Source organism: Pseudomonas sp. 102515 (assembly GCF_031085165.1).
Lineage (GTDB): Bacteria > Pseudomonadota > Gammaproteobacteria > Pseudomonadales > Pseudomonadaceae > Chryseomonas.
On the sequence record NZ_JAVHTY010000005.1, the window covers coordinates 56,181 to 113,166 of the forward strand.

Annotated in this window: 49 protein-coding genes, 1 tRNA gene and 1 pseudogene (2 of these 51 only partly in view); 27 read left to right on the forward strand and 24 right to left on the reverse strand. The window is 65.9% G+C overall.

What is annotated here, in order from left to right:
* The 4 genes from aceE to msrA all read left to right on the forward strand — a co-directional run.
* A protein-coding gene (aceE, locus tag RCF34_RS18875) for a pyruvate dehydrogenase (acetyl-transferring), homodimeric type (protein ID WP_308709551.1) crosses the window boundary here: on the forward strand, positions 1 to 1,834 show its 3' portion. Its footprint begins 809 nt before the window's first position; 1,834 of the gene's 2,643 nt are visible here — the last part of the coding sequence; the start codon falls outside the window, past its left edge; it ends in the stop codon at positions 1,832 to 1,834.
* 28 nt (positions 1,835 to 1,862) lie between these two features.
* Positions 1,863 to 3,851 carry a dihydrolipoyllysine-residue acetyltransferase gene (aceF, locus tag RCF34_RS18880; protein WP_308709552.1) on the forward strand — a complete coding sequence of 663 codons (1,989 nt, stop codon included), beginning with the start codon at positions 1,863 to 1,865 and terminating at the stop codon, positions 3,849 to 3,851.
* A 282-nt stretch (positions 3,852 to 4,133) separates the two neighbouring features.
* On the forward strand, positions 4,134 to 6,740 hold the full coding sequence (locus RCF34_RS18885) for an EAL domain-containing protein (protein WP_308709553.1): 2,607 nt from the start codon (positions 4,134 to 4,136) through the stop codon (positions 6,738 to 6,740).
* Between the two features lie 81 nt (positions 6,741 to 6,821).
* The gene (msrA, locus tag RCF34_RS18890) at positions 6,822 to 7,481 is read left to right on the forward strand and encodes a peptide-methionine (S)-S-oxide reductase MsrA (RefSeq protein WP_308709554.1); all 660 of its coding nucleotides are present in this window, start codon (positions 6,822 to 6,824) and stop codon (positions 7,479 to 7,481) included.
* A 229-nt stretch (positions 7,482 to 7,710) separates the two neighbouring features.
* On the opposite strand, the gene RCF34_RS18895 is transcribed toward msrA, so the two are convergent.
* Positions 7,711 to 8,547, reverse strand: a complete 837-nt coding sequence (locus RCF34_RS18895) for a 23S rRNA (adenine(2030)-N(6))-methyltransferase RlmJ (protein ID WP_308709555.1) — start codon at positions 8,545 to 8,547, stop codon at positions 7,711 to 7,713.
* A 128-nt stretch (positions 8,548 to 8,675) separates the two neighbouring features.
* On the opposite strand from RCF34_RS18895, the gene RCF34_RS18900 reads away from it, so the two are divergent.
* The 3 genes from RCF34_RS18900 (at position 8,676) to selO (ending at position 15,349) form a co-directional block, all read left to right on the forward strand.
* A complete protein-coding gene (locus RCF34_RS18900) occupies positions 8,676 to 10,415 on the forward strand; it encodes a potassium/proton antiporter (RefSeq protein ID WP_308709556.1) in 1,740 nt (579 codons plus the stop codon).
* 98 nt (positions 10,416 to 10,513) lie between these two features.
* A complete protein-coding gene (gene mscK, locus RCF34_RS18905; RefSeq protein ID WP_308709557.1) occupies positions 10,514 to 13,858 on the forward strand; it encodes a mechanosensitive channel MscK in 3,345 nt (1,114 codons plus the stop codon).
* Between the two features lie 30 nt (positions 13,859 to 13,888).
* Positions 13,889 to 15,349 (forward strand): protein adenylyltransferase SelO, encoded by a 1,461-nt coding sequence (gene selO / locus RCF34_RS18910; RefSeq protein WP_308709558.1) that lies wholly within the window; start codon positions 13,889 to 13,891, stop codon positions 15,347 to 15,349.
* Positions 15,350 to 15,505: 156 nt separating this feature from the next.
* Here selO and pncB read toward each other — a convergent pair whose 3' ends face one another.
* The 10 genes from pncB to RCF34_RS18960 all read right to left on the reverse strand — a co-directional run bounded on the left by pncB (position 15,506) and on the right by RCF34_RS18960 (position 24,432).
* Positions 15,506 to 16,708: a nicotinate phosphoribosyltransferase gene (pncB, locus tag RCF34_RS18915; protein ID WP_308709559.1), complete on the reverse strand. Its 1,203-nt coding sequence runs from the start codon at positions 16,706 to 16,708 to the stop codon at positions 15,506 to 15,508.
* An 82-nt stretch (positions 16,709 to 16,790) separates the two neighbouring features.
* Positions 16,791 to 16,982 (reverse strand): hypothetical protein, encoded by a 192-nt coding sequence (locus RCF34_RS18920; protein WP_308709560.1) that lies wholly within the window; start codon positions 16,980 to 16,982, stop codon positions 16,791 to 16,793.
* A 23-nt stretch (positions 16,983 to 17,005) separates the two neighbouring features.
* Positions 17,006 to 17,704, reverse strand: a complete 699-nt coding sequence (locus tag RCF34_RS18925; protein WP_308709561.1) for a lipopolysaccharide kinase InaA family protein — start codon at positions 17,702 to 17,704, stop codon at positions 17,006 to 17,008.
* 28 nt (positions 17,705 to 17,732) lie between these two features.
* On the reverse strand, positions 17,733 to 18,419 hold the full coding sequence (locus RCF34_RS18930; protein ID WP_308709563.1) for a class I SAM-dependent methyltransferase: 687 nt from the start codon (positions 18,417 to 18,419) through the stop codon (positions 17,733 to 17,735).
* A gap of 91 nt (positions 18,420 to 18,510) precedes the next feature.
* Positions 18,511 to 19,800 carry a HAMP domain-containing sensor histidine kinase gene (locus RCF34_RS18935; protein WP_308709565.1) on the reverse strand — a complete coding sequence of 430 codons (1,290 nt, stop codon included), beginning with the start codon at positions 19,798 to 19,800 and terminating at the stop codon, positions 18,511 to 18,513.
* Positions 19,801 to 19,802: 2 nt separating this feature from the next.
* Positions 19,803 to 20,477, reverse strand: coding sequence for a response regulator transcription factor (locus tag RCF34_RS18940; protein ID WP_308709566.1), 675 nt, complete (start codon positions 20,475 to 20,477; stop codon positions 19,803 to 19,805).
* 174 nt (positions 20,478 to 20,651) lie between these two features.
* Positions 20,652 to 22,292, reverse strand: coding sequence for a chaperonin GroEL (groL, locus tag RCF34_RS18945; RefSeq protein ID WP_308709567.1), 1,641 nt, complete (start codon positions 22,290 to 22,292; stop codon positions 20,652 to 20,654).
* 39 nt (positions 22,293 to 22,331) lie between these two features.
* Positions 22,332 to 22,625, reverse strand: coding sequence for a co-chaperone GroES (locus RCF34_RS18950; protein WP_007161933.1), 294 nt, complete (start codon positions 22,623 to 22,625; stop codon positions 22,332 to 22,334).
* Positions 22,626 to 22,814: 189 nt separating this feature from the next.
* The gene (locus RCF34_RS18955; RefSeq protein ID WP_308709568.1) at positions 22,815 to 23,273 is read right to left on the reverse strand and encodes an FxsA family protein; all 459 of its coding nucleotides are present in this window, start codon (positions 23,271 to 23,273) and stop codon (positions 22,815 to 22,817) included.
* Positions 23,274 to 23,424: 151 nt separating this feature from the next.
* Positions 23,425 to 24,432, reverse strand: coding sequence for a DUF481 domain-containing protein (locus RCF34_RS18960; RefSeq protein ID WP_308709569.1), 1,008 nt, complete (start codon positions 24,430 to 24,432; stop codon positions 23,425 to 23,427).
* A 239-nt stretch (positions 24,433 to 24,671) separates the two neighbouring features.
* Here RCF34_RS18960 and RCF34_RS18965 point away from each other — a divergent pair, with 239 nt between their 5' ends.
* Entirely contained in the window at positions 24,672 to 25,010 is a 339-nt protein-coding gene (locus RCF34_RS18965) for an MGMT family protein (RefSeq protein WP_308709570.1), read from the forward strand.
* A gap of 28 nt (positions 25,011 to 25,038) precedes the next feature.
* The gene (locus tag RCF34_RS18970) at positions 25,039 to 26,760 is read left to right on the forward strand and encodes an AmpG family muropeptide MFS transporter (RefSeq protein ID WP_308709571.1); all 1,722 of its coding nucleotides are present in this window, start codon (positions 25,039 to 25,041) and stop codon (positions 26,758 to 26,760) included.
* Positions 26,761 to 26,787: 27 nt separating this feature from the next.
* Here RCF34_RS18970 and RCF34_RS18975 read toward each other — a convergent pair whose 3' ends face one another.
* Entirely contained in the window at positions 26,788 to 27,660 is an 873-nt protein-coding gene (locus tag RCF34_RS18975; RefSeq protein ID WP_308709572.1) for a mechanosensitive ion channel family protein, read from the reverse strand.
* Between the two features lie 97 nt (positions 27,661 to 27,757).
* Positions 27,758 to 28,237: a YajQ family cyclic di-GMP-binding protein gene (locus RCF34_RS18980; RefSeq protein WP_308709573.1), complete on the reverse strand. Its 480-nt coding sequence runs from the start codon at positions 28,235 to 28,237 to the stop codon at positions 27,758 to 27,760.
* 123 nt (positions 28,238 to 28,360) lie between these two features.
* Here RCF34_RS18980 and RCF34_RS18985 point away from each other — a divergent pair, with 123 nt between their 5' ends.
* The 4 genes from RCF34_RS18985 (at position 28,361) to RCF34_RS19000 (ending at position 33,173) form a co-directional block, all read left to right on the forward strand.
* Positions 28,361 to 29,275, forward strand: a complete 915-nt coding sequence (locus RCF34_RS18985; RefSeq protein WP_308709574.1) for a putative 2-dehydropantoate 2-reductase — start codon at positions 28,361 to 28,363, stop codon at positions 29,273 to 29,275.
* A 233-nt stretch (positions 29,276 to 29,508) separates the two neighbouring features.
* On the forward strand, positions 29,509 to 31,530 hold the full coding sequence (locus RCF34_RS18990) for an ATP-binding protein (RefSeq protein ID WP_308709575.1): 2,022 nt from the start codon (positions 29,509 to 29,511) through the stop codon (positions 31,528 to 31,530).
* 21 nt (positions 31,531 to 31,551) lie between these two features.
* Positions 31,552 to 32,112: a cob(I)yrinic acid a,c-diamide adenosyltransferase gene (locus RCF34_RS18995; RefSeq protein ID WP_308709576.1), complete on the forward strand. Its 561-nt coding sequence runs from the start codon at positions 31,552 to 31,554 to the stop codon at positions 32,110 to 32,112.
* Positions 32,109 to 33,173, forward strand: coding sequence for an ion transporter (locus RCF34_RS19000; protein ID WP_308709577.1), 1,065 nt, complete (start codon positions 32,109 to 32,111; stop codon positions 33,171 to 33,173). The genes RCF34_RS18995 and RCF34_RS19000 overlap by 4 nt, the downstream gene beginning before the upstream one ends.
* Here the strand turns inward: RCF34_RS19000 and RCF34_RS19005 are convergent.
* The 3 genes from RCF34_RS19005 to RCF34_RS19015 all read right to left on the reverse strand — a co-directional run bounded on the left by RCF34_RS19005 (position 33,154) and on the right by RCF34_RS19015 (position 36,095).
* Complete coding sequence (locus RCF34_RS19005; protein WP_308709578.1) at positions 33,154 to 34,008, reverse strand: ATPase; 855 nt, start codon at positions 34,006 to 34,008, stop codon at positions 33,154 to 33,156. The two genes, RCF34_RS19000 and RCF34_RS19005, sit on opposite strands and share 20 nt — an antisense overlap.
* Before the next feature lie 173 nt (positions 34,009 to 34,181).
* Positions 34,182 to 35,126 (reverse strand): NAD(P)-dependent oxidoreductase, encoded by a 945-nt coding sequence (locus RCF34_RS19010; protein WP_308709579.1) that lies wholly within the window; start codon positions 35,124 to 35,126, stop codon positions 34,182 to 34,184.
* An 81-nt stretch (positions 35,127 to 35,207) separates the two neighbouring features.
* A complete protein-coding gene (locus RCF34_RS19015; RefSeq protein WP_308709580.1) occupies positions 35,208 to 36,095 on the reverse strand; it encodes a LysR family transcriptional regulator ArgP in 888 nt (295 codons plus the stop codon).
* 99 nt (positions 36,096 to 36,194) lie between these two features.
* On the opposite strand from RCF34_RS19015, the gene RCF34_RS19020 reads away from it, so the two are divergent.
* Positions 36,195 to 36,794 carry a LysE/ArgO family amino acid transporter gene (locus tag RCF34_RS19020; protein WP_308709581.1) on the forward strand — a complete coding sequence of 200 codons (600 nt, stop codon included), beginning with the start codon at positions 36,195 to 36,197 and terminating at the stop codon, positions 36,792 to 36,794.
* Between the two features lie 62 nt (positions 36,795 to 36,856).
* A complete protein-coding gene (locus RCF34_RS19025) occupies positions 36,857 to 37,822 on the forward strand; it encodes a hypothetical protein (RefSeq protein ID WP_308709582.1) in 966 nt (321 codons plus the stop codon).
* Positions 37,823 to 37,831: 9 nt separating this feature from the next.
* Here RCF34_RS19025 and RCF34_RS19030 read toward each other — a convergent pair whose 3' ends face one another.
* Positions 37,832 to 38,446 (reverse strand): pseudouridine synthase, encoded by a 615-nt coding sequence (locus tag RCF34_RS19030; protein ID WP_308709583.1) that lies wholly within the window; start codon positions 38,444 to 38,446, stop codon positions 37,832 to 37,834.
* A gap of 237 nt (positions 38,447 to 38,683) precedes the next feature.
* Between RCF34_RS19030 and RCF34_RS19035 the strand changes: the two genes are divergently transcribed.
* Positions 38,684 to 39,715 carry an MBL fold metallo-hydrolase gene (locus tag RCF34_RS19035; protein WP_308709584.1) on the forward strand — a complete coding sequence of 344 codons (1,032 nt, stop codon included), beginning with the start codon at positions 38,684 to 38,686 and terminating at the stop codon, positions 39,713 to 39,715.
* A gap of 54 nt (positions 39,716 to 39,769) precedes the next feature.
* Here RCF34_RS19035 and RCF34_RS19040 read toward each other — a convergent pair whose 3' ends face one another.
* Positions 39,770 to 40,105 carry a protealysin inhibitor emfourin gene (locus RCF34_RS19040; RefSeq protein ID WP_308709585.1) on the reverse strand — a complete coding sequence of 112 codons (336 nt, stop codon included), beginning with the start codon at positions 40,103 to 40,105 and terminating at the stop codon, positions 39,770 to 39,772.
* A gap of 12 nt (positions 40,106 to 40,117) precedes the next feature.
* Positions 40,118 to 41,179, reverse strand: a complete 1,062-nt coding sequence (locus RCF34_RS19045; protein WP_308709586.1) for a M4 family metallopeptidase — start codon at positions 41,177 to 41,179, stop codon at positions 40,118 to 40,120.
* A 134-nt stretch (positions 41,180 to 41,313) separates the two neighbouring features.
* On the opposite strand from RCF34_RS19045, the gene RCF34_RS19050 reads away from it, so the two are divergent.
* From RCF34_RS19050 to RCF34_RS19060, 3 genes are all read left to right on the forward strand, one after another.
* A tRNA-Gly gene (locus tag RCF34_RS19050) sits at positions 41,314 to 41,387 on the forward strand.
* A 1,256-nt stretch (positions 41,388 to 42,643) separates the two neighbouring features.
* Positions 42,644 to 42,931: a hypothetical protein gene (locus RCF34_RS19055; protein WP_308709587.1), complete on the forward strand. Its 288-nt coding sequence runs from the start codon at positions 42,644 to 42,646 to the stop codon at positions 42,929 to 42,931.
* A gap of 167 nt (positions 42,932 to 43,098) precedes the next feature.
* Entirely contained in the window at positions 43,099 to 43,470 is a 372-nt protein-coding gene (locus RCF34_RS19060) for a hypothetical protein (RefSeq protein WP_308709588.1), read from the forward strand.
* A 52-nt stretch (positions 43,471 to 43,522) separates the two neighbouring features.
* Here RCF34_RS19060 and RCF34_RS19065 read toward each other — a convergent pair.
* Positions 43,523 to 43,684 (reverse strand): annotated as a pseudogene (locus RCF34_RS19065) (Presumed portal vertex protein); the annotation flags it as partial.
* 27 nt (positions 43,685 to 43,711) lie between these two features.
* Positions 43,712 to 45,889, reverse strand: a complete 2,178-nt coding sequence (locus tag RCF34_RS19070) for an ATP-binding protein (protein ID WP_308709589.1) — start codon at positions 45,887 to 45,889, stop codon at positions 43,712 to 43,714.
* 245 nt (positions 45,890 to 46,134) lie between these two features.
* Between RCF34_RS19070 and cycA the strand changes: the two genes are divergently transcribed.
* Complete coding sequence (cycA, locus tag RCF34_RS19075; protein ID WP_308709590.1) at positions 46,135 to 47,517, forward strand: D-serine/D-alanine/glycine transporter; 1,383 nt, start codon at positions 46,135 to 46,137, stop codon at positions 47,515 to 47,517.
* A gap of 15 nt (positions 47,518 to 47,532) precedes the next feature.
* Here cycA and RCF34_RS19080 read toward each other — a convergent pair whose 3' ends face one another.
* The 3 genes from RCF34_RS19080 to RCF34_RS19090 form a co-directional block, all read right to left on the reverse strand.
* Positions 47,533 to 48,804, reverse strand: a complete 1,272-nt coding sequence (locus RCF34_RS19080) for a Y-family DNA polymerase (protein WP_308709591.1) — start codon at positions 48,802 to 48,804, stop codon at positions 47,533 to 47,535.
* Positions 48,797 to 49,228: a translesion error-prone DNA polymerase V autoproteolytic subunit gene (locus RCF34_RS19085; protein WP_308709592.1), complete on the reverse strand. Its 432-nt coding sequence runs from the start codon at positions 49,226 to 49,228 to the stop codon at positions 48,797 to 48,799. The genes RCF34_RS19080 and RCF34_RS19085 overlap by 8 nt, the downstream gene beginning before the upstream one ends.
* A 96-nt stretch (positions 49,229 to 49,324) precedes the next feature.
* Positions 49,325 to 51,343, reverse strand: a complete 2,019-nt coding sequence (locus RCF34_RS19090) for a methyl-accepting chemotaxis protein (protein ID WP_308709593.1) — start codon at positions 51,341 to 51,343, stop codon at positions 49,325 to 49,327.
* 177 nt (positions 51,344 to 51,520) lie between these two features.
* Between RCF34_RS19090 and RCF34_RS19095 the strand changes: the two genes are divergently transcribed.
* The 7 genes from RCF34_RS19095 to RCF34_RS19125 all read left to right on the forward strand — a co-directional run.
* The gene (locus RCF34_RS19095) at positions 51,521 to 52,984 is read left to right on the forward strand and encodes a D-aminoacylase (RefSeq protein WP_308709594.1); all 1,464 of its coding nucleotides are present in this window, start codon (positions 51,521 to 51,523) and stop codon (positions 52,982 to 52,984) included.
* A gap of 264 nt (positions 52,985 to 53,248) precedes the next feature.
* Positions 53,249 to 54,028, forward strand: coding sequence for a transporter substrate-binding domain-containing protein (locus tag RCF34_RS19100; protein WP_308709835.1), 780 nt, complete (start codon positions 53,249 to 53,251; stop codon positions 54,026 to 54,028).
* Positions 54,029 to 54,076: 48 nt separating this feature from the next.
* Complete coding sequence (locus RCF34_RS19105; RefSeq protein ID WP_308709595.1) at positions 54,077 to 54,739, forward strand: amino acid ABC transporter permease; 663 nt, start codon at positions 54,077 to 54,079, stop codon at positions 54,737 to 54,739.
* Positions 54,740 to 54,749: 10 nt separating this feature from the next.
* The gene (locus RCF34_RS19110; protein ID WP_308709596.1) at positions 54,750 to 55,412 is read left to right on the forward strand and encodes an amino acid ABC transporter permease; all 663 of its coding nucleotides are present in this window, start codon (positions 54,750 to 54,752) and stop codon (positions 55,410 to 55,412) included.
* On the forward strand, positions 55,409 to 56,185 hold the full coding sequence (locus RCF34_RS19115; RefSeq protein ID WP_308709597.1) for an amino acid ABC transporter ATP-binding protein: 777 nt from the start codon (positions 55,409 to 55,411) through the stop codon (positions 56,183 to 56,185). Before RCF34_RS19110 ends, RCF34_RS19115 begins: the two co-directional genes overlap by 4 nt.
* A gap of 28 nt (positions 56,186 to 56,213) precedes the next feature.
* Positions 56,214 to 56,600, forward strand: coding sequence for a RidA family protein (locus RCF34_RS19120; protein WP_058768196.1), 387 nt, complete (start codon positions 56,214 to 56,216; stop codon positions 56,598 to 56,600).
* A 14-nt stretch (positions 56,601 to 56,614) separates the two neighbouring features.
* Positions 56,615 to 56,986, forward strand: partial view of an IclR family transcriptional regulator gene (locus RCF34_RS19125; protein WP_308709598.1) — the start only. 402 nt of this gene lie beyond the right edge of the window; only the first 372 of its 774 coding nucleotides appear in the window; it begins with the start codon at positions 56,615 to 56,617; its stop codon lies off the right edge, out of view.

Here is a 56,986-nt window from a genome sequence, read left to right on the forward strand (position 1 = left end):
CCAGGAACTGGAAGGCATCTTCCGCGGCGCCGACTGGAACGTCACCAAGGTCCTCTGGGGCCGCATGTGGGATCCGCTGTTCGCCCGCGACACCGAAGGCCGCATGCAGCAGCGCATGGACGCCGTGGTCGATGGTGAATACCAGAACTACAAGGCCAAGGACGGCGCCTATGTGCGCAAGCACTTCTTCGGCGCCAATCCCGAGCTGCTCAAGATGGTCGAGGACCTGTCCGACGACGAGATCTGGAAGCTCAACCGTGGCGGTCACGACCCCTACAAGGTCTATGCGGCCTACCACCAGGCGGTCAACCACAAGGGCCAGCCCACCGTCATCCTGGCCAAGACCATCAAGGGTTACGGCACCGGTGCGGGCGAAGCCAAGAACACCGCGCACAACACCAAGAAGGTGGATGTGGAGTCGCTGAAGAAATTCCGCGATCGCTTCGACATCCCGCTGAACGATTCCCAGCTCAGCGAACTGCCCTTCTATCGTCCGGCCGACGACAGCGCCGAGATGAAGTACCTGATGAGTCGTCGCGAGTCCCTGGGCGGTCACCTGCCCCAGCGTCGCGCGCGCAGCCTGAGCATTCCCACCCCGCCCCTGGACACCCTGAAGGCGGTGCTGGACGGCTCCGGCGATCGCGAGATCTCCACCACCATGGCCTTCGGCCGCATCCTGTCGCAACTGGTCAAGGACAAGGACCTGGGCAAGCGCATCGTGCCCATCCTCGCCGACGAGGCCCGTACCTTCGGCATGGAAGGCATGTTCCGCCAGCTGGGCATCTACTCGCCCCACGGCCAGCTCTATGAGCCGGTCGACCGCGACCAGGTGATGTACTACCGCGAAGAAAAGGACGGCCAGATCCTCCAGGAAGGCCTCAACGAGGCCGGCGCCATGTCCTCCTTCATCGCCGCCGGTACCGCCTACAGCAACTACAACCAGCCCATGCTGCCGGTCTACATCTTCTATTCGATGTTCGGCTTCCAGCGCATCGGCGACCTGGCCTGGGCGGCGGGCGATGCCCAGACCCGCGGCTTCCTGCTGGGCGGCACTTCCGGCCGGACCACCCTGAACGGCGAAGGCCTGCAGCACGAGGACGGCCACAGCCACATCCTGGCCGGCACCATCCCCAACTGCCGCAGCTACGATCCCACCTATGCCTACGAGCTGGCGGTGATCATGCGCGAAGGCATCCATCAGATGATGGAGCTGCAGCAGAGTGTCTTCTACTACATCACCGTGATGAACGAGAACTACCAGCAGCCGGCCATGCCCCAGGGTGTCGAGGACGGCATCATCAAGGGCATGTACCTGCTGGAAGAAGAAAAAGGCGACTTCAAGCACCGCGTCCAGCTGCTGGGCTCGGGCACCATCCTCAACGAGGTCCGCGCGGCTGCGAGCCTGCTGCGCGAGATGGGTGTCGGCGCCGACATCTGGAGCGTCACCAGCTTCAACGAACTGCGCCGCGAAGGCCTGGCCGTCGACCGCTGGAACCGCCTGCACCCGCTGAAAGAGCGCCGCCTGACCTACGTCGAGCAGTGCCTGGGCGAGCGCCAGGGTCCGGTCATCGCCTCCACCGACTACATGAAGCTGTTCGCCGACCAGATCCGCCAGTGGGTCCCCACCGAATTCCAGGTGCTGGGTACCGACGGCTTCGGTCGCAGCGACAGCCGCAAGAAGCTGCGTGATCACTTCGAGGTCGACCGTCGCTGGGTCGCCGTCGCCGCTCTGCAGGCGCTGGCCAACCAAGGCAAGCTGGAACGCAAGGTCGTGGCCGACGCCATCACCAAGTTCGGCATCGACACCGAGAAGCGCAATCCCCTGGATTGCTGATGCGGCACACGGATAAGAGGAAACAACTGTGAGCGAGACCATCCGCGTACCCGACATCGGCAGTGGCGACGGCGAAGTCATCGAGCTGCTGGTGAAGGTCGGCGATACCGTCGAGGCCGAACAGAGCCTGGTGGTGCTGGAGTCCGACAAGGCCAGCATGGAGATCCCGGCCCCCAAGGCCGGCAAGATCGCCGCCCTGCACATCAAGGTCGGCGACACCCTCAAGACCGGTGATCTGCTGATCGACCTGGAAGGCGAGGACGCCGCCACCGGCAGCGAACCCGCCGCCGAGCCCAAGGCCGAGTCCAAGCAGACCCAGATCGAGGAAAGCGAAACCCCGACGCCGGCCGGCGACGAGGACGCTTCGGCGTCCGCCGGCGAAGGCGAGTCCCAGGAAATTCACGTTCCGGACATCGGCTCCAGCGGCAAGGCCAGCATCATCGAGGTCGTGGTCAAGCCCGGCGACACCATCGCCGCCGAGCAGACGCTGATCACCCTGGAGTCCGACAAGGCCAGCATGGAAATCCCCTCCCCCGCCGCCGGCGTGGTGGAGAGCGTTTCCGTCAAGGTCGGCGACGAAGTGGGCACCGGCGACCTGATCCTGGTCCTCAAGGGCGCCGCCAATGCCAAGCCGAGCAAGAGCGTCGAATCCAAGGCCGGCGACAAGCCCGCCAAGGAAGCCGCCGAGCCCGAGCTGCACGAGGAAGCCGCCGCCGAGCCGGCCGGTGAATCGATCGAGGAAATCAAGGTCCCCGACATCGGCTCCACCGGTAGTGCCAACGTCATCGAGGTGCTGGTCAAGGCCGGTGACCAGGTCAAGGCCGAGCAGTCGCTGATCGTGCTGGAGTCCGACAAGGCCAGCATGGAAATCCCGGCGCCCAAGGCGGGCGTGGTGGAAAGCGTCGCCATCAAGGTCAATGACCAGGCCAAGACCGGCGATCTGATCCTGACCCTGAAGGTGGCCGGTGCCGCGCCCAAGCAGGCGGCCAAGCCGGCTGCCGGCAACGCCGCCGCCAGCGCGCAGGCACCCGAGAAGAAAGCCGAGGCTCCAGCCAAGGCCGCCGCTCCTGCCAGCGCACCTGCCGCCGGCAAGGGCAAGAAGGTCCATGCCGGTCCGGCCGTGCGCATGATCGCCCGCGAGTTCGGTGTCGATCTGGGCGAGGTCACCCCGACCGGTCCCAAGGGTCGCATCCTCAAGGAAGACGTCCAGACCTACGTCAAGGACCAGCTGCAGAAGAGCAAGGCGGCTCCGGCCGCGGCCGCAGGCGTCACGGGTGGCGCCGGCATCCCGCCGATCCCCAGCGTGGACTTCAGCAAGTTCGGCGAGATCGAAGAGGTGCCGATGACGCGCCTCATGCAGGTCGGTGCCAACAACCTGCATCGCAGCTGGCTGAACGTGCCCCACGTCACCCAGTTCGACCAGTCCGACGTGACCGATCTGGAAGCCTTCCGGGTCGGCCAGAAAGCCGTGGCGGAAAAGGCCGGCGTCAAGCTGACCATCCTGCCGTTCCTGCTCAAGGCCTGCGCCCATGTGCTCAGGGAACTGCCGGACTTCAACGCCTCCCTGGCCCCCAGCGGCAAGGCGGTGATCCGCAAGAAGTACGTGCACATCGGTTTCGCCGTCGACACCCCGGACGGCCTGCTGGTCCCGGTCATTCGCAACGTCGACCAGAAGAGCCTCCTGCAACTCGCCGCCGAAGCCGCCCAACTGGCGGAAAAGGCGCGGACCAAGAAGCTCAGCGGTGACGACATGCAGGGCGCCTGTTTCACCATCTCCAGCCTGGGTCACATCGGCGGTACCGGCTTCACGCCGATCGTCAATGCCCCGGAAGTGGCGATCCTCGGCGTGTCCAAGGCCAGCATGCAGCCGGTCTGGGATGGCAAGGCTTTCCAGCCGCGCCTGATGCTGCCGCTGTCGCTGTCCTACGATCACCGCGTGATCAACGGGGCGGCCGCCGCGCGCTTCACCAAGCGCCTGGGCGATCTGCTGGCGGAAATCCGCAGCCTGCTGCTGTAAGCCACCACAGGACGGTAACGGCTCCCCGCTACCTTCTTCTGGTGTAGCGCAAGAACCCCGCTCATGCGGGGTTTTTGCTGTCAGATCAACCGAAAGATCCATGAAAAAGGTAGGATGGGCGCCCCGAGCGCCGCCCCTTGCATGCGCCGGCCCCTATCGGGCAACCTTGTCAGCCATCGCAGCGTACTGGCGAGGCGGAGAGGAAAAAGGATTAATGATTTGTCTGTCCTTTCCGATAAACCTAGGACATCTTTCCGTCTTCACAAGGACGCGGACCCTCGCATGAGTATTCACTCCGATGCTGCCGATGCCGCGGTAGCCGATCAGGCGGGCGCGCTCAGCGCTCCTGCCCGATTGGGCTTGCTGCGTTTCGAGCGTCTGAATGAAGCCTCCTGGGCGATGCTCTATCTCGATTCCCGCTGTGAAGTCAGCCTTGGCCTGCCCGCCCAGGCGCTGTGCTCGCTCATCGATGCCCCCTATGCCAGCCTGATGGAGCCCAGCGTCCGTCATCGCCTGCACGAAGACATCCAGCTGCAACTCGCCGAGCACGGCAGCTATCAGGTGCGCTACCTGTTCCACTCTCCGACGGCCCCGTACCAGGTGGTCGAGGTGGGCGAAAGCCTGCAGCGCCATGGTCGACCCCTGCTGCGCGGCTATCTGCTGCGGGTGATGAACGACGACGCCCTGGCCGGCGAATGGGAAGCCCACAACCTGGCCCTGCGCTCCACCCTGGCGCTCCTGCAGGACAGCCAGGACCACAGCCAGCAACGGCTGGGGATGGCCCAGGCGCGACAGACCCTGCTGCTCGAACTGTCCCGGCTGGCTCTGCGCCAGGCGCCGGTCGACGATGAACTGGTGCAGTTGCTGCGCGCCGAGGGCCCGGCCGCCTTCGCCGCGGATGAACTCAGCCTGTGGCGTTACGAGGGAAATGGCCTCGTCACCCTGTGCAAGGAAGAGCGCCTACCGACGCTGTGCAGCGACCACCGTCGCCGGTTGCGCGAGCAGGGCGTGATCGAAGACGCCAGTCAGGTGCTGCACCCGCCCCATACCGGGGGCGGGACGGCGCTGGACGTGGCGCTGCTGCATGACAATCAACTGACCGGTCTGCTCTGCCTGAGACGGGACCGCCCGGCCACCTGGGAAGCCGAGGACGTCGCCTTCGCCCGCAACCTGGCGGAGTGCCTGGCCGCCCTCCTCCAGCAGCCGGAGCGCCTGCCCAAGGTCGCTCATCCCCTGACCCGGGTGATGGAAGCCAGCAACGATGCCTTCCTGCTGCTGGATGCCAGCGGTTGCCTGGAACACGCCACCGACAGCTTCGCGCGGATTACCGGGTACCCCATCGGCAAGCTTCAGGGCCTGCACGTCGAATCCCTGCCGGCCCTGGAAAACTGGGGCGAGCTGCTCTACGAAGCCTGGCAGCGGTTGGCGCACCAGGACAGCTGGCAGGGCGAACTGCGCTGCTATCGCCGTGACGGCGAGACCTACTGGGGCCAGCTGTCGCTGTCCAAGATCCAGCAACCCAATGGCGACCTGCAGGGCTATCTGGGCATCTTCCAGGACACCAGCAAGACCCGCTTCGCCCAGCAGCACAACGACGAACTGGTGTTTCGCGACAGCCTCACCGGGCTGGCCAACCGCAGTCACTTCATCGCCCGCTTGGAAGCGCGCCTGGAGCAGTCCAATCCGAGCCGCGAACACTCGCTGCTGCTGGTGGACGTCGACAACTTCAAGAGAGTCAACGACAGTCTCGGTCACCGCATCGGTGACCAGTTGCTGGTGGGTCTGGCTCGGCGCCTGCGCAGCGCGCTGGGCAAGGGCGCACTGATCGCCCGCATCGCCAGCAACGAATTCGCCGTGCTGCTCGAAGGCATGGATGCGGTCTCCGCTGACAGCCTGGCCCGCGATACCCTGGTGGCCCTGGATCCGCCACTCTATGTGGAGGGCCACCCGACCCTGATCAGTTGCTCGATCGGCCTGACCACCGCCCGGCCACACGAGACCGATCCGCAGACCCTGATCAAGCACGCCGGCCTCGCCCTGCACAGGGCCAAGGCCACCGGCGGCCATCAGGTCCAGGTGTTCACCGAGGCGCTGATCGCCGAAGCCAGCAACAAGCTGTTCGTGCAGAACAACCTGCGCCGGGCCCTGGAGCAGAACGAACTGCTGGTGCACTACCAGCCCAAGGTCTGCCTGAAACGCGCCAAGCTGCTCGGCCTGGAAGCCCTGATCCGCTGGCAGCACCCGGAAAAGGGCATGATCCGCCCGGACCAGTTCATCAGCATCGCCGAGGAAACCGGGCTCATCGTGCCCATCGGCAAATGGGTCATCCGCGAGGTCTGCCGCCAGCTGCACCGCCTCGACGCCGCCGGCTTCGACGATCTGCAGATCGCCATCAACCTGTCGCCCAAGCAGTTCACCGATCCCGACCTGGTGCAGTCCTTCGTCACCATCCTCGACGAGGAGGGCATCGCGCCCAAGCGTCTGGAGCTGGAACTGACCGAAAGCCTCTTGCTGGATGCCACCGACGCCACCCGCAACACCCTCGAAGCCCTCAAGCGCCTGGGCATGAGCCTGGCGATGGACGACTTCGGCACCGGTTATTCGTCGCTCAGCTACTTGAAAAAATTCCCCATCGACATCATCAAGATCGACAGGAGTTTCATCAAGGACATCCCGGACAACCAAGACGACATGGAAATCACCTCCGCGGTGATCGCCATGGCCCACAACCTGCGGCTGCAGGTGGTTGCCGAGGGCATCGAGACGACTGAACAGCTGGCTTTCCTGCGCCACCATCGCTGCGATATCGGCCAGGGCTATCTGTTCGACAAGCCCATCCCGGCCGACCAGCTCGACGCCGCCCTGGGGCGTTACCTGCCGACACGCTGACCCGCCACGCGGACTCGACCCCGCTGCAGCGATTTTGCGTACACTGAGCTTTTCGCCTGGCCCTTTCCCACGAGGTATCCCATGGTCCTGCGTTCCGAAATCCTGACCAAGAAGACCCATCTGCCTGCCGCCGAGCAGGCGCTGCCCGGTCGCGAGACGGCCATGGCCGTGCCCGCGGCCCACTATGTCAACGGCAATCCGTTGCAAGGCCCCTTCCCCGCCGACCTGCAGAGTCTGGTGGTGGGCATGGGCTGCTTCTGGGGCGTCGAGCGGCGCTTCTGGCAACAGCCAGGCGTCTGGACCACCGCGGCGGGCTATGCCGGCGGCCATACCCCCAATCCGACCTACGAAGAGGTCTGCTCGGGTCTGACCGGGCATACCGAGGTGGTGCTGGTAGTGTTCGATCCGGCCCAGACCTCGCTGGAGGCACTGCTGAAGATCTTCTGGGAAGCCCACGATCCGACCCAGGGCATGCGCCAGGGCAACGACGTCGGCACCCAGTATCGCTCGGCGCTGTACTACACCAACGACAGTCAGCGGGAAGCCTTCGAAGCCAGCCAGGCCACCTTCCAGGCGCAACTGGCCGACGCCGGTTATGGCGAGATCACCACCGAGATCGCCCCGCTGCCGCCCTTCTACTACGCCGAGGCCTATCACCAGCAGTACCTGGCGAAGAATCCCAACGGCTATTGCGGCCTGGCCGGCACCGGTGTCTGCCTACCGCCCAGCCTGGCGGTCTGATCCCGAACCGCTACGGCGACTCTCTTTGTTGGGCTTCGGCGGTAGAGCTGCCCCAACCCAATCTACGCCGACCTTCCTAGTGGGTCGGGTTGAGCGCAGCGAAGCCCAACGTCCCCAGGCTCGACACCCTACTGTTGGGCTTCGGCGGTAGAGCTGCCTCAACCCAACCTACGCCGACCTTCCTAGTGGGTCGGGTTGAGCGCAGCGAAGCCCAACAGCGCCGGGCTTGCTATTCCGCGATCAGCCAGTCCAGCCGCCAGCTGCCTTCGCCCTGGGCCAGATGCTCGGCCAGCCAGGGTAGCAAGTCGCGCAATTCTTCCTCCAGGCCCCACGGCGGATTGACGATGGCCAACCCCGAGCCATTGAGCCGGGTGGGATCGTCCGCCGCACGGATCAGCAACTCGACGTTGAGCAGCTTGGGCGCGCCACTGGCCTGCAGACCGGCATGAAAGCGTCTGAGCTGACGGCGATCCTTGATCGGATACCAGAGCATGATCACCGTCTGGCGCATGCGGCCGATGGCTTCCTGTACCGCCTTGACGCAACGCTCCAGCTCGTCGGCCTTCTCGAAGGGCGGATCGATCAGCAGCAAGGCCCGACGCTCGGGAACCGGCAGCAGCGCGCGCGGCAGCAGCCAGCCATCCTTCTGGTGCACCGCGACCCGGCGATCACGGGCCATGTTTTCCTTGAGCAGGCGACCATCCTCGGGGTGCAGCTCGTTGAGCAGCAGGCGATCCTGGGGACGCAAGGCCTGGCGCATCAGCTCGGGCGAGCCGGGGTAGTAGCGCAGCGCGCCGTCGGGATTGAGCGCGGCCACCGCCTCGCGATAGCCGACGAAGGCCGCCGGCGCGGATTCCAGCGTCCACAGCCGACCGATCCCCTCGCGCCATTCGTCGGTACGACTGGCCTGGTCGCCGGCCAGGTCGTAGCGACCGACGCCGGAATGGCTGTCCAGGTAGGCGAAGGGCGTCTCCTTGCGCGCCAGCAGCGCGGCCAGGCGCAACAGGGTGGCGTGCTTGAAGACATCGGCGTGATTGCCGGCGTGGAAGGCGTGTCGGTAATTCATGGGATACTCCAGCGTCAGCCCTACAGTGTACCGTCTTCCTCGGGCGCCAGCGGCGTCGCGCTTTGACACCCCGGCCACCCAGCGGGTTAAATCCCTGGTTCTTCAATTCTTTACCCCAGGAGTCACGCTTGGACGCTGTCACCATCAACAGCTTGTTCTTGATCGGTGCGGTGCTGATCGGCCTGTCGATTCTGGTCAGCTCGATTTCCTCGCGGGTCGGCATCCCGATTCTGGTGATCTTCCTGGTGGTCGGCATGTTCGCCGGCATCGACGGTCCCGGTCACATCGCCTTCGACAACTATCCGATGGCCTACCTGGTGGGCAACCTGGCGCTGGCGGTGATCCTGCTCGATGGCGGCATGCGCACCCGGGTGTCGAGCTTCCGGGTGGCGCTCTGGCCGGCACTGTCGCTGGCCACCGTGGGGGTGATGATCACCACCGGCCTGACCGGGGTCGCCGCCGCCTGGCTGTTCGACCTCAGCCTGCTGCAGGGCCTGCTGATCGGCGCCATCGTCGGTTCCACCGATGCCGCGGCGGTGTTTTCCCTGCTGGGTGGCCGCGGTCTCAACGAACGGGTCACCGCCAGCCTGGAAATCGAATCCGGCAGCAACGACCCCATGGCGGTGTTTCTCACCGTCACCCTGATCGAGATGCTCGCCAGCGGCCAGAGCGGCTTCAGCTGGAGTCTGCTGGGTCACTTCGTCAGCGAATTCGCCATCGGCGGGGTGATCGGCCTGGGCGGTGGCTGGCTGCTGCTGCAGCTGATCAACCGCATCCACCTCGCCGACGGCCTCTATCCGCTGCTGGCCATCAGCGGTGGCCTACTGATCTTCGCCCTGACCAACGCCGCCCATGGCAGTGGCATCCTCGCGGTCTACCTGGCCGGTCTGCTGATGGGCAATCTGCCGATCCGCAGCCGCCACGGCATGCTGCACATGCTCGACGGCATGGCCTGGCTGGCGCAGATCGGCATGTTCCTGGTGCTGGGCCTGCTGGTGGAGCCGCACAACCTGCTGCCCATTGCCCTACCCGCCCTCGGCCTCGCCCTGTGGATGATCCTGGTCGCCCGGCCGCTGTCGGTGGCCATTGGCCTCTTGCCCTTCCGCGCCTTCCACGACCGCGAGAAGGCCTTTATCGCCTGGGTCGGGCTGCGTGGCGCGGTCCCCATCATCCTGGCGGTGTTCCCGATGATGGCCGGGCTGCCCCAGGCCCAGCTGTTCTTCAACGTGGCCTTCTTCATCGTGCTGGTGTCGCTGCTGGTGCAGGGTTCCAGCCTGCCGCTGGCGGCCAAGCTGCTCAAGGTGACGGTGCCACCGGAGCCGGCGCCCTTCTCCCGCGCCGGTCTGCAGGTCCATCCGACCAGCGAATGGGAGCTGTTCATCTATCGCCTGGGCGCCGAGAAGTGGTGCATCGGCGCCGCCCTGCGGGAGTTGAAGATGCCCGAGGGCACCCGTATCGCCGCGCTGTTCCGCGGCGAGACCCTGCTCCACCCCTCCGGCAGTACCACCCTGGAAGCCGGCGACATCCTCTGCGTGGTCGGCCACGAGCACGATCTGCCGGCCCTGGGGCGGCTGTTCAGCCAGGCACCGCAGCAGACCCAGAGATTCTTCGGCGACTTCGTCCTGGAAGCCGACGCCGAACTCAGCGCCGTGGCCGCGCTGTACGGCCTGCAACTGGGCGAGGTGGACGGCAACCAACGCCTCGGCAGCTTCATCACCCACGAGATCGGCGGCGAACCCATCGTCGGCGACCTGGTGGAGTGGAACGGCCTGGTCTGGATCGTCGCGGCCATCGAGAACAAGCGCGTGCGCAAGGTCGGCGTGAAGTTTCCCGAAGGCAACAGCAGCGGGCCCGCGCTCTTTCTTTAACGGTGGATGAACGGGGTTCGCGGCTCGAGGGGTGCCGCCTTGCGCCCCAGGCAGCCTGGCTTTAACCTCGCGCCTTTCCACTGCCCGACGCCTGCCGCATGCACCGCCTGTCCGCTCTGCTTCGCGCCGCCGCTCTCTGCGGTTGCCTGTTCACCTTTCCCGCCGTGGCTCAGGATTCCGGGCCGCCCGATGCCCAGCAGGTTCAGCAGAATCTGAACAGTCTGGCCGATCGCAAGCTGCCCGCCCCCGAGCAGAGCGCCGCCCAGGACAGTCTGCAGCAGACCCTCAAGCTGCTCGATCAGCGTGACCAGTACGTCAAGCAGCTGGCCGATCTGCGCCAGCACCTGGCCCAGGCACCGCAGCAGATCAAGGATGCCCAGCGGCAACTGGCGCGGCTGCGCGCCGAGCCGATCAAGCCGGCCGAACAGCGCTATGCCGGCGCTACGCCCCAGGCTCTGGAGCAGCGCCTGAGCGAGACCAGCCTGGCGCTCAACAGCGTGCAGGACGACCTCAATGCGGCCAACAGTCTGGTGATCAATGCCCAGACCCGCCCCGAACGCGCTCAGGTGGACATCGCCAATCTGCAGACGCGCCTGCAGCAGATCGCCGATCTGCTCAAGACCGGGCGCGAGAACGCCAAGCCCCTCACCACCGAGCGGCGCGGTCAGTTGCTGGCGGAGCAGGCGGCCGCCAATGCGCAGATCCAGCTGCTGCGCCAGGAACTGGGCGGCAACAGCGTGCTGCAGGATCTGGGGGCCATCCGCCGCGAACTCTTCACCGAGCAGGTCAAGCGCTACGAGCAGGAGACCCTGGACCTGCAGACGCTGATCAGCGGCAAGCGCCGTCAGCAATCGGAAAAGACCCTGGCCGAAGCCTCTCGCGAATCGGAAAAGACCGCCGGAGACGATGTGCTGTCCCAGGAGACCGGGCTCAATCTGCAGCTGTCGGACTACCTGCTGCGCGCCACCGATCGCCTCAACGACCTCAACCGCCGCAATCTCGAGTCGCGCCAGCAGCTGGATCAGCTCAAGCAGACCACCGAAAACATGGAACAGCAGATCGGCGTGCTCAAGGGCAGCGTGCTGCTGTCCAAGCTGCTCTACCAGCAGCGGGCGGCGCTGCCCTCGGTCAAGGTCAACAAGGACCTCACCGACGACATCGCCGATCTGCGCCTCTATCAGTTCGAACTCAATCAGCAGCGCGCCCAGATCGCCAATCCGGAAGGCTATGTCGACACCCTGCTGTCCAAGCAGCCGCCGGAAAAGGCCACCCCGCAGCTGCGTCAGCAACTGCTCGACCTGCTCAAGACCCGCAGCGAATTGCAGGAGCGCCTCAACACCGAACTCAATGCCCTGCTCAGCGAATCCATCGATCTGCAGCTCAACCAGAACCAGCTGCGCAGCACCATCACCAGCCTGCGCGGCACCCTCGACGAGCAGATGTTCTGGATCCCCAGCAACAAGCCGCTGGACTGGAACTGGGTCAAGACCGCCCCCCGCAAGCTGCTGCAGCAGCTGCGCGACGTGCCCTGGGGCTCCAGCCTGCATGAACTCTATGTCGGCCTGGCCGAGCGGCCGCTGCTGCTGCTGCCGCTGGTGCTGGCCTTCGCCACCCTGATCTGGCAACGCCCGCGCATCCATGGGCGGGTCAACAAGCTCAACCAGGACATCGGCCACTATCAGCGCGACAGCCAGCTGCACACGCCCCAGGCCATCCTCCTCACCATCCTGCTGGGCCTGCCGGCGAGTCTGGTGCTCTGGCTGGGCGGCGTGGCCCTGGAGGGTGACGAACGCGGGGTCAACGCCGCCATCGGCGCGGCGCTGCTGGAGATCGCCGCCGGCTGGCTGGTGTTCTACACGGTGTATCGCCTGCTGGCCTCCGGCGGCGTGGCCGAGACCCACTTCCGCTGGACCCGGCCCCAGGCGCAGTCGCTGCGCCGGCTGGTCAGACGGGTGGGCCTGCTGGCCCTGGCGCTGATGGCGGTGGTGGCCATCGCCGAGCGTCAGCTGGCGGGGCTGGCCGACGACGTCCTCGGTATCCTCATCGTCCTGGTCGCCTATGCCAGCCTGGCCTGGATGCTCGGTCGCTCCCTGCTCAATGCCACCGCCCGCGAGCGTCTGCCGTTCTTCCGCCTGCTGCTCGGCCTGATGATCACCGCCATTCCGGCCGTGCTGTTCTTCGCCGTGCTCTTCGGCTACTACTACACCGCGCTCAAGCTCACCGATCGCCTGGTGGACACCCTCTATGTGCTGATGGCCTGGATCATCCTCGAAGCCACCCTGGCCCGTGGCCTGAGCGTGGCCGCGCGGCGCCTGGCCTACCAGCGCGCCATCCAGAAGCGCCAGGCGCAGCAGGAAGACGCCGAGGGCGTCGAGGTGGTGCAGGAGCCGACCCTGGACATGGAACAGGTCAACCAGCAGTCCTCGCGCCTGCTGCGCCTGACCCTGCTACTGGCTTTCCTTGGCGTGCTCTACCTGGTCTGGGCCGATGTGGTGGCGGTGTTCTCCTACCTGGACAACGTCACCCTCTACCAGTACACCAGTGGCACCGGCGCCGCCGCCACCCAGGTGCCCCTGACGTTGCGGGTGTTCATCATCGCCCTGGTGATCGCCGGTCTCACCGTCGCCCTGGCGCGCAACCTGCCGGGCCTGCTGGAGGTGCTGGTGCTGTCGCGGCTGAATCTGGCCCAGGGCAGCGCCTACGCCACCACCACCCTGCTCTCCTACGTCATCGTCGGCTTCGGCACCGTGACCACCCTGGCGACCCTGGGGGTGAGCTGGGACAAGCTGCAGTGGCTGGCCACCGCCCTCTCGGTCGGTCTGGGTTTCGGTCTGCAGGAGATCTTCGGTAACTTCATCTCCGGCCTGATCATCCTCTTCGAGCGCCCGGTGCGTGTCGGCGATCTCATCACCATCGGCAACGTGACCGGCACGGTGAACAAGATCCGCATCCGCGCCACCCATATCACCGATGCCGACCGCAAGTCGGTGGTGGTGCCCAACAAGACCTTCGTCACCAGCCAGCTGATCAACTGGACGCTGACCGACACCGTCACCCGTATCGTGCTGACCTTCGGCGTCAATCGCGGCAGCGACCTGGCCCAGGCGCAACAGCTGATCATGCAGGCGGTGAAGGAGAATGCGCGCGTACTGCACGACCCGGAGCCCTCACTGTTCGTCACCCACTATGGCGCCACCACCCTGGATCACGAACTGCGCATCTATGTCCGGGAACTGGGCGATCGCAGCGCCGCCACCGATGAGCTGATCCGCCGGGTGGACCAGCTGCTGCGCGAGGCCGGCATCAACCTGCTGTCGACGCCGCAGATGGAAATAACTCTGAAGAATCGACACGGAGCGGAGAAACAACTGGGTAAAAAGCCTCTCCTACCTGAAGGGGATACCCAGCAGGAGGCCGAGGATCCCAAGCCACCCAAGGCCTGACGGCCCCTGCGCGGATAGTTCGGGAGACCCATGAAACAGCTGCTCGACCTGACCTTCGACAACAGATTCGCCCGCCTGGGCGATGACTTTTCCACCCGTATCGACCCCCGGCCGCTGGACGATCCGCGGCTGGTGGTCGCTTCGCCCGCCGCCCTGGCGCTGCTGGATCTGGACCCCTCGGTGGCCGAGACGCCCGAGTTCACCCAGGTGTTCGCCGGGGCCCAGCTCTGGGACAGCGCCGAGCCCCGGGCCATGGTCTATTCCGGCCATCAGTTCGGCGCCTACAACCCTCGCCTCGGCGATGGCCGCGGCCTGCTGCTGGGCGAAGCGGTCAACGACTGCGGCGAGCACTGGGACCTGCACCTCAAGGGCGCCGGCCTCACGCCCTTTTCGCGCATGGGCGACGGGCGCGCCGTGCTACGCTCCTCCATCCGTGAATTCCTCGCCTCCGAAGCCTTGCACGCCCTCGGCATCCCGACCACCCGCGCCCTGTGCGTGATCGGCTCCGCCACCCAGGTGGTGCGCGAGCGACTGGAAACCGGCGCCACCCTGCTGCGCATGGCCCCCAGCCACGTGCGCTTCGGCCATTTCGAATACTTCTACTACACCCGCCAGCATCAACTGCTGGAGCAGCTGGGCGAACACGTCCTGAACGCGCACTTCCCCGAGTTGCTCGCCAGCCCCGATCCCTGGGCGGCACTGTTTCGCGAGGTGGTCGAACGCAACGCCCGGCTGATCGCCCACTGGCAGGCCTATGGCTTCTGCCACGGAGTGATGAACACCGACAACTTCTCGATCCTGGGTCTCACCTTCGATTTCGGCCCCTTCGCCTTTCTCGACGACTTCGACGCCCAGTTCATCTGCAACCACTCCGATCACACGGGGCGCTACTCCTACAGCAACCAGGTGCCCATCGCCCACTGGAACCTGGCGGCCCTGGCCCAGGCCCTGACGCCCAAGGTGGCGGTGGAGACGCTGCAGGAGAGCATCGCCCTCTTCCTACCGCTGTACCAGGCGCACTATCTCGACCTGATGCGTCGTCGGCTGGGGCTGCAGGACGCGCGGGACGAAGACCAGGAGCTGGTCGAGCGCCTGCTGGCCCTTATGCAACAGGGCGGCGTGGACTATCACCTGTTCTTCCGTCACCTGGGCGACGGCGAACCCGCTGCGGCGCTGGCCCGGTTGCGCGAGGACTTCATCGACCTGCGCGGCTTCGACGACTGGAGCCAGGCCTATCGTGCCCGCCTGGATGCCGAAGGCGGTTCGCCGACGGCGCGTACCATCCGCATGAACGCGGTCAACCCGCTGTACGTGCTGCGTAACTACCTGGCCCAGCAGGCCATCGAACAGGCCGAAGCGGGCGACTACAGCGAGGTGCGGCTGCTGCACGAGGTGCTGTCACGCCCCTTCGAGGCCCAACCAGGACGCGAACGCTTCGCCCAGCGGCCGCCGGACTGGGGCAAGCACCTGGAGATCAGCTGTTCGTCCTGAGAGCCTGTTTATAATCCGCTGCGCGTCGGCCAAACTGCGTTGAAAAGGCTTTCGGAATGCTCATTTACCACTCGTAGACTCCGCTTCCTCAAGCCTTTTCGCCTTGTTTGTCTCTAGCTCGCGAGATTATAAGAAGGCTCTGGGAGCTGACCATGTTCAGGCGCCGTTGACCTGGAAGACGTGCCGCAGATAGTGCAGGAAGTCCGGTTCGCCACCCTGGGCCTTGCCGGGGGCGTCGGAAATCTTGGCCACGGGCTGGCCATTGCAGCGACTCATCTTGAGCACCATGTTCATCGGCTGCACCCCGGGGATGTCGCAGGTGAAATGGGTGCCGATGCCGAAGCTCACGTTGATCCGCTCGCGCAGGGCGCGAAACAGCGCGAGGGCCTTTTCCAGATTGAGCGAATCGGAAAACACCAGGGTCTTGGTCAGGGGATCTATGCCCAGCTGCCGGTAATGGGCGATGGCCTTTTCCGCCCACTGCAGGGGATCGCCGCTGTCGTGCCGCAGGCCGTCGAACAGCTTGGCGAAGTAGAGATCGAAATCGCGCAGGAAGGCATCCATGGTGATGGTATCGGTCAGGGCGATACCGAGCTGACCGCGATACTCGCGCACCCAGCAGTCGAGGGCGGAGATCTGGCTGTCGATCAGGCGCGGACCCAGTTGCTGGTGCGCCATCAGCCACTCGTGGGCCATGGTGCCCAGGGGCGCGACGTCCAGCTTCCAGGCCAGGTGCACGTTGCTGGTGCCGACGAAGCGACCGGGGAAATCGTCCCTCAGGCTGCGCACCACCATCTCCTGCACCCCATAGGAGAAGCGCCGCCGGGTGCCGAAGTCGGCCATCTTGAACTCGGCCAGTTCATCGGCGCCCGCCTCCCGTGCCAGCCAGTCGAACTTGCGATAGAGCTGATCTCGGGCCACCTGCAGCGGCAGATCGGCATGGCGCTGGCGATTGCGCACTTCGCTGATCAGCGCCAGGATCGGCACCTCGAACAGGATCAGATGCAGCCAGGGACCTTTCAGGGTCAGGGTGAAGCGCCCTTCTTCCTCGCCCAGGAACACATAGGAGGGATTGAACCGAAACAGTCGCAGGAAGCGGATGAAGTCCGGGGTGATGAAGGGGATGCGTTCGAGAAAGGCCAGCTGACCGTCACTGATGGCGACATCGGCGAGGGCATCGATCTCGGCCTGGATGGCCGCGTGATAGGGCCGCAGGTCTTCGTCGTTGCGGCAGCGAAAGGCCCACTCGACTTCCGCATTGGGATAGTTGTGCAGGACGGCCTGCATCATGGTGAGCTTGTAGAAATCGGTGTCCAACAGGCTCTGCACGGCCTGCTCGGAAAAACTATCGGCCATCATCGGCGGGGCTCGGCAGCTAGAAGTCAGACGACAGGATGCCCAACTTGCCGAGGAAGCGAAAGGCGCTTGACCGCCCGAGGGGCTAGCGGTTGTGGGTCTGGGTCATGCCGAAGAGAAACAGCAGCAGGTCCTGGCTCCCGGTGCTGGAGGTGGTCAGGCTGCGGGCCACCGGCGTCTGGCAATACTCGAGGCCTTCACTGCCGACCACTACCGCCGCTGGCCGCAGCCAGCTCGCATAGGCCAGCGTGGTGACACCACAGAAGGCTGCAACCAACAAACCTCGAGTAATTTGTGAAGTCATGGCTCTAACCCTCTGATCTTGCGTCCCAACGCCTGTTGGTAAACGTAGAGGAGAGTTCGCCATTGCGCAGCATTCCACGACGAATGGCGCCGTAATTGCAGCATATCCCGACGGGCGGCCGTATCTATGCCGATGCGCTGCCGACATTTCTCCAGGTCGAGCAGGGCGATGGAGAATTCCTTGCCTTGAGCGCCGACCCGTTCGGCCACGAAGATGTGCTTGGGATAGAGGCAACCGTGCTGCCAGCGGTGCCGGTGCATGCGTGCCAGCACCTCGCCCAGGGTGGTCAGGAAACGCTCGTGCTCGGCTTCGCTAAGGTGCTGGCCGCCACCTTCGGCGTACCACTGATCGAGGTCCTGATAGCCTTCCAGGGCAGCGCTCACCAGGAGTGCGCGCCAGCCGCCCTGGGCACGTTGGGCTTCGCAGAACAGCAATTCGGGAACCTGGATACCCAAGTCGCGAAAGGCGATCAGCGCATCGCGCTCGCGCAGGGCGGTGGGACGCCCCAGGGGATGACGCAGGCTGCGATAGAGATGGCCGACCTGGCGCTTGACGTAGGCCAGGGTACCGTCGGGAAGCTGCAGGCGCTGGACACCGCTTTCGCCACCGCGGCGGACGTTGGGGGCTTCCACCCAGTCACCCGCGGTGTTCCACCAGCGATCGAAACGCTCTTCGCCTTGCGTTGCGGCTCCCATCAGCTGCCTCTCTTATTCTGAATAGCTTTCAATTGGCCTTGCGCAGGACATAGACCCGCCACATGGCATAGCCCGGCAGGAAATCCAGGGCGCGGTCGACGACGAAGCCGGCCTGGGCGACCTCCGCCTCGAATTGGCTGCGCTCGACGATGAATCTGTTCTGATAGCCGCCACGGTCGCGGCCCTGGGCCTTGCGGCGGCGCTCCAGCGCCTGACGCCGCCAGGCCTTGAAGTTGCCGTCCACCCACAGCGACAGGATGACACTGTCGCGGGTCACCCGGTGGAACTCCTGCAGCAGCGCAAGCCGGTCCGCCGATTCGCCCACGTGGTGAAACAAACGCATACAGAAAATGCAATCTACAGAATTGTCGGACAGGTCGATAGCGAAAGCCGACGTCTGCAGCGTTTTTACCCGGGCCACGACCTCAGCGGGCTGCTGCGCACGGGCGGTGGCCAGCATGTCTTCCGAGTAATCGGCACCGATGATCAGGCGATTGCGCTTCTCCGCCAACAGCGGCCAGAAGCGACCGGCACCACTGGGCAGATCCAGCACCAGATTGGGTTGGCCGGCGATGCTCAAGGCCTGCCGGGCCAGTTGCTGGTCGCGCCAGTTGGACAGGCGCCGGGCCAGACCGTCCTGATGCTTCAGGTAGTACTGGCGGGCGTGGTCGGCATCGTACTTTTGCGAAAAGGGCAGGTCGATGGGCGCTTTCACGGAGGCGGCTCCTGAGGGAGTGGAGAAGTGTCGCTACCCTACCCAAGGCGCTGTCAAACCCCGGTCAAGCCTTTGTGAAAATTCTGTAACGCTAGTCGGCTACTCTTTCGCTGCCAAGCGCGATATCGAAGCGGCACCCCCCTGCCGCGCTGTCGCCCAGGGCTACGCTCCAGCCCTGCAGCTGGCAGATCCGCCGGACCAGCGACAGGCCCAGCCCCAGCCCCTCGCCGCGGCCCTCGGCACCGCGGACAAAGGGCTGGAACATCGCCTCGCGCTGTTCTACGGGAATGCCGACACCGCTGTCTTCCACCACGAAGCCGGCGGCTCCGACCTGCAGGCTGATATAGCCGCGGTCGGTGTAGTGCAGCGCATTGCGCAACAGATTGCTCATCACCGAACGCAGAAAGGGCTCGTGCCAGAGAAAGCGCTCCGCCTCCGGCGCCACCCTCAGGCGCCATTGCAAGCCCTTGGCCTCCACCGCCGCCTGCCATTCCTGCGTCTGGCGCCGCGCCACCTCGGCCAGGGTGGCACGCGGCGCCTGGGTATCGCTGTCGCCCTGGTTGCGCGCCAGGGCCAGAAAGGTCTGCACCAGTTCCTGCATCTCGCGCGCAGCGCGGGTCATGCGTTCCAACGGGCCCTTCGCCCGGGGTGGCAGATCCGGCGTGGCCTCCAGCAATTCGCAGGAGGAATTGATCACCATCAGCGGGGTACGCAACTCGTGGCTGACGTCGCTGGTGAACAGCCGCTCGCGTGCCAGGGCGGCACGCAGGCGATCCAGGGCATCGTCGAAGGCTCCGGCCAGCTCGCCAACCTCGTCCTTGGCATAGTCCGGCGCCAGGGGCGGCGTCACATCGAGCAGCTGGTCACGCCGGCGTACCTGACGCGCCAGGCGCACCACCGGGGCGATCACCCGCCGCGCCAAGGCCCAGCCCAGCAGCCAGGCCAGGGCCACGCTGATCAGGAAGCCGACCAGCACCACCTTGTAGAGCAGCCGCTCCCGCGACTCGAAATCGCTCTGGTTCTGCAGCAGGACGAAATGGTTACCCTCCAGCTCGGCCACATAGGCATAGAAGTACTGCCGGTCTTCTTCCACCTCGCTGAAGCCTGGCGGCAGGTCGCGCAGATGGGCGGGCAGTTGCGCCACATTGGCCAGGGGCACGAAATACAGGCGCATGTCGGGGTCCAGTACTGGCTGCCCCCCGCGTTTCATGTCGCGCTGTACCATGCGTTCCAGTTCGTTGCGCAGGTCGGTGGAGATCAGCCGCTCCTCGACGGTATGCACCACCGCGACGATACCCAGGGAAAACACGCCACCGACCAGAAAGGTCATCAGCACGAAGGCGATGACGATCCGGCGCGACAGGCTCAGGTGATATTCCATGGCTAATCCTGCTCGACCAGCTTGTAGCCCACCCCGTGGATGGTGCGCAGCAGCGGCTGCTCGAACGGCTTGTCGATCACCTGGCGCAACTGGTGGACGTGGCTGCGCAGACTGTCGCTGTCAGGGTAGTCCTCGCCCCACACCGCTTCCTCCAGCACCTCGCGACGCACCACATGGGGCGATTTCTGCATCAGCAGGGCGAGAATCTTGAGGCCGATGGGATTGAGCTTGAGCGGCTTGCCGGCGCGACTGACCTCCAGGGTGTCCAGGTCATAGCTCAGATCGGCGACCTGCAGCTGACGGCGCCCGCCCCCCTTGGCCCGGCGCATCACCGCCTCGACGCGGGCGGCCAGTTCGGACAGGGCGAAGGGCTTGACCAGGTAGTCGTCGGCGCCGGAGCGGAAGCCCTCCAGGCGATCATCGAGCTGGTCGCGGGCGGTAAGCATGATCACGGGGGTGTCGCGGCGGGCGTCCTGCCGCAGCCGCTGGCAGAGGGTGTAGCCATCGATGCCGGGCAGCATGATGTCGAGGATGAGGAGATCGTAGTGCTCGGTCGCGGCCAGATGCAGCCCCGACAGCCCATCCTGGGCGCAATCCACGCTGTAGCCCTTGAGGCTGAGGTAATCCAGCAGGTTGCTGAGAATATCTTTGTTGTCTTCCACCACCAAGATACGCATGTCACTGACCTCGTTGGCGAACCGTCTGGGCCCGCACGCTTGCTGTTCGACTCAGAGCCTAACCGCGTATGGTGGCCTCGACCAGCGCCAGGCGGGCCGGCGACCGGCCATAAAAAACCCCGGTGTCCGCGAGGAGCACCGGGGTTGGGCTCGGCCCGGGGGCCGGAGCGGGTGTTACATCATGCCGCCCATGCCACCCATGCCGCCCATGTCGGGCATGGCCGGGGCCGATTCGTCTTTCGGCAGCTCAGCCACGATGGCTTCGGTGGTGATCAGCAGACCGGCGATGGAGGAAGCGGCCTGCAGCGCGCTGCGGGTCACCTTGGCCGGGTCGATGATGCCGAATTCCAGCATGTCGCCGTATTCGCCGGTAGCGGCGTTGTAGCCGTAGTTGCCGCTGCCCTGCTTGACCTTGTCCAGCACGACGGAGGCTTCGTCACCGGCGTTGGCCACGATCTGGCGCAGGGGCGCTTCGACGGCGCGACGCAGGATGTTGATACCGGCGTTCTGCTCTTCGTTGATGCCTTTCAGGTCTTTCAGAGCTTCCAGGGCACGGACCAGGGCGACACCGCCACCAGGCACCACGCCTTCTTCCACGGCAGCGCGGGTAGCGTGCAGGGCGTCTTCGACGCGGGCCTTCTTCTCTTTCATCTCGACTTCGGTGGCAGCGCCAACCTTGATCACGGCAACACCGCCGGCCAGCTTGGCCAGACGCTCTTGCAGCTTTTCCTTGTCGTAGTCGGAAGAGGTTTCTTCGACCTGGGCACGGATCTGCTTGATACGCGCCTGGATGTCGGCTTCGACGCCAGCGCCGTCGATGACCGTGGTGTTTTCCTTGTTCAGGACCACACGCTTGGCTTGACCCAGGTGCTCCAGGGTGGTGCTTTCCAGGCTCAGGCCGACTTCTTCGGAGATGACGGTACCGCCGGTCAGGATGGCGATGTCCTGCAGCATGGCCTTGCGACGATCACCGAAGCCGGGCGCCTTGACGGCAGCGACCTTGACGATACCGCGCATGTTGTTGACCACCAGGGTGGCCAGGGCTTCGCCCTCGACGTCTTCGGCGACGATCAGCAGCGGACGACCGGCCTTGGCAACGGATTCCAGCACCGGCAGCAGTTCGCGGATGTTGGAGATCTTCTTGTCGACCAGCAGCAGCAACGGGCTGTCCAGCTCGGCCGACATGGTGTCGGGCTTGTTGATGAAGTAGGGCGACAGGTAGCCACGATCGAACTGCATGCCTTCGACGACGGACAGTTCGTTTTCCAGGCCCGAGCCTTCTTCGACGGTGATGACGCCTTCCTTACCAACCTTCTCCATGGCTTCGGCGATGATGTTGCCGATGCTTTCGTCGGAGTTGGCGGAGATGGTGCCTACCTGGGCGATGGCCTTGCTGTCGGCGCAGGGCTTGGACAGGTTCTTCAGCTCGGCGACGACGGCAGCGGTGGCCTTGTCGATGCCGCGCTTCAGATCCATCGGGTTCAGGCCGGCGGCCACGGACTTCAGGCCTTCGGTGACGATGGCCTGGGCCAGCACGGTGGCGGTGGTGGTGCCGTCACCGGCAGCGTCGTTGGCCTTGGAGGCCACGTCTTTCACCAGCTGGGCGCCGATGTTCTCGATGCGATCCTTGAGCTCGATCTCCTTGGCGACGGACACGCCGTCCTTGGTGATCAGGGGAGCACCGAAGCTACGCTCCAGAACCACGTTACGGCCTTTCGGGCCCAGGGTGGCCTTGACGGCGTCGGCCAGGGTGTTGACACCGGTCAGCAGCTTCTTGCGCGCGGAGTCACCGAATTTGACGTCTTTTGCAGCCATGTTCTGTTTCCTCTAAGAAATTCGAAAAGTGAACGGGGATCAGCCTTCGATGACGGCCAGGATTTCGGACTCAGCCATCACCAGCAGTTCCTCGCCATCGACCTTGATGGCGTTGCTGCCGGAATAGGGACCGAAAACCACCTTGTCACCCACTTTCACCGCCGGAGCACGGACATCGCCGTTGTCCAGCACGCGTCCAGTGCCTACGGCAACCACTTCACCGCGGTTCGGCTTTTCGGCAGCCGAGCCCGGCAGCACGATGCCACCAGCGGATTTGGTCTCTTCTTCGCTGCGACGAATCACAACGCGATCATGCAGAGGACGAAGCGCCATTGTCGTATCTCCCAAAGTTCTAAGTGTTTCCAGCGCCGATGACTGCATCGGCAGTTTGTTTTTACCGGCTGCGCCGGGTGCGCCCCGTGCATGACAGGACGCGAAACCTGCTCGCCTTGCGGCGACAACCTTGCGGTGTCCGCTACATGAGGTTGTCGCCAGGCATTTCAAGGGCAGAGGGCAAAATTTTTAGCGTTTTTGCTCGTCGCGGTGCACCACTTCACCCTCGATCACCTCGGGGCGATGGGGCGCGCCCTGACCGGTGCCCGGCTGATAGCCCTGGGCACCGGGATTGCGCCGGGTCACCCGGCCGATCACCGCACCCAGCAGGGCCTTGCGGGTCACCGGCAGGAGGCAGACGAGCGCCAGGACGTCGCTGATGAAGCCCGGGAAGATCAGCAGGGCGCCGGCGATCGCCAGGGTCAGGCCCTGGATGACTTCCTGCTCGGGCATCTGCCCCTGGGCCAGCCGCATGCGGATACGCCAGAGGGTGGTGAAGCCGGCGACGCGCAGCAGGGCGACGCCGACCAGGAAGCTCAGCAGCAGCAGAGCGAAGGTGGCGAGCACGCCGATTTCGCTGCCGATCTTGATGAGTACGGCCAGTTCCACAAAGGGGAACAGCAAGAAGAGTAAGGCGGTCACGCGCATCTCAGGTCCTTCACGGTGGAAACCGGTTGAAAGACCTGAGATGGAGGCGGTCGAGTCGATTTCAAGGTCGCCACCAGGCGCCCGGCACAAACGACAAGGCCGCGAAAGTCGCGGCCTTGAGGGGGTTGCGGAGGGTCAGGGAAACATCGGGTTACCAGGACACGCCGACACCGGCGGTGTACTCGGTCTGGTTGACGTTGCCCTCGGCGCCGCTGGTCAGTTCCTTGGACGCCTTGAGGTTCAGCGACGCCCAGTTGGTCACCTTGTATCTCAGACCGATATCGCCGTCGAAGGTGAGGTTGGCGGTGTTGTCCAGCGGCCGACCCAGTTCACCGTTGGTGAAGAACTGGATGGTCTGTCCGTACAGATAGCGGTTGTAGTCCCACTTCATGCTTGCCGACAGGAACTGGTCGGCGCCGCCATCCTTGTATTGATAGCGGTTATGGTTGAGCAGGCCGGTCAGGGAGAACGAGCCCAGCTCGTTATCCCAGAACTGGTAACCCGGACCGGTACCCAGGGTGCGCTGCTTGGCCAGGGCCTGGATCCAGTCGCGCTTGTATTCGGCGCGGCCCTGCCAGAAGAATTTCTCGTCGAAGAAGCGATCCAGGGCGTACTGCAGGTCGTACTTGTTGGTCGACACCGAGTCGTCGGTCTTGTAGCGGTCGTAGCTGCCATTGGCATTGTGCCGCCACATGCCGTGCCGAGCCTGGGTCTTGAAGTCGATGTCGTACTTTTCGCTGTCCTCGGATGAGCTGACGTAGTCGAGGCCGGCGTCGATGTTGCCCTTCCAGGCGAAGTCGCGCAGGAAGGGACGCGGCGGCACGATCTGGGTAATGCTCGCCAGGGGTACGGTCTGCTGGCCGTCGGCGGTGCTGACCACCACCTGACCGTCGTCGGCCGGCTTGAGGCTTTCCACTGGGAAATCGGGTTCGTACTTGCCGCGCTGGACGATGACGGGCTTGTCACGCTGCAGGGTCTTGATCTTGTCCCAGGACAGGGGAATGTTGCCGCCGTATTCGGTCTGCAGGAGCAGCTTCTTGCTGTCCAGCAGCTTGATGGTTCCGGTCAGGCGGTCGCCGTTCTTCAGCCAGACGGTGTCGGCATGGGCGAAGGAGGCGAGTGACAACAGCGCGAGCGAGGAGAGCAATCGAAAACGCATGGGCACCAGGACACCTTTGGGTGGACTTGGGTGGAAAGGTAACGAAACGAGAGGGGCGCGATTATCCGGGTGCCAGAGGCCCGCGCAACCGTTCCTGGGTAAAAGTTAGGCAAGTTTCCGGAAATACTGCCCAAAGGTCGGACGTCTTGGGAGAATGTGGCAGCTCGACACGTTTCAGCACCACCGTAACCAAACTTTTCGGCACACTGGCACTCTTCTCCCCGGAGCAGCAGGGCGTCATGTGTGCATCCCCTCCCCTCGAATCCCGTCGCCAGGCCGTCTTTCTGGCACTGGCCGCCATTCCCGCAGGGCGGGTGGTCAGCTATGGCCAGCTGGCGGAACTCGCCGGACTCGGTCGCGGAGCCCGCTGGGTGGGCTGGGTGCTGGGGCGTCTGCCGGAAGGCAGTGCCCTGCCCTGGCATCGGGTGATCGCGGCGGATGGCCGGCCGAGCCTGACCCACGACAGCCCCTCTGGCCGGGAGCAACGCGAGCGGTTGCGGGCCGAGGGTGTGCTGCTGCACGAGGACCGGGTGGACATGCGTCGGTACCGGTGGAATCCAGCTGAGAGTGTCGAGTAGAGTGCGCGTTTTTTCCGAGCCCAAGGGCATGTTTGCACGTTTCTGGCGAGAGGCCGTCACCACCTACAAATCCAGGGCCTGCCTGGCCCTCCTGCTGCTGGGTTTCGCCGCGGGCCTGCCGGCCATGCTGGTGTTTTCCACCCTGTCGGTCTGGCTACGCGAAGCGGGCGTGAGTCGCGAGACCATTGGCTACGCCAGCTGGATCGGCCTGGCCTATGCCTTCAAGTGGGTCTGGTCACCGATGCTGGACCTCTGGAAGCTGCCCCTGATCGGCAAGCTCGGGCGAAGACGCTCCTGGCTGGTGCTGTCGCAGATCCTGGTGGGCCTGGGGTTGATCGGCATGGCGCTGTGCAATCCGCAGCAGCACCTGGAGCAACTGATCGCCCTGGCCGTGCTGGTGGCCTTCGCTTCGGCCACCCAGGACATCGCCGTGGACGCCTATCGCCTGGAGATCGCCGACGACGATCGCCAGGCTGCGCTCGCCGCCTGCTACATGACCGGCTATCGCATCGCCGCCCTGCTGGCCAGCGCCGGCGCGCTGTTTCTCGCCGAGGAACTGGGCTCGTCCCGTCTGGGCTATAGCCAGAGCGCCTGGGCCACCACCTACATGCTGTTCGCCCTGCTGGTGCTGCCGGGCCTGGTGACCAGTGTGCTGATCCGCGAACCCGAGCCGGTGGCGCCCATGGCCATGGCGGAATCGCGCTTCGGCTTCAATCACCAGCTGGTGGCGGTCGCCCTGCTGCTGGTGATGCTGATCTCCATCCCCGCCGCCATCAATGCCGCCATCGCCCAGGCCTGGCCACGCGCCCTGCTCTACAGCCTGTTCATCGTCGGCTGCCTGTCGCCCTGGGGTCGCTATTGCTCCAAGCCGCTGAGCGATCTCATGCGCCGCATGCGCGAGCCTTTGCGGCTGCGCGATGCGGCCAGTGCCGAAGAGCTACCGCGCTTCGACTTCGTCCACCAGATGGTCTCGGTGATCCTGCTGATCGTACTGATCGTGGCTGCCACCGGAGGCCTGTCGGCCCTGGCCGGCGGCTACTGGCCGCGCGGCCTGATGTACGGCCTCATCGTCTGGCTGTGCCTCACCGCGCCGGGGCGCCGGCTGATGGCACCGGTGCTGACGCCCATCACCGAATTCATCCAGCGCTACCAGTGGCAGGCGCTGCTACTGCTCGGCCTGATTTCCACCTATCGGCTGTCTGACACGGTCATGGGCGTGATGGCCAGCGTCTTCTATATAGACGTGGGCTACAGCAAGGAAACCATCGCCGGGGTCAGCAAGATCTTCGGGGTGTTCATGACCCTGTTCGGTGCAGGCCTGGGCGGCGTGCTGATCACCCGGGTGGGGATCCTGCCGATCCTCTTCCTCGGCGGCGCCGCTTCGGCGCTGACCAACCTGCTGTTCGTGGTGATCGCCTCCACCGGCGCCAACGTGCCGCTGCTGATCGCCACCATCTGTGCCGACAACGTCAGTGGCGGCATGGCTACCTCGGCCTTTGTCGCCTACCTGTCGAGCCTGACCAACCTCAGGTTCTCGGCCACCCAGTACGCCATGCTCAGCTCGCTGATGCTGCTGTTGCCGCGTCTGCTGGGCGGCTATTCGGGAGCCATGGTCGAGCACGTCGGCTACAGCTCGTTCTTCTCGCTGACCGCGCTGATGGGGGTGCCGACGCTGCTCTTGATCGCGGTGCTCTGGCTGCGCCAGCGGCGGACCGCGATACCCAGCGGTCCCTCCGGCAGCGGCCACTGAGGCGGCCCTGGGCCGCCCCGTCCAGCCCTAGGCTTCGCCGCGCACCGCCGCTGCGGCGCGCTCATCACCCTTGTCGTCGAGCACCTTGACAACCCGGCTGGGCAGCGCGATGTCGATGCCCTCGGCGCGCAGCCGATCGCGGATCTGCTCGTTGAAGGTGAACTGGGTGCCCCAGAAGTCACTGTTGGCGGTCCAGCAGCGCAGCGACACGGTAATGAAGGTTTCGCCCAGCCCGGCCACCACGATGGCGGGCGGCGGGGTCTCCAGCACCCGCGGATCCTTGGCCAGGTCGGCCAGCACCTGCTTGGCCTTCTGCAGATCGGCGTCGTAGCCGACCTTGACGTCGAAGACGACCTGCCGGGTCGGCTGGCGCGACTGGTTGGTGATGATGCCGTTGGACAGGTTGCCGTTGGGTACGGTGATGGTGCGGTTGTCGCCGGTGCGCAGCACGGTGTGGAAGATCTGGATCGAATCCACGGTGCCCTGCACGCCCTGGGCCTCGATGTAGTCACCGATCTTGAACGGCCGGAACAGCAGGATCAGCACCCCGCCGGCGAAGTTGGCCAGACTGCCCTGCAGCGACAGGCCGATGGCCAGGCTGGCCGCGCCGAGGGCGGCGACGAAGGAGGTGGTGGCGATGCCGATCATGGAGGCGACGCTGATCACCAGCATGACCTTGAGACCGATGTTGACCAGGGTCACCACGAAGGTTTCCAGGGCCTGGTCCATGTGCCGCGCGGTGAACAGCGCGGCCAGGCGCCCGGTCAGGCGATTGATGACCCACCAGCCGATCCACAGGGTGATCAGGGCCAGCACCACGTTGCCGCAATACTGCAGAATGACCGGTAACCAGGCCATGAAGGCCGTCAGCAGGTGATCGGTCTGGGCACTCAAATCCATCGTCTACCTCTCCACGCACAAGAAAAAGTCGGGCGCGACCTGAATGGCGGCGCCCTATGTGCGACGGACGGTAGACCCAGAGGTTCCGAAGCCGGACTCAATCGCGGAAGTTGTCGAACTGCAGCGGCATGCCCAGCGACTGGCCGCGCAGCAGGGCGATGACCTCCTGCAATTCGTCGCGCTTCTTGCCGGTGACGCGCACCTGCTCGCCCTGGATGGCGGCCTGGACCTTGATCTTGCTGTCCTTGATCAGGGCGACGATCTTCTTCGCCAGCTCCTTGTCGATGCCCTCGCGCAGGGTGGTCTCCTGCTTGACGGTCTTGCCGGACGCATAGGCATCCTTGACCTCCAGGCACTGGACGTCGATCTTGCGCTTGGCCAGGTTGACCTTGAGGATCTCCAGCATCTGTTCGAGCTGGAAATCGGCGTCGGCGGTCAGGGTTACGCTAAGGTCCTTGGCCTCGAAGCTGCCCTTGCCGCGCAGGTCGTACCGGCGCTCGAGCTCCTTCATGGCGTTGTCCACGGCGTTGGTGACTTCGTGTTTGTCCAGCTCCGATACCACGTCGAAGGAAGGCATGGATTTTCTCCTCGGTTGGGGTGGGGCAGCCTTGACGCTGCAGCCTGACCGACCATTATAACGACTGGCCCTCTTCCTCAGGAATCCGACCATGCGCAAGGAATCGACACTGGAATCACAGCTGTGAGCTGGCACGTGCTGGGCGCTGGCAGTCTCGGCGGACTCTGGGCCGCGCGGCTGTTTCGCGGTGGCGAACCGGTCCGGCTGATCCTGCGTGATCGCACGCGCCTGGCGCAGTATCGCGCCCGCGGCGGCCTGCAACTCAGCGAAGGCGACACCACCAGCCTCTATCCACTGCCGGCCGAGACGCCCGAGGCCGGCAATCCGATCCGCCGCCTGATCCTCGCCTGCAAGAGCTACGACGCCGAAGAAGCCATCGCCAGCGTTGCCGCGCGGCTGGAACCGGAGGCCGAGATCCTGCTGCTGCAGAATGGCCTGGGCAGTCAGGATGCCGTGGCCGCCCGGGTCCCGCGGGCGCGCTGCCTGAGAGCCAGCACCACCGAGGGGGCCTTTCGCGAGACCGACTTCCACGTGGTGGCGGCCGGCGCCGGGCAGATCTGGATCGGCGACCAGCTCGGCAGCCATACCCCGCCGCCCTGGCTGGATACCCTCGCGCACCTCGGTTTCCCGGTGCGCTGGACCGACGATATCGACGCCCGGTTGTGGCGCAAGCTGGCGATCAACTGCGCCATCAATCCGCTGACCGTGCTGCATCGCTGCCGCAACGGCGAGCTGCGCCAGTACGAAGCGGAGGTAGCGGCGCTCTGCAACGAACTCGCGGCCCTGCTGGAAGCCATGGGCCTCGCCCCGGCGGCCCAGGGGCTGCAGCAGGAGGTCGAGTCGGTGATCGCCGCCACGGCCAACAACCGATCCTCGATGCTGCAGGACGTGGAGCGCGGCCAGCGTACCGAAGTGAGCTACCTGCTCGGTCATGCGCTACCGATCGCCGGGCGCCTGCGCCTGCCGGTGCCGCACCTGACGGACCTCCAGCAGCGGCTGCGGGCGCGGCTCGCGGAGCGCGGATTGCCCGTGGACTAGTGTGGTGTTTTAGAAGTCAACCACACAATTTGGCGACGCTTTTTCGCCGCAGCGGCGGACCGCCCGGAGCTGCGTTGCCACTCCTCGCCATAGCCCTGCTATGACTCGTCGCGGCGCCTTGCCCCATCGGCGTGCCGAACCACAAAAAAATCACTCGCCAATTCTTGCGCGAACTTCTAGAACACCACACTAGCGGGCTACCCTGCCCGTCCTATCGCTGGAACGGCTGCCTCATGATCCTCGCCAAACGCCTGAAGAATCTCCCGGTCGGCCGCAAGTTGCTGGCCGCCTTGCTGGTGATGATGATCGCGGTGCTGGTGGTGGCCAACGTGACCTTCATCAGCGCCGCCTACTGGATCTCCCAGGAAAGCGTGGCGCCCCAGGCGTTGCAGACCCTGGGCCGGCTGTTCGCCAGCCCGGTGCTCAGCCGCGAGGTGCTGGCCTCGCCAGCGGCCGCCGAGGAGCAGTTGCGGCAACTGGACGGCTATGCGCCGCTGCGCCTGGCGGCGGTCTACGACAGCCAGGGCCAGCGCCTGGCCGAGTTGCACAACGGCGATCGGCTGCAGGTGCCCGCGCGCTTCGAAGAGCTGCAGACCTGGCGCCTGCGGGAATTCCGTACCAACCTGCTGGTGGAGCTGCCGCGTCCCGAGGGTGCGCCCGGGCATCTGCTGCTGGTGGCCAGCAGCGAACTGCCGGGCGCCTTCTACCGCGGCACCCTGACCGCCAGCCTGGCGATCCTGACTTTCAGTATCCTGCTCTGGCTGGTGGTGGCGCGGCAGATCAAGCGACTCATCACCCTGCCGATCCGGGAACTGGAAGAACTCTCGCGCCAGGTGACCCGTGAAGAAAACTATTCGCTGCGCGCCAGCAAGGGTAGCGAGGACGAACTGGGCCGCCTGGCGGAATCCTTCAACACCATGCTCGGCCGCATCCAGGGTCGCGAACAGCAGCTCAAGCGCGCCCGCGACGACGCCCAGTACGCCGTCCTGCAGGCCCAGAGCCTGGCCGAGGAGACCCGCCGCTCCAATCGCAAGCTGGAACTGGAGGTGCAGGTCCGCGGCAAGATCGAGAAGAAGCTCACCGGCTTCCAGAACTACCTCAACAGCATCATCGACTCCATGCCCTCGGCGCTGATCGCGGTGGACGAGCAGTTCTACGTCACCCAGTGGAACCAGGAGGCCACCCACCTCTCCGGCACCCAGCTGGATGAAGCCCTGAACCAGCCGGTGTTTCTCGCCTTTCCCTCGCTCAAGCCCTTCCTCCCGCAACTGAGTCGCACCGCCGAATTGCTGCGGGTGGAAAAGGTGGAACGGGTGACCTGGGCGCTGACCGATACCCCGCGCCACTACACCCTGACCTTCTACCCGCTGATGGGCGGCGCCGGGCGTGGCGTGGTGATCCGCATCGACGACATCACCCAGCGCCTCAACATGGAAGAGATGATGGTGCAGTCGGAAAAGATGCTCTCGGTGGGTGGCCTGGCGGCGGGCATGGCCCACGAGATCAACAATCCCCTGGGCGCCATCCTGCACAACGTGCAGAACATCCGTCGGCGGCTGTCGCCGGAGTTGCCGAAGAATCTCGAGCAGGCCGCCGAGTCCGGCGTCGAACTCAATGCGGTGAATTGCTACCTGGAGAGCCGGCAGATCCCGCGGCTGCTCGACGGCATTCACCAGGCCGGCAGCCGTGCGGCCAAGATCGTCAGCCACATGCTCGCCTTCAGCCGGCGTAGCAATCGCAAGATGGAAGCCAGCGAACTGCCACCGCTGATCGACCAGGCCATCGAGATCGCCGGCAACGACTTCGACCTGGCCGAGGGCTTCGACTTCCGCACCCTGTCGATCATCCGCGAATTCGATCCGGCGCTGGGGCCGGTGCCGGTGATCGGCAACGAACTGGAGCAGGTGCTGCTCAACCTGCTGAAGAACGCCGCCCAGGCCATCCACCTGCGCGACGACGAGGAAGAAGGCGAATACGGCCGCATCACCTTGCGTACCAAGCTGCGCGGCGGCTGGGCGGAGATCCAGGTGGAAGACAACGGCATCGGCATCCCCGAGGACATCTGCAAGCGCATCTTCGAGCCCTTCTTCACCACGAAGGAAGTGGGCCAGGGCACCGGTCTGGGCCTGTCGGTGTCGTATTTCATCATCACCAACAACCACAAGGGGCAGATGGAGGTGCACTCCACGCCCGGCGTAGGGACCTGCTTCACCCTGCGCCTGCCCCTTATCCAGGCCGACTTCGACGCGGCCTAGGACCTCATCAGGAGCTGCGCCATGGGTTTTCGCCTCACCGAGATCTACACCCGCCAGGGCGACGCCGGCGATACCGGCCTGGCCGACGGCAGCCGGGTACCCAAGGACCATCCGCGCATCGAAGCCATCGGCGCGGTCGATGAACTCAACAGTGCCCTGGGTCTGCTGCTCGCCGAGCTGGCGGACGATGCCCGCCTGGCCGAGGTGAGCCAGGCCCTGGCACCCTGCCAGCACCGGCTGTTCGACCTCGGTGGCGAACTGGCCATGCCCAGCTATCGCGCCCTGCAGCCTGTGGAGATCGAACGCCTGGAAAGCGCCATCGACCGCTGGAACGCCGAACTGGGGCCGCTGGAGAATTTCATCCTGCCCGGCGGCTCGCGCGTCGTGGCCCAGGCCCATGTCTGCCGCACCCTGGCCCGCAGCGCCGAGCGGCGCTGCCGCAGCCTGCATGAGGTGGAGCCGCTGGACGGCCAGGGCCTGCCCTATCTCAATCGCCTGTCCGACCTGCTGTTCGTCGCCGCCCGCATCGTCGCCCGGCGCCAGGGGGTGAGCGAGGTGCTCTGGCAGGCCGCGCGGCCATGAGCGCGCCAGCCGCACCCGCCGCGCCACCCGCGCGCCGCCATGAGGGCCTGTTCGCGCTGTGGGACGGCCTGATCCTGATCCTGGTCTGCGTGAACCTGGCGCTGATCCTGTTCGACAGTCTCTATGCCCTGGGCCCGCTCAACCAGGCCCTGGCCGCGGTGCTGCCCGGTTTCCACGCCTTCTACGGCGAGCGCATCCACGCCCATTTCACCCGCATCGACCTGGTGTTCGTCGCCTTCTTCATCGCCGATGTGCTGCTCGGCTGGCTGGTGGCGGTGGCCGAGCGCCGCCATGCGCGCTGGTACCACTATCCCTTCATCCACTGGTACGACGTGCTCGGCTGCATTCCCCTGGGCGGCTTCCGCCTGCTGCGGGCGCTGCGCATCGTCTCGCTGCTCCTGCGTCTGCAGCGCCTGGGGCTGATCGACATGCGCGGCTGGCAGCCCTATCGGCTGTTCAACCACTACTACCAGCTGCTCATGGAGGACCTGTCGGATCGGGTGATGATCAAGATCTGCGGTGAATTGCAGGACGAGTTGAATACCCGCGACGACTTCTCCCAGAGCGTCATCGACCGCGTCATCCGCCCGCGCAAGCAGCGGCTGATCGACGGCATGGCACTGCGCATCCAGACCATGGTGGAACAGGGCTACAGCCAGAATCGCGCCACCCTGGAACGGCTGGTCGGGGACGTGGTGCAGCGCGCCCTGGACGAGAATCCCGACCTGGCCCGGCTCAAGCGCCTACCCATGGGTGACCGCCTGGCCGACACCCTGGATGGGGTGCTCACCGATATCGTCAACGGCCTGGTCAGGGAAGCGGCGGCCAGCCTGCGCACCCGCGACTTCCGCGCCCTGGCCAGTCGCCTGGCCGATCACGGCTTCGACCAGAGTCTGCCCAGCGGCGCCCAGGACAATGCCCTGGACGAGGTGCTGGTGGAGATCCTCGAGGTGTTCAAGCAGAAGGTCCTGCAGCGCCGGCTCGATCAACTCGATGGCGAGCTCTGGCCGCAGGAATGGCAGCGTAGCGAGATCGATCCGATCAACGCGCCCCGGCGCTGATCTGCTGCTGCAGATTCTGCACCTGGGTCTGCAGGGTGGTGATGTTGCGGGTGGTCTGTAGGCGGAAGGCGTCGAATTCCTTGCTGTCCGGGCCCACCGGGCGGGCGTCCAACTCGCTGCGCAGCACCAGCAGGTCCTGTTGCATCTCGCCCAGGGCCTGATTCTGGGCACTGGGTTTCTTCAGCGCGGCGATGTCGGCCTGCAGCGCCTTGTTCTGCGCACTGAGGCTGGCGACCTGCTCGGTCAGGCTGGCGGTCTGCGCCAGGCCGTTCTTCAGCGCGGTCTGCTCCTCGGCCAGGGCCTTGAGTCGGGTATCCACCTCGCCACTACCGGTCTGCACCGTCTGCACCGCCGTGGAGAGATTCTGCAGGCGGTTGTCCTGGGCCTGCTGATTGTCCGTAACCCCCTGCTGCTGACGGGTGAGTTCGGCGACCTTGGTCTGCAGGGTCTTGACCTGCAGCAGCAGGGCCTCGCGACTGGTGGTGCCGGAGGATTCGCTTTCCACCAGCTTGCCGGAGATGTCTCTCAGACGACCCTGGGCGTCTTCGCTGATGCGCGCGAAGTTTTCCTGGGTGGCCACCACCTGCTCCTGCATCAGCACCAGCTGCTGATGACTCCACCAGGCGACTCCGGCCAGGGCCAGGGTCAGGGCCGCGACCAGCACCCACAGGGGTGCGGTGGAGGGCCCGCGGCGTACCGGGCGGGGGTGACCGGCAGCGGGTTCGCGATAGACCTCTTCGGCTTCGACCGGACGCCGACTGCCGGGACGGCGATCGTCGCGCTCCGGGGTCAGACTCGGGACGTTATCCATTTCATCGAGAAGATCGTTGCGCATGGCAGACCTGTGAGCAGAGGCAAGAAGATGGAATCGCGGCCAGTATAACGGCCGTCGCCATGGACGCGAGGCAGCCCGCATGCGGATTGGCCACGGGAGCGTGCGCCGAAACGCAGTCTGCGTAGATAGCAAAGTGCCATCATGCCACGCCCTGGGTGCTTTGAGGATTGTCGCTAGACCGGTCCGCTATGGGCCTGGGGCGCGCGCGGGCGATATTCTTCCAGGGCGCTCCAGGAACTGGACTCGGGCAGGTAGCCGAAGGCCGCCTGGGCGGCGCGGATGTCCAGGGTGAATGGGCTGTCGAGCAGGTCGGGCCAGCGCGGCTCATGACCTGGGGTGCGCAAGCGGGCATAGAGCCGCCGGGGATCGAAGGCCTTGCGCTCGACCACCGGCGGCAGCTCGAAGCGCCGCAGCAGGAAGTTGATCGCATCCCAGCACACCAGCGGCTGGCCATCGCTGAGGTTGAACACCTTGCCCTGGGTGGCGGCCGGTTGCCTGAGCAGCAAGGTCACCAGGGCCTTGCGCAGGTTGCCGGCGCTGGTGAAGTCCCAGCGATTGAGGCCGTTGCCGCTGCGTCCCAGCTGCCTGGCCTTGGCCCGTTCCAGCAGCCCGCGCGCCCAGTCGCGATCGGCCAGGCCGAGCACCTGGGCCGGACGCAACACCGTGACCTGGGGGCCGAATTCGCCGGCGGCCAGGGCCAGGCGCTCCAGTTGCAGGCGGCGCAGGGTCTCGCGACTCCTGGGCTTGACCGGCACCTGGTCTTCCTTGAGCGCCTCGCCGCCTCTTTCATAGACGCGCGCGGACGAGACATAGACGAATTGCGCGACCTGCTGCTGCAGGGCGGCTTCGATCAGCACCTGGCCGTGATCCAGATCGGCCGCGCTCGGCACGCCGGCCACGTCGGTACAGTGGGCGATGGCGTCGATGTCGTCGCACAGCGCCACCACCTGCGCGGGCTGGTCGAGCAAGGCCGGGTGGTAGTCGGCGCCGCGCTCGACCAGGGCGTCCAGGGTCGCGCCGGGGCGGCCGTGCACCCGCACCAGTTGGCCGCGGTCGAGCAGATCGCAGGCCAGGCCCGCACCGAGCGGCTCGCTGGCGCCCGTGATCAAGATACGCATGTCGCTGGGATTCCCGAAGCTGTCCGCGGTCGCCCGGGGCGACCCATCCGCCAGTGTAACCAAAGCCTTCGACAGGCGCCGCTACTCACGCACCAGCCACTGGCCGGCGACCTGTTCGAGGTGCCGGGTCAGGGCCTGCAAGGCGGCGCCGCCATTGCGCCAGTGATGCCAGAACAGCGGCACATCCACCCAGTGACCGGGCGCCAGATCCACCAGCTCGCCCCGCGCCCGGGCGGCCGCGCTCTGGATATCCGGCAGGAGGCCCCAGCCGATGCCGCCTAGGGTCATCTGCAGAAAGCCCTCGGCGGAAGGACAGAGGTGGTAGTCGAAGGTCTGGGTGACGCCGAGCTGCTCCAGGTAGCGATGCTGCAGGCGATCGTCCGGGCCGAAGACGATGGCGGGCGCGCGTGCCAGGGCCTGGGGATCCGGCAGCGCGGCCAGTTGCCGTGCCCGAAATTCCGGACTGGCCAGGGCCCGGTAGCGCATGGCGCCCAGGGCGCTGACCCGCGCCCCGGCCAGCGGCTGGCCATTGGCGCAGAGACAGGCCGCCACCTCGCCAGCCCTCATCCGTCTGAGCACCACGTCCTGATCTTCCACCACCAGATCCAGCAACACTCTCTGCGTATGGACCCAAGGGCCGACCGCCAGCGGCCACCAGTTGGCCAGGCTGTCGGCATTGAGGGCGATGCGCAGGCGCTGCGGCGCCTCTTCGGCCAGCCCCGGCACCTCGCTGCCCAGATCGGCTTCCAGCAGCCGGACCTGCTGGATATGGCGCAACAGCCGCAGACCCGGCGCGGTGGGCTGGGGCGGTGTCTCCCGCACCAGCACCGCCTGGCCGACCCGGGCTTCGAGCAATTTGATGCGCTGGGACACCGCCGATTGCGATAGGCCCAGCCGCCGTGCCGCCCGTTCGAAGCCGCCCTCTTCCACCACTACCGCCAGGGCTTCCAGCAACTTGTAGTCGATCATCGATTCAGCTAATGCTGCATAAGGAATATTGGTTTTTCTTATACACCCGAACCCGGCAAGGTGGCAGCCATTCCAGGACGACAGGGCGACACCCTCATAATGAACAGCTACTTCACCGGCCTGCTGACCATGGCCAGCCTCATCATGGCGCTGGGCGCGCAGAACACCTATCTGCTGGCCCAGGGGCTGCGGCGCGAGCACCATCTGGCCATCGCCGCCTTCTGCCTCACCTGCGACGTGATCCTGGTGGCCGCCGGAGTGCTGGGCCTGGCTGCGCTGATCCAGCATAGCCCGCTGCTGGTGGACATCCTGCGCTGGGGCGGCGCGGCCTTCCTGCTCTGGTACGGCGCCCAGGCGCTAAGGCGAGCCTGGCGGCCAGCAGCCATGGGCAATCTGGAGGCCGTGAGTCCGCGCAGTCGGCGCCAGGCACTGCTCGCCGCTGCCGCCGTTTCCCTGCTCAATCCCCATGTCTATCTGGACACGGTGCTGCTGGTGGGCTCCCTGGGCAGCCAGCAAGCCGCGCCCCTGGCCTATGTGTTCGGCGCCGCCACGGCCTCCATGCTGTGGTTTTTCGGTCTCGCCCTGGGCGCGGCCTGGGCCGCACCCTACCTGGCTCGTCCGGGGGTGTGGCGGCTGATCGACCTGCTGGTGGCCGGGGTGATGTTCGCGGTCGCGGCGCAGTTGCTGGTCTCGAGCTGAGGCTGGCCTTCCCCCGGCGAGCGCCCTAAGCTGCGGCTCTGCGTTCCCTGTCGAGAGTCCCTATGCCCTTCGCCCGCTCGCTCCGCAGTCAGAGCCTGTTCCTGTTCGGCGGCAGTCTGCTGCTGATGCTGCTGATCGCCCTGGCCGGCTTCGGCCTGCTCTCCCGCGAATTGCACCGCTACCAGCAGCTGATCGAGGGCCCGCTGGAGCGGCTGGTGGAGATCGACGACACCCACCTGACCTTCAAGATCCAGGTGCAGGAGTGGAAGAACCTTCTTCTGCGCGGTGGCGATGCCGACACCGCGGAACGCTATTGGCAGGCCTTTCTGACCCGCGAAGCCGAGGTCGATCAGCGGCTGCGACAGCTGGCCACCCGCGTCGATCCCGAATTGCAACCGCGGCTCCAGGCGCTGCGGGCCCAGCACGGGCACCTGGGCGAGCGCTATCGCGCCGGCCACACGGCCTATCTCGAACATGATCGCGATCCACGTCGCGGCGATGCCGAGGTCCGCGGTATCGACCGAGACACCGCCGAGGGTTTCGCCGCCCTGGTCGATGAACTGCACGGTCGTACCGCCGCGCAGATCGCCGCCATCCGCGCCGAGGCCCAGCGCGACATCCTGCTCGCCGGCCTGGCCCTGCTGCTCTGTGGCGGCGGCCTGCTGTTCCTCGGCGTACGGCTGGTGGAGCGCCGGCTGGTGGATCCGCTGGTGGCCTGCGCGCGGCAATTGGGGCTGCTGGCGCGCGGGCGCTTCGGCGAGCGCCTGCCCGGCGGGCGCGATGACGAACTGGGCCGCCTGACCCTCAGCACCAATCTCCTGCGCGACGCCGCCGTGCAGCACACCCACGAGCTGCGCCATCAGGCCAGCGAGGTGGGCGCCCTGAGCGCGCTGCTGGCCAGTCAGCTGCTGACCGAACCGGGACAGCCCGCGCGGGAGATCGATCCGCAGGTGCTCAAGGACGTCAGCCGCCGTCTCGCCGATATCGCCGGCGACCTGCAGGAGGCCGCCAGCCAGCGGCAGGATTGAGCTGCGGCGCTAGAGCTGCGCCGGCACTTCGCGCCACGCTCCCGGCGCCAGATCGTCCAGCGTCCAGGGGCCGATGCGCACGCGCACCAGGCGCAGGGTCGGCAGGCCGACGGCGGCGGTCATGCGCCGCACCTGGCGATTGCGCCCTTCGCGGATGGTCAGCTCGATCCAGGCGGTCGGCACGCTCTTGCGAAAGCGCACCGGCGGATCGCGCTCCCAGAGCACTGGCGGCTCCGCCAGCAGGCGAGCCTCGGCCGGCAGCGTGGGGCCGTCATTGAGTTCGACGCCCTGGCGCAGGCGCTGCAGTTGCGCTTCGCTGGGCATACCTTCCACCTGGGCCCAGTAGGTCTTGGGCAGCTTGTGCCTGGGATCGGCGATGCGCGCCTGCAACTGGCCATCGTTGGTCAGCAGGAGCAGGCCTTCGCTGTCGCGATCCAGGCGGCCAGCGGGATAGACGCCCGGCACCTCGACGAAGGCCTTCAGGGTCGCGCGGCCGTCGGCGGCGGCGAACTGGGTGAGCACATCGAAGGGCTTGTTGAGCAGCAGCAGCCGCGGCGTGACCGGCGGCGCCTTGGCCTGGCGACGCGGACGCTGGCCGGGGGTGGAACGGGTATTTCGCGACATGGGGATCGACGGCGGCTAGTAAGAACCTGTTCAAGGGCTCGCGAGCTAGAGCCAAACAAGGCGAAAATGGTTGAGGAAGCGGACCGGGCTCGCGCTCGAGTTTACAGAGAGTAAATGAGCATTCCGACCGGGCTGGCGATCCAGGACATTTTCAACGCCGTCTGGCCGACGCGCAGCAGACTTTGAATAGGCTCTTAGAGGTAATCTGGGCCATCTAGTCTATTCGTCCGAGGTCCCATGCGCATCTTTCGTCCGCTGTGGCTGATCCACCTGCTGACCCTGGCTGGCTGCGCCTCCTCCGCCTACGAGGGTCCGCGCTCCGATCACTTCGACGGCGCGCGCTTTCACAACCTGGCGCCGCGCGAGGACAAGAGCCTCTGGACGCTGCTGAAATGGCAGTTCAACCGCACTCGTCCCGAGTGGACCTGGCAGGAAGGGCCGCCCGTGCCGACGCGGCCAGCGGCCCGGGTTGAGGGTGGCGAATTGCGGGTGACCTTCGTCAACCATGCCACCCTGCTGATCCAGCACCAGGGTCTCAACATTCTCGCCGACCCGGTCTGGTCGGAGCGGGTCAGTCCCTTCAGCTTCATCGGCCCGCGGCGCTATCACGCCCCCGGCGTGGCCCTGGATGACCTGCCGCCACTGGACCTGATCTTTGTCAGCCACAGCCACTACGACCACATGGATCTGGCGACGCTGAGGCGCCTGGCCGAGCGCGCGCCCCTGACGCCGGTGGTGACGCCCCTGGGCAACGCCGAGCTGATCCGGCGCGAGACCGGCTTCGTCACCGTCAGCGAACTGGACTGGTGGCAGAGTCTGCCGCTCAAGGACGGCCTGCGCCTGCACCTGGTGCCCGGCCAGCACTGGTCAGCGCGCAGTCGCTTCGACACCAATCGCCGGCTGTGGGGTGGCTTCGTGCTGGAAGCGCCCACCGGACCGGTCTATTTCGCTGGCGATACCGGCTGGGGCCCGCACTTCGCGCAGATCCGCGAACGCCTGGGTGCACCGCGCTTCGCCGCCCTGCCCATCGGCGCCTATGAACCGCGCTGGTTCATGCAGGACAGCCACCTCAACCCGGACGATGCAGTACGCGCCCATCAGGCGCTGGGCGCAGCCAACAGCCTGGGCATCCATTTCGGCACCTTCTCCCTGAGCGACGAAGGGCAGTTCGCCCCGCCCCGCGACCTGGCCCATGCCCGGGCCCTGCATGACCTGACGGACGAAGCATTCAGGACCCTGGCGCCGGGTGAGGTCTGGTTGGTGCCCTAGGTTCCGTGCGGAAAGGGCCTGTGCTCGGCTCCTTTTCACGCAGAACCCGAAGCGCTACTCCACCAGCCCCTTGTCCCAGAGGCGCACCAGCTCGCTGGGCGCACGGTCCTCGGGGATCAGCAGCGTCAGCTCGTCCTGCTGCTCCGCGGGCTGCGGGCTAAAGCGCAGTTCCACCTTGAAGTAGCGCTGATCGCCCCGCCCGACCTGGGTCGGTTCGCCGGACTCCGGCAGGCAACGCTCCAGCACCGAGCAGATGCGCCCACGCTGGGCACTGTCGTACTGACCGAATTCGATCTCCCGCGGCTTGCTCAGCGCATGCAGGGGCGCGAAGCCCCCCTGTCGCGAGAGTCGCACCACGGTGTCCTTGCCCAGCGGGGGAAGTTCGCGCATTGCCCTGCTCCTCTAGCTAAGAGTGACGCCCACGCCGGCCCAGGCCTCCTCGACCGCACGGACCTCGGCTGACTCGGCGCCGAAGCGGCGACCGGCGTTGGAAACGGTGAGCCGGGCGAAGGCGGCGAAATCCGCATCGTTGGCCAGGCGACTGTCGCAGAGGGTGTCGTACCAGATCGGCCCGGCCTTTTCCCAGGCGTAGCCCCCCAGGGCCACCGCGGCCAGATAGAACGCCCGGTTGGGAATGCCCGAGTTGAGGTGGACACCGCCATTGTCTTCGCGGGTCTCGATGTAGTCGTGCATATGCCCGGGCTGGGGATCCTTGCCCAGGGTCGGATCGTCGTAGGCGGTGCCAGGCTCGGCCATGGACCTCAGGCCCTTGCCGTTGATCTTCCGGGTCAGCAGCCCGGCGCCGATGATCCAGTCCGCTTCGGCGGCGGTCTGCTTGAGTTGGTACTGCTTGACCAGGATGCCGAAGACATCGGAGACCGACTCGTTGAGCGCGCCGGACTGATTGAAATACACCAGTCCCGCCTCGCTCTCGGTGACGCCATGCACCAGTTCGTGGGCGATGACGTCGAGGGCGATGGTGAAACGGTTGAAGATCTCGCCGTCGCCATCGCCGAACACCATCTGCTCGCCGTTCCAGAAGGCGTTCTGGTAGTCCTGGCCATAGTGCACGGTACCGGCCAGCGGCAGGCCCTGGCCATCGATGGAATTGCGACCGAAGACCTCGTTGAAGAACGTGAAGGTGGCGCCCAGGTAGTCATAGGCCTCGTCCACCGCCACATCGCTCAGCGCCGGTTGTCCTTCCTGGCGCACCAGGCGCCCGGGCAGCTGCATGGCATTGCCGGCGTCGAAGATGCTGCGCTGCGGACTGGCGTCATCGGTGCGCGGCAGCGGCCCGACCGGCGCCTGGCGTACCCCGGGCCGACCGGGATTGTGCAGCAGACTCTGGACGTGACTCAGGGTGGTCAGGGCGCAGGAACGCTGGTGCTCGTCGCCATGATCGATGATGCGCCCAAGAATGTAGGGGGGAATCACCCCCTGGTAGGTACCCAGGTTACGAGACATGCGCGCGCTCCTCCTCTGGGGGACAGAGTCCCCGATCACCGCTGCGTGCGGTCCGTGTTTCTTGGACCACGAAACGACCAGACGGCTCCCGCCTCTTCACCCGGAGGCAGGCTTCTGGTACAAAGGCACCCCACGCGGGCGTCGTATAATGGCATTACCTGAGCTTCCCAAGCTCATGACGAGGGTTCGATTCCCTTCGCCCGCTCCAGATTCCATGCGGCTTTCAGCAGTTTTCATTGATAGCTAAATAGCTTCGGGGGCCTTTTGGGGGCCGTTTGTAACCCAGTGCGCCAGGGTGTACAGCTGAGCGTGAGGGAGACTGGAGACGGCTGGATGCCTGACCATCGAACCCTGCCCACTGGCCTTATCCCCTTTTTATGTTCGACCAAGGGGATTGCGTTACTTCCGTTACCCGCCTGCCTTTCCTCGCTCAAAAGCCCGCCCACAAGCTTTCCAGCCCTTCTTCCTGCCGTTACTTTTCCGTTACTTCATCATTCTTTAGTAACAGTTTTCACTGTTACTTTTAAAGAAATAGAAACCGCTCAAAATCAATGTTTAAGAAAAGCAACGATAGAGATAACGGCTGAGTAACGGTCACGAAATAGGCAGCGAGCCCAATGATGACGCGGGCTCTGGCTGCTCAGATTCTCCCCAAGGAACGGAAGTAACGCCCCGCACCACCCCGTATAGGATTTGAGCCAGGTCACGCCTGTAGCTAGGGACTGGTGATGCAGGACAAGCTGCGAAAGTGGGCCCAGAACTGCCGCTTGCGCTTGAGCGAACCGTAGGGGGCTGAAAGAGACTCTGCTCATAGCAAGCAGAGGCCGATCAAGGTGAACAGCGCCGGCAAGACCAGACTCGCGTCGTATGTGGAAGGCTTCTTCCCATCCACATACGAAGTGGAGACGACCGTGTATGTGCTTGAAGGGGCGCCTGCTCCGCTAGTCATCATTACGATCACAGCTCCCAGCAGAGCAATGGCATCCCACGATGCCTACCAGCATCAAGTGCTCGATATCTCCTACATGACGAAGGTGGCTTCCTACCTGCTTCATGTCGTCCGCACAGGGCTATGCGCCATGCGCTCTCAAAAGGTCTTGTGGTGCAGGGATTCGCAGGTAATTCCACGCCCTCCGAGGCTTCCTTCAGCCCAGCCATGGCGTGCAATAGGGCGACATGCAGGGCCGCAGGAAAAGCCACACATTTAGATCGCGGGCGGGGGGACGGCGCGCGCCAGGTGCAGTCTCGCCTCGTCCAGCCGGCCTGGCGGTTCCTGTATCCTTGGTGACTCGTTCGTGAGCCTGGCCCGATCCGCGCTCTTACTCCCTTCTTTCTGCTAATTGTCACCGTTGAAGCCAGTCATTAGCTATTCGCCGGACCGGTGGTGATAGTGGCCACTGAACGTAAGGTTCGGGCCGACCTCCCATGCCTGAGACCACTCTGGTCTCCTTGAGAGGTAGTGCCGTGATCATCGAAATGCGTACCTGGGCCCGGATAGGCTCGACAGGCGCGAGCCCCCGAGCAACCGCACCACTGTCAGTGCTGCAACACTCGATCAACAGCCTTCACACCGCCAATCAATTGCGGAAGCAAGAAATTAGGCAATCATTAGCACAGGCTGCTGAGCCCGGTCCTATCAAACCGCAAGATCCGGACCTGCTTGAGGGTTCAGAAGCACCGGATGTCGACGAAGAAGTCAATCCGGGTGAGGTTGATGATCAGACTGGTGCAGGCGATCCCCTGAACCGTTGATACAAACGTCATGCGGACCTAGGTAACGCTAGCTCTTTGCCTCTTCGCTTGGCTGGCAAAGGCGCCTGTCGAGCGCCGCAAAGATGTAATGGTCTCTGTGCCACGGTGGTAGCACGACCCTGAAAGCGGTAACCACCCTGCCCCCTATCGGGCAGGAAGGATAAAATATGTCCTTCTTTTTGAGCGGTATCGGCAACTTGCAGATACTGCTGGACAATTGTCTGCAACGCGAGCGTGACTATTTTAGTCAGCCCGATGGACACCGGCGCTGCCCTGATCCGTTCGTGTTCGTGCGAGCCGCACTTATCTACCGCAAGCGGCAGGACACAGGTGGCGAACGGGCAATCTGCGAGCGATGGGACCTCATCCTACAAGATTTTGAGCGCCAGGCGCAGGCGGTAGAAATGACCGGGCGTGATGACGCCCTGGGTCTGCAACTGCGTAATCGCAAGCAGCTGTTGGAGCGGCGCGACGCGACTCAGATGCGATTGCTGCCGGGGCAACGCAAGCCTGGTCGGACGTTTGGTTCTGAACGATGAACCCAAGCGGGTAGAATCGCTTTGTAGACAGGCTGGATCTTCGCACTAGGGCTTAATTTTTTGCGTTGACCCACTGATACTGCCGGAAGCGGATCACCTCCTTGCCCAGCCAGTCATTGACCTGGGCAAGCCGCGCCTGCAGCGGCTGCAGTTGGTTGGCGGCGTATACCTCCGCGGCCTCCCTGATTGGGCCGAACCCTCCCGCATCCTGCGGCGGCCAAGGTTTTTGCGCGCGCGAAACCTATCCTGCCACCAATCCCTTCACCCGCTGCGCCAGGGCCTCCACCGCGAAGGGCTTGGTGAGGATCGCCATGCCCGGTTCCAGGTAGCCGTCGCTGAGCAGCGAGGTTTCGGCGAAGCCGGTGATGAACAGCACCTTGAGCGCCGGACGCTGGACGCGGGCGGCATCGGCCAGTTGGCGACCGTTCATGCCGCCGGGGAGGCCGACGTCGGTGACCAGCAGATCGATGCGGGCATCGGAATGCAGCACTTCCAGGCCGCCGGCGCCATCGGCGGCCTCGATGATGACGTAGCCCAGCTCGCGCAGCAGATCGGTCACCAGCATGCGCACCGTGGGTTCGTCGTCGACCACCAGCACCGTGGCATGGGCGCCCTCCAGCCGACAGGGCGGGCCCTCTGCGAGGGGCGAGCCGCACGGTCGTTCCACCGGTCGCAGGGGCAGGTAAAGACAGACGGTGGTGCCTTCGCCTGACGTCGAGCGTAGCCGCAACTGGCCGCCCGACTGGCGGGCGAAACCATAGATCATCGACAGCCCAAGGCCCGTGCCCTGCCCCATGGGCTTGGTGGTGAAGAAGGGCTCGAAGGCCTTGGCGGCGACCTCCGGTGTCATGCCGCTGCCAGTGTCGGTCACGCTCAGGTGCAGATAGCGTCCAGGTGCCAGTTCGAAATCCCGGGTATCCGCCTCGCCGAGGGTGCGATGACTGGCGGCGATGAGGATGCGCCCGCCATTGGGCATGGCGTCGCGCGCGTTGATGCACAGATTGAGCAGGGCGTTCTCCAGCTGGGACTGGTCCACCAGCAGCGGCTGGTCGTCCGGCAGGCTAGTGAATTGCACCTGGATGGCCGGCCCCACGGTGCGCTGCACCAGGTCGAGCATGCCGCCCACCAGCTGGTTGACTACCGTGGCCTCGGGGGCCAGGGTCTGGCGGCGGGCGAAGGCCAGCAGCCGGTGGGTCAGGGCCGCGGCACGCTTGGCGCTGCCCTGGGCGGCCGTCAGGTACTTTTCCAGTTCGGTGAAGCGCCCCTGGCCGATGCGCAGGCTCATGAGGTCGAGGCTACCGGAGATCCCCGCGAGCAAATTGTTGAAATCATGGGCCAGGCCGCCAGTGAGCTGGCCGACCGCTTCCATCTTCTGTGACTGGCGCAGGGCTTCTTCCGAGCGGCGCAGTTCTTCGGTGCGCTCTTCGACGCGCTGCTCGAGGGTGGCAGTGAGGTCGCGCAGCTCCGCCAGGGCCCGGTCGCGCTCGTCGGCCAGGGCACGGCGGGCATTCACATCCAGCAGTACGCCAGGAAAGCGCAGCGGGGTGCCGTCCGGAGCCAGTTCGACGTGGCCGTTGGCCTCCAGCCAGTAGTAGCGGCCATCACTGCGGCGGACCCGGTACTGGTGGGCATAGCGCCCACCGCGGCCGATGACGTCGGCGATGGCCGCGGCCAGGCCGGCCTGGTCGTCCGGGTGGACGGTGGCCACCACCTGCGCCAGGCTCAGGCCATCGCGGCCCAGCGCCGGATCGAGGCCGAAATTGAGCGCGAAGGCCTCGTCGACGGTGAATCTGTCGGTGGGCAGATCCCAGTACCAGGTGCCGATGATGGCGCCGGCGGCGAGGGCCAGCTGCACGCGCTCGGCGGCGGCCAGCACGCTGCTCTCCGCGGCGCGCGCGCTGTCGCGCTCGTCGATGCGCGCCGAGAGTTCCTGTTCGAGGGTCAGGTTGTGCCGGCGCAGGGCGGCCTCCGCCACATCGCGCTGATGGTGGGCCTGGACGCTGGCAGTAGTCTCGGTGGTGATGTTGAGCATACCGACGATGGCCTCGCCGTCCCGCAGCGGGCTGTAGGAAAAGGTCCAGTAGGTGTCCTCGGGATAGCCGTTGCGGGTCATCACGAAGTGCTTGTCGACGAAGTGCAGCGCCTCGCCGGACAGCGTCCGCTCGATCAGCGGCGCGATCTCGTCCCACAACTCCACCCACACGTCCTGGATCGGCTGCCCCAGCGCCGCGGGATGGCGGGCGCCGAGAAAGGGGGCGTAGGCCTGGTTGTAGATCAGCGTCTGCTCCGCGCCCCAGGTGGCGCACATGGCGAAGGGGGACGCCATCAGCAGCTCGTAGGTGGTCCGGAGGGCCACGGGCCAGCTGGCGCGCGCGCCCAGTGGCGTGGTTTCCCAGGCGAAACTTTCGAGATAGGACAAGGGACGACTCACTGGCAGAGGCACTGAGGGATCTCGTGGCCGTCCGGGTCCGCCGCGAGGGCCCGGATGGCCATGATAGGCAGGTACGAGCATCCCCGCCAGAGCTCCAGGTGACCGACGGCGCCGCCATGCCCGTCAGTGGCAGCCCGGCCCTGCGGCATGCTGTCCCGGTGAAACGACTGGCATGCCCGCCGTGCATCTCTTACCGTGTGCCCCCCGCTGTCGCTGTCAGGTATCCGCTCGTCATGTCCGCGTCTCCCACCCCGCCCGAGGGGCTGCAACGCAGCCTGTCCAATCGCCATCTGCAACTGATCGCCATCGGCGGCGCCATAGGCACCGGCCTGTTCATGGGTTCGGGCAAGACCATCGCCCTGGCCGGCCCCTCGATCCTGCTGGTCTATCTGATCATCGGCGGCGCCCTGTTCTTTGTCATGCGCGCCCTGGGCGAACTGCTGCTGTCGGACCTGGACTACAAGTCCTTCATCGACTTCTGCACCGACCTCCTCGGGCCCTGGGCCGGCTTCTTCTGCGGCTGGACCTACTGGTTCTGCTGGATCGTCACCGCCATCGCCGATGTCATCGCCATCGCCGCCTATGCCCAGTTCTGGTTTCCCAGCCTCGCACCCTGGATCCCGGCGCTGCTCTGCGTACTGCTCCTGCTGGGGCTCAACCTGGTCACGGTACGGCTGTTCGGCGAACTGGAATTCTGGTTCGCCCTGATCAAGATCGTCGCCATCTGCGCCCTGATCGTCACCGGATTCGGCCTGGTGCTCTGGGGCTTCCGATCGCCCTCGGGCAACGTCGCCAGCCTGGCCAATCTGTGGAACGACGGCGGCGTCTTTCCCATGGGGCTGGGCGGTTTCTTCGCCGGTTTCCAGATCGCCGTCTTCGCCTTCGTCGGCATCGAGCTGGTGGGCACCACCGCCGCCGAGACCGCCGATCCCCGGCGCAACCTGCCGCGGGCAATCAACTCCATTCCGGTGCGCATCCTGGTGTTCTATGTGCTGGCGCTGGTGGTGATCATGGCGGTGACGCCCTGGCGCCAGGTGGTGCCGGACAAGAGTCCCTTCGTCGAACTCTTCGTGCTGGCCGGCGTGCCCATGGCCGCCAGCCTGATCAATTTCGTGGTGTTGACCTCGGCCACCTCCTCGGCCAACAGCGGCATCTTTTCCACCAGCCGGATGCTCTATGGCCTGGCCCGCGAAGGCCATGCGCCGCGCGGTCTCACCCGCCTCTCGCGGGCGGCGGTGCCGGCGCGCGGGCTGGTGCTGTCCTGCCTGTGCCTGCTGCTGGGCACCGTGCTGATCTACCTGATCCCCAACCTGGTCACCGCCTTCACCCTGGTCACCACCCTGGCCGCGGTGCTGTTCATGTTCGTCTGGTCGCTGATCCTGCTGGCCTGGCTGGCGTACCGCCGCAACCGTCCGGAGCGCCATGCCGCCTCGGCCTTCCGCCTGCCCGGCGGGCGCTGGGTGTGCTACGGGGTGCTGGCCTTCTTCGCCGCGGTGCTGGTCCTGCTGACCCTGCAGGACGACACCCGCCAGGCGCTGCTGGCCAGTCCGCTGTGGTTCCTGCTACTGGGGGTTGGCTACTGGTGGCGCGGGCGGCAGGCGGTGCGCGCCGGCTAGACAGACGCAGGCCGCTCAGCCCACCGTCCAGAGTTCATCGAGACGCGTGGTGTAGCGCGGGCTGAGCAGGTCACGGCGCATCTGCCAGGCGGGATCGCGTGGAATCCGCGCCGGTCTCAGGGTCTCGCGACCGAACCGGCCATTGATGGCGTCCAGGGTCGCCATCAGCCGCGCAGCGGCCGGATCCGGAGCGGCGACGAAGAGATCCGCCGCCACCTCGCTACGACCGCAGAGATCGAGCAGCAGCACCTCGGCCTTGGCATAGCCGAAGCCGTCGCGGAAGATCTCGCGCAGGCCCGCCTGGGCCTGGTCGTTGAGCACCCGGGTGTCGTCGCTGGGCGCCGGCAGGTTGAGCAGGGCGGCATTGGCGTAGCGGTCGTCGTCGGCGCCGTGCATGCCGGTCTGGATACTGACCCTCAGGGTGCGACAGAGCGAGCCCTGGGCGCGCAGCTTTTCCGCGGCGCGCGCGGTATAGCTGGCCACCGCCTCGGCCAGGGCGCCGAACTGGTACTGGCGGCGACCGAACATGCGACTGCTGCAGATCGTCTGCCGCGGCGCTTCCAGTTCTTCCAGGCTCAGGCAGGGCAGTCCGCGCAACTCCCGCGCGGTCTTTTCCAGCACCACACTGTAGCGCTGGCGCAGCGACCAGGCATCCTGCCCGGCCAATTGCCAGGCCGTGGTGACGCCCTCCCCGCGGAGGCGCGCGGCCAGGCGCCGGCCGACCCCCCAGACGTCTTCGATGGGCGAGTGCTTGAGCACCCAGTCGTGCACCGCCGGGGCGCGCAGATCAAGCACCCCGCCGGTGCGCTCCGGCCAGCGCTTGGCGGCGGCATTGGCCAGCTTGGCCAGGGTCTTGGTGCCGGCGATGCCGACGCTGACCGGAATGCCCGTCCACTTCTGCACCCGCGCCTGCAGGCGATGACCGAGGGCGTCCAGGGGTTCGGGCAGGCCGGCCAGATCGGCGAACACCTCGTCGATGCTGTAGCGCTCCAGGCGCGGCACCAGGGTCGCCAGGGTGCGCATCACCCGATCGGCGAGGTCGCCATAGAGGGCGTAGTTGGAACTGAAGGCCTCGACCTCGCCGCGCTGGGCCAGTTCGCGCACCTGGAACCAGGGCGCGGCCATGGCGATGCCCAGGCGCTTGGCCTCGGCCGAGCGGGCGATGACGCAGCCGTCGTTGTTCGACAGCACCACCACCGGCCGCTGGGCGAGATCGGGGCGGAAGACCCGCTCGCAACTGCAATAGAAGGCGTTGCAGTCGATCAGCGCCAGCACCGCTTCAGCCATGGCCGAAGCGTCTCAGGCTGTGGGTGGCCACGCCCCAGACTTCGAAGTCGTCGCGCTCGCCGATGACCAGGGGCGCATAGGCGGGATTTTCCGCCAGCAGGACGAAGTGGGCGCCGCGCCGGCCGAGGCGCTTGAGGGTGGGCTCGCGATCGCGCACCGCCACCACGATGTCGCCGACCCGTGCCGGCCGGGCGCGATCGACGATCACCAGGTCGCCGGCAAAGATCCCGGCGCCGGTCATGCTGTCGCCGCTGACCTGGATGACATAGGTGTGGGGCGCGCGCAGGTCGACCAGTTCGTCCAGCGAGACCTGGCGCTCCAGATGATCCTGGGCCGGCGAGGGAAAGCCGCACGGCAGGCGAAAATCATAGAGCGGCAGCCGGGTGTCGGACGACTCCAGGCTACCCAGGACGGTAACGGACATGACAAGGCGCTCCTGCGGATAACTGTCTATTTATACAGTCATCCTCAGCCGCCGTGTTGTAAAGTCCGACCTAATCTCCGCCGATGAGCGGCGCCATCAGGCGCTGAGGCGAAAGCGCGAGACGATGCCGCGCAGGTCCTGGGAGAGGCCAGCCAGGCGTTCGGCGGTACCGGCATCGGACTCGATGCCGCTCAGGACCTGCAGGGTGCTGGCGCGGATGCCGGTGGTGTTGCGGTTGATGTCTTCGGAGACCACCGCCTGCTGTTCCGCGGCACTGGCGATCTGCACGTTGACGTCGACGATGCGCTCCACGGCGGCGCCGATGCTGGTCAGGCTGACGCTGGCCTGCTCGGCGGCCGCGACGCCGGTCAGGGCGTGGCCGCAGCTGGCCTGCATCTGCCCGACGGCCTCGCCCGTGGCGGTCTGCAACTGCTCGATGATACGGCGGATTTCCTCCGTGGAGGTCTGGGTGCGCGAGGCCAGGGTACGAACCTCGTCGGCCACTACGGCGAAGCCGCGGCCCTGCTCGCCGGCCCGGGCCGCCTCGATGGCGGCGTTGAGCGCCAGCAGGTTGGTCTGCTCGGCGATGGTGCGGATCACCGCGATGACGCCACCGATGGCCTGGCTGTGGCTTTCCAGGGCCGCGACCTTGGTGGCGCTGAGATCCACATCGGCGGCCAGGGCCTCGATGGCCTGCTGCGTCTGCTGCATCACTCGGGTGCCATCGCGGGTGGCCTGATCGGCCTGCTGGGCCGCAGCGACGGCGCCTTCGGTATTGTTGGCGACGTCCGCCACGCTGGCGGTCATCTCGGTGATGGCGGTGGCCACCTGATCGGTCTCGCCCTGTTGCGTCTGCATGGTCGAACGCGACTGGCCGATGGAACAGGCCAGGGATCCCGAAGCCTGGGCGACCGCATGGGACGCCTGATCGACTTCGCGCAGCGAGCGGCCGAAGGCCTCCAGCATCTCATCCAGGCTACGGCCGATGTCGGCGATTTCGTCACGACCAGGCAAGGCGGCACGGCGACACAGATCGCCCTGGGCAGCCGCGGCGGTCACCCCGACCAGTTCGGCGATTCCCAGGCGCAGGGCCTGGTAGATCCCGGCGAAGGTGTAGACCAGCAACAGCAGAGCGCCGAGGATCGTGCCCAGCACCAGATTGCGCAGGTGGGTCACATGGCCCAGACGCTTGGCCAGTAACTGCGACAGCAGGCCTTGCGCCTCTTCCTGACCCTTGTAGTAGCGGGCGACCACGGCATTGCCCTGGATACCCAGGGCGCGACCGGAGACCGTGCCTTCGTTGGTCATGGCGGCCAGCATGCCCTGGCGGAAGTTGGCATAGTCATCCGCCGCCTGGGCCAGGGAGCCCTTTAGCTGCTGAGCCAGATCCGGCGCCTGACGCGCCAGGAGTTTGAGGCCCTGCTCCAGTTCATCGGCGGTCTGCCGCTCCTGGCGCACCACGCTGCGCGCCAGATTCAGACTGGCTGGATCGAACTTGTTGGTGGCGCTCAGGCCGGTGGCCAAGCCGCGCAGCTGACCGATGAGGTTGATCTCTCGCGGCAGGCGCAGCGAGGTGATGTCGATGAGAAAGAGACTGGTGTAGTCGGAATCCAGCGTCAGGCCCGACGTGGCCGAGACGTAGTAGAAGAAGTTGAGGGTCTGGGTCAGCTGCTCGTTCCAGGCCTCGAACACCTCCAGCGAGGTGCCCGAGGCCCCCTGCATCAGGCGCTCGGCGCCCAGTCGCAACTGACCGACGCGGTCGCCCGTCTCCAGCTGGATACCGAGGTCGCGATCCAAGCGGCCAAGGTCGTCGTAGGCCTTGAGCAGGTTGTCGCGGTTGCTCTGCCAATCCTGCTGGGCCGAGGTGTCACCATCCTGGAGGCGCTTGGTCAGGGCGCGCTGCAACATGCTCAGCCGCGCGATGGGCGTCAGTTGCGTCAGATACCTCTGACCCTCGATCTCCTGCACCAGACCGAGTCGCTGCTCCTGGATGTCCTGATAGATATAGGCACTGAGAAACAGCAACGGCACCAGAACGATGGCGGCCAGGCAGGCGAACTTGGCGGGGAATCTCATTCGATTCATTATCGTTACGGCAGGGGTTAGCAGATGCATGGCGGGCTCACGGCAGGCGGCAGGAAGGCACTTGGGCTCATACCGCCCAATTTGTGACGCAATAGACAGAAATTCCTGTAACAGTTTCATCGCTATCCGCCTGCCGCTTCGTTTATACGGCCCTTTGCCACTCGACGGTCGAAAGACGTCCCCCAACGGTCGCAGAAAGGCTCTAGCATGCATGATGTAGTAATTCTCAATGCCCTTGTGCTGGATGGTCGAGACCGTCCGGGCCGGGTTCTCGACGTGGCGATTGCCGATGAGCGTATCCAGGCACTCGGTCAGCTGGCCGGACAACCAGCACGGGAGGTCCGCGACGGCAGCGGCTTGGTGCTGGCGCCTGGCTTCATCGATGTCCATACCCACGACGACACCATGGTCATCCGCCGCCCCCAGCAGTTGCCCAAGCTCAGCCAGGGGGTGACCACCGTGGTCGTGGGCAACTGCGGCATCAGCGCCGCCCCGGTGCGGCTGCGCGGCGAACCGCCGGACCCATTGAACCTGCTCGGTCCGGCCGCGGTCTTCGGCTATCCCACCTTCGCCGCCTATCGCGCGGCGGTGGAACAGGCGCGGCCCGGCGTCAACGTCGCCGCCCTGGTCGGCCACACGGCGTTGCGCAGCAATCACCTGGACGATCTCCAGCGTGCCGCTACCCCGGCGGAAATCGCCGCCATGCGCCTCGAATTGCGCGAAAGCCTGGCCGCCGGTGCCCTGGGGCTTTCCAGCGGCCTGGCCTATGCCTCCGCCGCGGCGGCGCCGACCTCAGAGGTGGCCCAGTTGGCCGCGGAGCTGGACGCCGTGGGCGGACTCTATGCCACCCACTTGCGCAGCGAATTCGCCGCGGTGCACGAGGCCCTAGAGGAAGCCCTGGACATCGGTCGCCAGGCACGGGCACCGGTGGTGGTCTCCCACTTCAAGTGCGCCGGGGTGGACAACTGGGGGCGCGCACCGGAATTGCTCGGCGCCCTGGAACGGGCCGCCCGGACCCAACCGGTCGGCTGCGACTGCTATCCCTATGCCGCCAGCTCTTCCACCCTGGATCTCAGGCAGGTCACCGACCGGCATCGCATCACCATCACCTGGTCCACCCCGCATCCCGAATGCAGCGGCCGCGACCTGGCCGCCATCGCCGCCGACTGGGGCCTGGATCTGCAGGCCGCCGCGCGCCGCCTGCAACCGGCTGGCGCCGTCTACTACGGCATGAGCGAGGCCGACGTGCAGCTGATCCTCGCCCATCCGCTGAGCATGATCGGCTCCGACGGCCTGCCCGAGGACCCCTTCCCCCATCCGCGCCTGTGGGGCGCCTTTCCGCGGGTGCTGGGTCATTTCAGCCGCGACCTCGGCCTCTTTCCGCTGCACACCGCCGTGCACAAGATGACCGGCCTGTCGGCCGCCCGCTTCGGCCTCAGGGGCCGCGGCTTGATCGAGCCGGGCGCCCAGGCCGACCTGGTGCTGTTCGATCCCCGGCGCATCCGTGACGTGGCCGACTTCAGCGAGCCGCAACGGCCTGCCGAAGGCATCCACGCCGTCTGGGTGAATGGCCGCCTGGCCTACGTCCCGGACCAGGCCGTTGGCGAACGCCATGGCTGCTTCCTGCCACGCGCCGGCGATCTGCGGCACGGCTTCCCGCGCCCCGCCTGAGCGCTACCGGGTAACGCCTCGACCTGGTGCACCGTCGTTACCTTCCGCCACCTCCCGGTGCCCCCTGAAGCACCGGGAACCCCCCTGCTGCCTGTCGCTCACGCCAAGCCCTTGATTTGCAACGCCGGGCGAATAGCTGGCACAGTCACTGCAATCCACTCCGTTGTTACGAACATAGTTCCGCTATAACGGAAACGGAGATACGCTATGACAGGCAAGACGAAGGGGTGGAAAACGCTGGCGCTGCTGGTCGGCCTGGTCGCCATGACCGGCGCCCAGGCGGCCAAGCTGGATGACGTGCTCAAGCGCGGCCATCTGGTCGTGGGCACCGGCAGCACCAACGCCCCCTGGCACTTCCAGGGCGCCGACGGCAAGTTGCAGGGCTTCGATATCGATATCTCCAGGGTCATCGCCAAGGGCCTGTTCAACGATCCGGAAAAGGTCGAATTCGTCGTGCAGGGCTCGGATGCGCGCATCCCCAACCTGCTCACCGACAAGGTCGACATCAGCTGCCAGTTCATCACCGTGACCGCCAGCCGCGCCCAGCAGGTGGCCTTCACCCTGCCCTACTACCGCGAAGGCGTGGCCCTGCTCTTGCCGGCCAACAGCCGCTACCAGCAGATCGACGACCTCAAGGCGGCCAAGGGCGACCTGACCGTGGCCGTGCTGCAGAACGTCTATGCCGAGGAACTGGTGCACCAGGCCTTGCCCGGCGCCAAGGTCGACCAGTACGACAGCGTCGACCTGCTCTACCAGGCCCTGGGCACCGGCCGCGCCGACGCCGTGGCCACCGACCAGTCCTCGGTCAAGTACCTGATGACCCAGAATCCCGGTCGCTATCGCTCGCCCGACTACGCCTGGAGCCCCCAGACCTACGCCTGCGCGGTCAAGCGCGGCGACCAGGACTGGCTGAACTTCGTCAACACCGCCCTGCACGAGGCCATGACCGGTGTGGAATTCCCCACCTACCAGGCCTCCTTCAAGAAGTGGTTCGGCGTCGAGCTGCCGTCCCCGGCGATCGGCTTCCCCGTCGAGTTCAAGTGATCCTGGCCCCGGCGCGGCCTGTCCGCGCGCCCTAGGTGGACGTCGAGCATGAATTACACCCTCAACTTCGCCCCCGTGTGGCAGAACCTGGACCACCTGCTGGCCGGGCTCGCGCTCGGCCTGCAGCTGGCGCTGGTGGGCATCGCCATCGGCTGCCTGATCGGCCTGGCCACCGCCTTCGCCCTGCTCTCGCCGGCGCGGGCGCTGCGCTGGCTGGCGGGGGGCTACGTCACCCTGGTGCGCAACACCCCGATCCTGGTGCTGATCCTCTTGCTGTACTTCGCCCTGCCCAGCATCGGCATCCGCCTGGACAAGCTCAGCTCCTTTCTCATCACCCTGGCGCTCTATGCCGGGGCCTACCTGGCCGAGGTGTTTCGCGGCGGCCTCATGGCCATTCCCAAGGGCCAGCGCGAGGCGGGCCTGGCCATCGGCCTGCGCGAATGGCAGATCAAGGCCTACGTCATCATTCCGGTGATGCTGCGCAACGTGCTGCCGTCGCTCTCCAACAGCTTCATCTCGCTGTTCAAGGACACCTCCCTGGCGGCGGCCATCGCCGTGCCGGAGCTGACCTACCAGGCGCGCAAGATCAACCTGGAAAGCTACCGGGTCATCGAGACCTGGCTGGTGACCAGCGCCCTCTACATCCTCACCTGCTACGTCATCGCCCTGCTGCTGCGCCAGCTGGAGCGACGGCTGAGCCTGACCCGCTAGGAGCCCGATCGTGTACGAAGCCCCCTCCTGGTTCCTGGAGTTGTGGAACGCCCGCCAGACCCTGGCCGCCGGTTTCGCCACCACCCTGGCCTGCTCGCTGATGGCGGTGCTCGGCGGTACCCTGCTGGGTACCCTCGGCGGCCTGGCGCTGACCTATGGCCGCTGGCCGCTGCGCCTGCCGTTCCGCCTCTACGCCGACCTGATCCGCGGCACCCCGGTGTTCGTGCTGGTGCTGGCCTGCTACTACATGGCCCCCGCCTTGGGCCTGCGGCCCACGCCCTTCCAGGCCGGCACCGCGGCGCTGCTGCTGTTCTGCGGCTCCCATGTGGCGGAGATCGTCCGCGGCGCCCTGCAGGCCATCCCCCGTGGCCAGCACGAGGCGGCCAAGGCCATCGGCCTGACCTTCGTGCAGAGTCTTCAGGAAGTGCTGCTGCCCCAGGCGCTGCGCCAGATCCTGCCGACCTGGGTCAACGCCTCCACCGAGATCGTCAAGGCCTCCACCCTGCTCTCGGTGATCGGCGTGGCCGAACTGCTGCTCAGCAGCCAGCAGGTCATCGCCCGCACCTTCATGACCCTGCAGTTCTACCTGTTCGCCGGCCTGCTGTTCTTTCTCATCAACTTCGCCATCGAGCGGCTCGGCCGCTACCTGGAAAAACGGGTGACCCTGCCATGACCGACTCCAACGCCCCGCTGCTCAGCATCGACGACCTGCACAAGAGCTTTGGCGCCGTGGAGGTGCTCAAGGGCATCGACCTGTCCCTGGATCGCGGCGACGTGGTAACCCTGATCGGCTCCAGCGGCTCGGGCAAGACCACCCTGCTGCGCTGCGTCAACCTGCTGGAAGACTTCCAGGGCGGCAGCATCCAGCTAGCCGGCGAGGCCATCGGCTATCGCGAGGAAGGCGGTCGCCGCCAGCGCCTGCCGGAACGCGAGATCGCCCGTCAGCGCTCGCTCACCGGCATGGCCTTCCAGCAATTCAATCTGTTTCCCCACCTCACCGCCCTGGAAAACGTCACCCTCGGCCTGCGCAAGGTCAAGAAGCTGGGCAAGGACGAAGCCATCGCCCTGGGCGAACAGTGGCTGCGCCGGGTCGGCCTGATCGAGCGCCGCGATTATCATCCCGGCCAGCTCTCCGGCGGTCAGCAGCAACGCGTCGCCATCGCCCGCGCCATCGCCATGAACCCCAGCCTGATGCTGTTCGACGAACCCACCTCGGCGCTGGACCCGGAGCTGGTCGGCGAGGTGCTGGCGGTGATCAAGGACCTGGCCCAGGACGGCATGACCATGCTGCTGGTGACCCACGAGATGAGATTCGCCCATGAGGTCTCCGATCGCATCGTCTTCATGAGCCAGGGTCGCATCGAGGAGCAGGGTCCGCCCCGCGAACTGTTCGAGCGGCCGCGCTCCACCCGTCTCGCCGAATTCCTCGGCCGGACCTCTTTCTGAATCCCACCCCCGCTACAGGAGCACCCTTATGAGCATCACCCGATACGGCGCCGGCGAACGCGGCGCAGGTGGCCAACCCCTGCCCTTCGCCCGTGCGGTGGAAGCCGATGGCTGGCTGCACGTCTCCGGCCAGGTGGCCATGGAGAACGGCGAGATCATCGACGGCGGCATCGTCGCCCAGACCCACAAGACCATGCAGAATCTGATCGCCATCCTGCACGAAGCCGGCTACGGTCTGGAGCACGTGGTGCGTGCCGGCGTCTGGCTGGACGATCCGCGCGACTTCTGGAGCTTCAACAAGGTGTTCGCCGAGTATTTCGCCGGTCAGGCCCCGGCGCGCGCCTGCGTGCAATCCTCCATGATGGTGGACTGCAAGGTCGAGATCGACTGCATCGCCTACAAACCCAAGGCTTGAGACAAATCGCACAGATGACCGAACCTACCCGCCAGCGCGCCCGCGGCCTGGACCGCGCCTTCGATATCCTCGATCACCTCAAGCGGGTGGGTCGGCCGCTGCGACCCAACGAGATCGCCGCCGGCCTGGGCATTCCCAAGTCCACCGTCTACGACCTGGTCGGCCTGTTGCTGGAGCGGCACATGCTCGATGCCGTGGGCCGCGACGGTCAGGTCTACCTGGGCCGCGAGCTGTACTTTCTCGGCCAGGCGCACCTGCGCCATTTCGATCTGGCCCGCGAGGCCGGGCTGCTGCTGGACGACATCGTCGCCCAGACCCGCGAGACCGCCCAGCTGTGCCAGCTCAACGGCCGCAAGTACACCGTCTCGCTGATGAAGGAAGGTGCC

Excerpts from the sequence above, each read along its gene's own strand:
- RCF34_RS18885 (WP_308709553.1), top strand. The coding sequence starts at position 4,134 with ATGAGTATTCACTCCGATGCTGCCGATGCCGCGGTAGCCGATCAGGCG.
- msrA (WP_308709554.1), top strand. The coding sequence starts at position 6,822 with ATGGTCCTGCGTTCCGAAATCCTGACCAAGAAGACCCATCTGCCTGCC.
- RCF34_RS18895 (WP_308709555.1), bottom strand. The coding sequence starts at position 8,547 with ATGAATTACCGACACGCCTTCCACGCCGGCAATCACGCCGATGTCTTC.
- mscK (WP_308709557.1), top strand. The coding sequence starts at position 10,514 with ATGCACCGCCTGTCCGCTCTGCTTCGCGCCGCCGCTCTCTGCGGTTGC.
- selO (WP_308709558.1), top strand. The coding sequence starts at position 13,889 with ATGAAACAGCTGCTCGACCTGACCTTCGACAACAGATTCGCCCGCCTG.
- pncB (WP_308709559.1), bottom strand. The coding sequence starts at position 16,708 with ATGATGGCCGATAGTTTTTCCGAGCAGGCCGTGCAGAGCCTGTTGGAC.
- RCF34_RS18925 (WP_308709561.1), bottom strand. The coding sequence starts at position 17,704 with ATGGGAGCCGCAACGCAAGGCGAAGAGCGTTTCGATCGCTGGTGGAAC.
- RCF34_RS18935 (WP_308709565.1), bottom strand. The coding sequence starts at position 19,800 with ATGGAATATCACCTGAGCCTGTCGCGCCGGATCGTCATCGCCTTCGTG.
- RCF34_RS18940 (WP_308709566.1), bottom strand. The coding sequence starts at position 20,477 with ATGCGTATCTTGGTGGTGGAAGACAACAAAGATATTCTCAGCAACCTG.
- groL (WP_308709567.1), bottom strand. The coding sequence starts at position 22,292 with ATGGCTGCAAAAGACGTCAAATTCGGTGACTCCGCGCGCAAGAAGCTG.
- RCF34_RS18950 (WP_007161933.1), bottom strand. The coding sequence starts at position 22,625 with ATGGCGCTTCGTCCTCTGCATGATCGCGTTGTGATTCGTCGCAGCGAA.
- RCF34_RS18955 (WP_308709568.1), bottom strand. The coding sequence starts at position 23,273 with ATGCGCGTGACCGCCTTACTCTTCTTGCTGTTCCCCTTTGTGGAACTG.
- RCF34_RS18960 (WP_308709569.1), bottom strand. The coding sequence starts at position 24,432 with ATGCGTTTTCGATTGCTCTCCTCGCTCGCGCTGTTGTCACTCGCCTCC.
- RCF34_RS18965 (WP_308709570.1), top strand. The coding sequence starts at position 24,672 with ATGTGTGCATCCCCTCCCCTCGAATCCCGTCGCCAGGCCGTCTTTCTG.
- RCF34_RS18970 (WP_308709571.1), top strand. The coding sequence starts at position 25,039 with ATGTTTGCACGTTTCTGGCGAGAGGCCGTCACCACCTACAAATCCAGG.
- RCF34_RS18975 (WP_308709572.1), bottom strand. The coding sequence starts at position 27,660 with ATGGATTTGAGTGCCCAGACCGATCACCTGCTGACGGCCTTCATGGCC.
- RCF34_RS18980 (WP_308709573.1), bottom strand. The coding sequence starts at position 28,237 with ATGCCTTCCTTCGACGTGGTATCGGAGCTGGACAAACACGAAGTCACC.
- RCF34_RS18990 (WP_308709575.1), top strand. The coding sequence starts at position 29,509 with ATGATCCTCGCCAAACGCCTGAAGAATCTCCCGGTCGGCCGCAAGTTG.
- RCF34_RS18995 (WP_308709576.1), top strand. The coding sequence starts at position 31,552 with ATGGGTTTTCGCCTCACCGAGATCTACACCCGCCAGGGCGACGCCGGC.
- RCF34_RS19000 (WP_308709577.1), top strand. The coding sequence starts at position 32,109 with ATGAGCGCGCCAGCCGCACCCGCCGCGCCACCCGCGCGCCGCCATGAG.
- RCF34_RS19005 (WP_308709578.1), bottom strand. The coding sequence starts at position 34,008 with ATGCGCAACGATCTTCTCGATGAAATGGATAACGTCCCGAGTCTGACC.
- RCF34_RS19010 (WP_308709579.1), bottom strand. The coding sequence starts at position 35,126 with ATGCGTATCTTGATCACGGGCGCCAGCGAGCCGCTCGGTGCGGGCCTG.
- RCF34_RS19015 (WP_308709580.1), bottom strand. The coding sequence starts at position 36,095 with ATGATCGACTACAAGTTGCTGGAAGCCCTGGCGGTAGTGGTGGAAGAG.
- RCF34_RS19020 (WP_308709581.1), top strand. The coding sequence starts at position 36,195 with ATGAACAGCTACTTCACCGGCCTGCTGACCATGGCCAGCCTCATCATG.
- RCF34_RS19025 (WP_308709582.1), top strand. The coding sequence starts at position 36,857 with ATGCCCTTCGCCCGCTCGCTCCGCAGTCAGAGCCTGTTCCTGTTCGGC.
- RCF34_RS19030 (WP_308709583.1), bottom strand. The coding sequence starts at position 38,446 with ATGTCGCGAAATACCCGTTCCACCCCCGGCCAGCGTCCGCGTCGCCAG.
- RCF34_RS19035 (WP_308709584.1), top strand. The coding sequence starts at position 38,684 with ATGCGCATCTTTCGTCCGCTGTGGCTGATCCACCTGCTGACCCTGGCT.
- RCF34_RS19040 (WP_308709585.1), bottom strand. The coding sequence starts at position 40,105 with ATGCGCGAACTTCCCCCGCTGGGCAAGGACACCGTGGTGCGACTCTCG.
- RCF34_RS19045 (WP_308709586.1), bottom strand. The coding sequence starts at position 41,179 with ATGTCTCGTAACCTGGGTACCTACCAGGGGGTGATTCCCCCCTACATT.
- RCF34_RS19060 (WP_308709588.1), top strand. The coding sequence starts at position 43,099 with ATGTCCTTCTTTTTGAGCGGTATCGGCAACTTGCAGATACTGCTGGAC.
- cycA (WP_308709590.1), top strand. The coding sequence starts at position 46,135 with ATGTCCGCGTCTCCCACCCCGCCCGAGGGGCTGCAACGCAGCCTGTCC.
- RCF34_RS19080 (WP_308709591.1), bottom strand. The coding sequence starts at position 48,804 with ATGGCTGAAGCGGTGCTGGCGCTGATCGACTGCAACGCCTTCTATTGC.
- RCF34_RS19085 (WP_308709592.1), bottom strand. The coding sequence starts at position 49,228 with ATGTCCGTTACCGTCCTGGGTAGCCTGGAGTCGTCCGACACCCGGCTG.
- RCF34_RS19090 (WP_308709593.1), bottom strand. The coding sequence starts at position 51,343 with ATGCATCTGCTAACCCCTGCCGTAACGATAATGAATCGAATGAGATTC.
- RCF34_RS19095 (WP_308709594.1), top strand. The coding sequence starts at position 51,521 with ATGCATGATGTAGTAATTCTCAATGCCCTTGTGCTGGATGGTCGAGAC.
- RCF34_RS19100 (WP_308709835.1), top strand. The coding sequence starts at position 53,249 with ATGACCGGCGCCCAGGCGGCCAAGCTGGATGACGTGCTCAAGCGCGGC.
- RCF34_RS19105 (WP_308709595.1), top strand. The coding sequence starts at position 54,077 with ATGAATTACACCCTCAACTTCGCCCCCGTGTGGCAGAACCTGGACCAC.
- RCF34_RS19115 (WP_308709597.1), top strand. The coding sequence starts at position 55,409 with ATGACCGACTCCAACGCCCCGCTGCTCAGCATCGACGACCTGCACAAG.
- RCF34_RS19120 (WP_058768196.1), top strand. The coding sequence starts at position 56,214 with ATGAGCATCACCCGATACGGCGCCGGCGAACGCGGCGCAGGTGGCCAA.